Origin of the sequence: Pseudomonas sp. Marseille-Q5117 (genome assembly GCF_946901175.1) — a bacterium.
Lineage (GTDB): Bacteria > Pseudomonadota > Gammaproteobacteria > Pseudomonadales > Pseudomonadaceae > Aquipseudomonas > Aquipseudomonas iranensis.
The window spans coordinates 173,015-229,685 of sequence record NZ_CAMPPP010000006.1 but is presented as its reverse complement, the minus strand read 5'-3'; the positions used below and the strand labels follow the sequence as shown (position 1 = coordinate 229,685).

Sequence of the window (56,671 nt, the reverse complement as noted above, 5' to 3'; positions counted from 1 at the left end):
GGACCTTCCTCGGCGGGCTGGAAGTAGAACACTACGGTGCCGGGCAAGGTGTCGCGCATCCCTGTCAGAATTTTAGCTGCGCTGAGCAGGATCGCGGTGTGGGCGTCGTGGCCGCAGGCGTGCATGACGTCGACTTCCTTGTCGAGATACGTGCCTTTGGCTTTCGAAGCGAACGGCAAGTCGGAGACTTCCTTGACTGGCAGCGCGTCCATGTCGGCGCGCAAGGCCACGGTCGGGCCGGGCAGGGCGCCTTTGAGAATGGCGACAACGCCGGTGCGGGCGACGCCGGTTTTCACTTCCAGGCCCATGGCTTGCAGCTGTTTGGCGACCAGTTCAGCGGTGCGTTTTTCAGTGTTGCCAAGTTCTGGATGAGCGTGAAGGTCGCGGCGGGTTTCCAGCAGCTCCGGTTCGAGCTTCTGCGCCTGCTCGGCGATGCGCGTGCGGGCGCTGTCCATCGTCGCGGCGCTGGCGTGGCTGGCGACCAGGGTGAGCAAAAGGGTCTGGGCAATGCGCGTCAGTTGCATGGGCTTCTCCTTGATTATTGTTGTTGGCTTCCTTGCCTGTGACAAAGGCTTTGCACGCAAGTGCGATCGGGTCCGGAAAACGCTATGCGCTCCGACGGATTTACGTTTGAGCATAAGTTATCAGCGAAAACTCCTACCGCTTTATCAGTTCCGTCCGGCGTGACAGATAAAACGCGGGCGATAACCATGTACCGCACCGCACAAGATCTATTTCCATAAATTTCTCCAGCTACCGGTCACGTTATTGGCTGTTTGAGGGTAACGGGTCAGTGTGACAAAACTATTGTCCATGGAGGACTTATAAATGCAGCGTAATGGAATAACGCTTCCGCCGATTGTTGTGCGTCCGGATAAACAAGATGAATATTTACATTATTTAGGTGCAGGGGACGGCTCGGGACCAGGCATTAACTTTGCGCCGTTGGGTGAAATACTCGATATGGAAAGTATCTACAAAGATACTTCCAGAAATATTGCTCAAGTCATCGAACATGAACTGGCAGAAGTGCGGGCAGCAGGCGACCAAAGTGTATTGCCGCCTTTGGATGCGCTGGCGCGGGAGATGCGATTCAGGGAGTCGCTGACGACACGAAAATTCAATGCGTTTTTCGTGGCGAGAGACGTTGCCATTCAACGTTTCAGTCATGCCCAAATTGAAACGTTTTTTAACGGTGGCCGGTTACCGCAGGTAAATCGGCGAGGCAGTAGTGTCAGCGTTCGGCAGGCCTATAGCGCCTTGTTCAATGCCAAGTTGTTGGTCGAAGGCATCAACTTGTTGAACAGCCAGTCGGCCACGGTCAAGGGCATGATTGCCGTGGTGCAAGCGCAGGAAGCCGAGCGGATCGCTCAGGAGCAGGCGCGGTTGGCGGCGGAACACGCCCGGCAGATTGCACAGGAACAGGCCCGCGTTGCTCAAGAGCAGGCGCGACGGCTGGCGGAAGAACTGGCGCGGCAGGCCGCCGCCAATGAACTCAGGCGGATCGAAGAAGAACAGGCCCGTTTGGCGGCTGAGGCACTGGAGCGCAAGCGTGCCGAGGAACAGGCGGCGCTTGAGGCTGAAGCCGAAGCACGCAGGGTGGCTGACGAAAAGCGCCGGCAGGACACCCCCGGTGGGCACAGTAGCCTTTTGCGCTTTCAGGGCAATACCAGCCACGCCCAACTGGTATTTGCGACGTCCGCTGGTGCGGTCGCAATTGCCGACAGCCTGATGGCGGGTCTTGCCGGTTCGATTCGCTCGGCGGTGGCAGGTTTATCGGGGCTGGCTGCTGGCACGGCGTCGGGTCTGATGGTGGGGGTAAGTGCGTTTGTCTACTCCCCGGTGTTGGGCAATGGGGAATTGCCTGAACGCTTTCTGCTCAGCCTCCCACTGGCAGATCTGCTGCCCGGTCAACTGCCTGATCTGGACAGGCTGGCAAGCGAAAGGGCACGACTGAATCTGCCGGTGCGTTTGAGCGCCCGGCCGCTGACGGGCTCTCTCGCCGAACTGCTTGTCGTTCCGGTAGCGGGGACAAAACGGCCTTCCGGCGTTCGCGTGGTTGCAGCTGGTTTCAACGCAGGGAACAACACTTACAGCGCGACCCTCACTGACATCCCGCCGACAACCGCGGTCTGGACTCCCGCAGTAACGCCGGCAGACAGTTCAACGCTGTTCCCCATCGAGAATCCGGCCCCACCGCGATATATCGGCGGCAACCTCGTGCCGATTGAAGGGCGGATCGACACTTATCCGGGTCGGGGCAACATCCGTTTCGACGACTTCATTCTGGTGTTCCCGTCGGAGTCGGGTGTGCCACCGCAGTACGTCATGTTCCGGGATCCGCGCAATGATCCGGGGGTGGCCAGCGGTTATGGGGAACCGGTTGCGGGTGGGTGGCTGGAGGCGGCTATGCAAGGTGAGGGGGCGGCAATTCCATCGAGAATTGCAGATCAGTTGCGAGGCAAGCAGTTCAACAGTTTCAGGGCTTTCAGGGAGACTTTCTGGAAGGCGGTGAGCGCTGACGTTGAGCTGGCGATGTGGTTTGATCCAAATAGTCTCAGTGCAATGAGCAAAGGGCGGTCAGCGTTTGTGAGAGCGGGTGATCGAGTCGGTAAACGAGTGAAACTTGAGCTGCACCACGTCTCATCGTTATCGGACGGTGGGCAGTTGTACGATATTGATAACCTGCGTTTGCTAACTCCGAAGCAGCATTTGGCAGTTCATAAGGGAGTCGAGTAATGAAAAAGTTAATGATCAGTGATATGTCCGAAGAGCAGTTTTTGCATTTTGTACAAAAGATATGTCAATCGGATTACGCGACTGAAAAGGGGCATACCTCAGCTGTTATGGAGTTTGAACGACTGAGCGAGCATCCAGCCCGTTCCGATTTAATCTATTACCCGGAACCGGGCAAAGGTGGTCCGGAAAACATTGTGGCGGAAGTAAAAAGATGGCGGGCCGCCCACGGCAAACCTGGTTTCAAAGACCAGTAAGCGCTGCCCCCTATTGGCGCATCTGCCGATAGGGGGCTCAAGGGGACTCAATCGCTTTTCTTGACCTCCACCCCAGGCGTAATCACCTGCACACTCATCCGCGGCGTCGCCAGATCCAGCCCCGCCTCATCCAGTTGCCTTTTCAGCGACAAATTGAACGCCCGGGAAACTTCCCACTGCTTGATCGGCGCAGTCTTGAACCGTGCGCGCAAAATCGCGCTGCCGGACTCGAAACTTTCCACACCCTGAATCTCCAGCGGCGACCAGATGTTGCGGCGTTGCAGCGGATCGCTGCGCATCTTCTGGCCGACGTCGCGCATCAATTTGATCGCGTCGTCGATTTCCATGTTGTACGGCACGGCGACGCGGAAGATCGCGTAGCCGAATTCCCGCGAGTAATTTTTGATGCTCTTGATTTCGCTGAACGGGATGGTGTGGACGATGCCGTCGATGTCGCGCAGGCGCACGGTGCGGATGGTCAGGCCTTCGACGGTGCCGAGGTGGCCACCGACGTCGACGTAGTCGTCGATGGCCAGCGAGTCTTCGATGATGATGAACAGGCCGGTGATCAGGTCAGCGACCAGCGACTGCGCACCGAAGCCGATGGCCAGACCGATCACGCCGGCACCGGCCAGCAGCGGCGTGACGTTCATGCCCATGTTCGCCAGGGCGACGATCAGCGCAATGATAAATATCGCCACGAACAGCACGTTGCGGATCAGCGGCATCATCGTCTGCGCCCGGGCGTTGGCCAGGCCTTTGCGCGAGCGGGTGAGGGCGTGGTGCACGGCGGTGTCGGCGAGGATCCAGATCAGCCAGGAGAAAATCAGCGTGCCGATCAGGCTGAATAGTTTGACGCTGATGTCATGGCCATCGCCTTCGGCGAACGCGATCAGCGAATGGCCCCAGACGCGCAGGCCCAATTCGATGAAGATCAGCCACACCAGCAAATGCGTCAGGGTATAGAAGAAGTTTTTCAGGCGCTCCGAATACAGCGCATGGCGTTTCGGCCCGCGTTGCGGTTTCAGTGAATGGCGGCGCACCAGGCCGTTGATGACCATGCACAACACCAGCAGCACTGTGCAGATCAGCGACTGCCGCAGGGCGGTGCTGGTGTCGCCGGCGGAGACGAAGGTGGCGAACAGCGAGATGCCGACCAGCACCAGTGCCGGCACGTACCAGAAGGTGCCGAGGATTTCGATGGTGTCGCTGAGGGCGCGGCGTGTCAGGCGCCGCGACAGCGGTTGGTTGCGGATCAGGTGCGCGATCGGCCGACGGAAACGCAGGATGAACAGGCCGGTCGACAGCGCCGCCAGCACATTGGCGGTAGTCGCGGCGGTGTGCGCCAGATGTACGCCCAGGCTCTCGACCAAGCGCGGATCGCTCAACGCTTCGCCGAACGCGGCGAAGCTGCCGATCAGCCACAGCGGCCGAAACGCTTGATGACGCAGGATGTACAGCGCGCGATGACGGTGCGGGCCGTCGAGCAGGGAGAAGGCGATCACACAGATCGCCGAAAAACAGGTGCCGACCACCAAGGCATACGCCAGCACCATCGCCAGGCTTTTGCCCAGCGAAGACGGCAGCACGTAGCTCATGTACACCGTGATCACCAACGCGATCAGCCACGGCCCAAGCTTGCGCAGGGCAAAACGCAGCATATCGAGGGCCTTGGGATGTTGCGGCAGTTCTTCGGTGAGGCCGAAGCGCAGACGCACGCGGTGGCCAAGCCAGATCAGCGCGGCGGCGAGCAGGCTCCAGACCATCAGGATCACCGCGAAACCGAAGATGATCGGCAGCCATTCATTGGCCGGCAGCAGCTTGCTGGTCAGTTCGTCCTTGGCCAGATCGAATTCGTTGGACCAGCGGGTAATCGGGCTGTCGGCGCCGGAAAACTGTTTTTCGAAGTTGGCGAGGGTGCCGCCGATCAGGCCCAGCACGCCTTCTTCCGGGGTGGTCTGAGCTTTCTTCGTGGCGTCGCGCAGCTTCTTCAGATCACTGAGCAGCTGCGCGCGTTGCTTGTCGTTTTCCAGCGACTTGATCACTTCGTCCAGCGACTGGCCGAGGGGTTCCACGGCTTCAGGCTGCGGTTTTGAAGTGTTGAGCAGGCCGGGCAGACCGACTGCCTGGGCGGGCGCCAGCGGCAGCAGCGTCATCAGGAAGACAAGCAGCAGACCGGGCAAAGCAAAAAGACGAGCAAACACCAGAAGACAACCTCGCGATAGGCGGATGCGCTGGAGTGTACGAGGCCCCTTGGCGCAATGCGAGCCGGGCGCGGTCATTCGTTGAGTTTGGCGAGGATCTTGTAGACCACCGTGGCGAGGATCATCAGCATGCCGACCCACATGGCGAACACCCCAGCGTTCTTGTCGCGGAAGTTGAAGCCGATGGCCAACAGGATCATTCCGCTGAGGATGGGAATGAGCATGGCGTGGAAGGAGGACATCGAGATCATGGAGACTGCCTTGTCTGTAGAGGATGCTTGCAGTCTAGGCGGGTTTTCGAGGCAGGGTGTGATGTGGCTCAGGAATGCATCAGGCCGAGAGGATTCTGCTGTCTGCACAGGCGCTTTCGCGAGCAGGCTCGCTCCCACAGGTTGATTGGCATTCCAAGGGGAGGTGACTGGCTCCCACAATGAAATGCAGTTCAATTGTGGGAGCGAGCCTGCTCGCGAAGCTTGTCAGCCGTTACGGCAATTCACGGCTGGCATAAAACGCGCTGAGCACTTTGACCAGATGCGCCAGATCATGGCTGCCGCACAGTTCGCGAATCGAGTGCATGGCAAAGGTCGGCAGGCCGATGTCGACGGTGCGCACACCCAGATGGCTGGCGGTGATCGGGCCGATGGTCGAGCCGCAGCCCATGTCGCTGCGCACCACGAAGCTTTGCACCGGGACTTCTTCGGCCATGCACAGATGGCGGAAGAAGCCGGCGGTTTCGCTGTTGGTGGCGTAGCGCTGGTTGCTGTTGACCTTGATTACCGGGCCAGCGTTGAGTTTCGGCCCGTGGTTGGCGTCGTGCTTGTCCGCGTAGTTGGGATGCACGCCGTGGGCGTTGTCGGCGGAGACCAGCAGGGATTTCTGAATGGTGCGGACGAACTCGTCGCCTTCCGGCAACAGGCGGCGCAGGGTTTGTTCGAGCATCGGGCCGTCGGCACCGCACGCCGAGCAGGAGCCGACTTCTTCGTGGTCGTTACAGACCAGCACGCAGGTTTCGTCGGTTTCGGCGGTGAGCAATGCTTGCAGGCCGGCGTAGCACGACAGCAGATTGTCCAGACGCGCACCGGCAATGAAATCGCCGTTCAGGCCGATCACCGCCGCGCTTTGCGTGTCGTAGAAACTCAGCTCGTAATCGAGGACGACGTCGGCATTCAAGCCGTGCTCGCGGGCCAGTTGATCAGTGAGCACGGCGCGGAAATCGACGCGCTCGGCACCACCGAACCGGGCGAGGATCGGCGGCAGTTCGGTCTGCGCGTTGATCGCCCAGCCCTGGTTGGCTTCACGGTTGAGGTGAATGGCCAGGTTGGGAATGATCGCGATCGGTGCCTTGAAGTCGATCAACTGGCTCTCGACCTTGCCGTCACGGCGGAAGGTCACGCGGCCGGCCAGCGACAGATCGCGGTCGAACCACGGCGCCAGCAGCGCGCCGCCGTAGACTTCGACGCCCAGCTGCCAGAAACCCTGACGCTGCAGTTCTGGTTGCGGCTTGACCCGCAGGCACGGGCTGTCGGTATGGGCGCCGACCAGACGGATACCGTCGTGCAGTGGCGAGTTGCGGCCCATTTTGATCGCGACGATCGAGGAGTCGTTACGGGTGACGTAATAGCGGCCGTTGGCCTCGGTGGACCATGGCTCGCGCTCGTCGAGACGCACATAGCCGGCGGCCTCCAGACGCTGAACGAGGCTGGCGGTGGCGTGGAACGGGGTAGGAGAGGCCTTGAGAAAGTCGATCAGGCCCTGGTTCAACTCTGCGCGCATAAGAAACTCCAGACAGCAATGGGCGGCAGTTTAACGCATCGCTCCAGCCCGTTGGGCAAGTGCTTTGAATTCGCTGTGCAACGCTGTCAGGGGTGATGAAGGATGCGCTTGCGCAGGTAGGCAATGATCGCTTGTTGATCATCCTTTCTGGCCGGTTTCGGCAGGCGTTTCGGCCACCCCTTGCCGCTGCCTAAGAAGGCTTTTTTTGCGCGACATTGTCCCAGCGAAGGATTTCCCGCCAAGCCGATGCCCACCATTGGTGACGGCAGATTTCGTAATACTGATGGTGTTGCCCGGGTGGGCGTCAACCGGTGATCAGTCTGCCACTGAGGAAGACTTCTCGGCGCTGCTTGCGACCGACGTATTCATGTTTGCTCAACTGATAGACCGCCTCGAACCTGTCTCTCGATAGACCGGGCAGCGCGCTGAGATATTGATCGACCAGGCGATCGTAGGCGGCTTCGGTAATGAACTTGTAGATATCCCGACGATAGAAGAAGCCGAGTTGAAAACCGAGTGTTTCACTTGCGTGCGCGGTCGGGCCGGCGAAGCAGTTTTCAAAGTCGATGGCTTTGAGTGGCCTTTGCGTTTGCTCGGGCACCATGATGTTGCCCACCCAGAAATCCATGTGAGTGATGTTCTTGCTGGCGAGCGAGCTGAGCAGTTGAAACGCGTCGAGGATGAAAGCTTCGATGTTTGCGGGATTGCGTCTGATGCATTCGGCGCCGTCGATATGGCCTTCGAGCAGGTGAGTCAGGAGGAAAAATTCCTCGGTCAGGCCGAGTCTGCTGCGCGTATAGCCATAGCCCTTCAGCGCAGGCATCTCCACGCCCCGGCGCTGAGCTTCGAGGGAATTCATCAGTTCTTCGAGCGGCCAGTCGAAGCGGCCGTTGCGTTGCGGTTTGTTCAGACTCACCCGCACCTTTGCCTTGAATGTGTCCAGTGGCTGGACCTTGGCGAAAAGTGGTGTTTCACAGGACGACAACGGTGCGCTGGCTCGGGTCAGTTTGTGCGCGCGGCGTTTTTTAATGAGCTGCTCCAGGGCCTGGCGTGCCTGGATGCTGGGTGCTTCGCTCAGGTGCAGGGTGGTGTTACCGAATGCGCACACGATGGGGTATTCGGATTGAAGTGTTTTGCTGCAGAACACGGAAGAGGCCTCCTGCCTGATATCGAAGTGCCATGATTTTATATTTGATTACAATTTTATGACAGTTCTTTACGTCAATCTATTGCCGGTGGAATTCTGGCAGGACAAAAAAAGCCCTTCGCAAGGAAGGGCTTTCAAAGTATTTACGCATTTCAGAATGGCGCCGGGCACTCGAAGCGCAGGCGTTCGCCGGTTTGCGGGTGAGTGAAGCTGAGCATGCTCGCGTGCAGGCACAGACGTGGCCAGGCCGCCAGCGCTTGCTCGTGGGCGTAGAGCCCGTCACCGAGCAGCGGATGGCCGATCGACAACATGTGCACGCGCAGTTGATGCGAGCGCCCGGTGATCGGTGTCAATTCGACCCGGCACCACTCGCTGCAACGTTCCAGCACCTTCCAGAACGTCAGCGCATGTTTGCCAAATTCGTGATCGACCACATGCCGTGGCTTGGTCGGTGGGTCGTAGCGCAGGGGCAGGTCGATGCTGCCGCTGTCCAGTTCCGGCTGACCCCAGGCCAAAGCGGTGTAGGCCTTTTCGGTTTCGCGATCATGAAACTGCCGCGACAGCTCGCGATGGGTGTCGGCATCCCGGGCCAGCAGGATGATGCCCGAGGTTTCCCAGTCCAGACGATGGACGATGCGCGCTTCCGGGTAGCCGTTTTCCTGCAAGCGGGTAATCAGGCAGTCCTTGTTGTCGTCAGCGCGACCGGGCACCGAGAGCAGTAGGGTCGGTTTGTCGACCACCAGTACGGCGGCGTCCTGATGGATGATGCGGATGTTGGACAGCGGCATTAAAACAGCCTCGTAACAAATGCCAACGGCGGTTCAGGACCATTCCACGGGGGAATGGCCCTGAACCGCCGTCATACCTGCCGGATCGACTCAGCGATCGGGCAGGGTGATGTTGAGTTCCAGAATCGAGCAACTGCCCTGGCTTTCCAGTGCAACATGTACGTCGTCGTTGCCGATGTTGACGTACTTGCGGATCACGTCGACCAGTTCCTTCTGCAAGGCTGGCAGGTAATCCGGCGTGCTGCGCTGGCCGCGCTCATGCGCCACGATGATCTGTAGACGCTCTTTCGCTACCGAGGCGGTACTTGGCTTTTTGTTGGCACGAAAGAAGTCAAAAAGGTTCATTACCTACCTCCAAACAGGCGCTCGAAGAATCCCTTCTTCTCGACATCGAGGAATCGGTGGGCTTTTTCTTTGCCCAGCAGGCGGTCGACGGTATCGCTGTAAGCCTGACCGGCATCGCTCTGGTCGTCGAGAATCACCGGCACGCCCTGGTTGGAAGCCTTGAGCACCGCTTGGGATTCCGGGATGACGCCGAGCAGGGTCACCGAGAGGATTTCCTTGACGTCTTCAACGCCGAGCATCTCGCCCTTTTCAACACGCTCCGGGTGGTAGCGGGTGATCAGCAGGTGTTCCTTGATCGGGTCTTCGCCACGTTCGGCGCGGCGCGATTTGCTCGCCAGCAGGCCGAGCATGCGGTCCGAGTCACGTACCGAGGACACTTCCGGGTTGGTCACGACGATCGCTTCATCGGCGAAGTACATGGCCAGGTGCGCACCTTTCTCGATGCCCGCCGGGGAGTCGCAGACGACGAACTCGAATTGTTCCTTGAGCTCCATCAGGACTTTTTCCACGCCTTCGACGGTCAACGCGTCTTTGTCGCGGGTCTGGCTGGCCGCCAGTACGTAGAGGTTTTCCAGGCGCTTGTCTTTGATCAGTGCCTGTTGCAGGTTGGCTTCGCCGTTTACCACGTTGACGAAGTCATACACTACGCGGCGCTCGCAACCCATGATCAGGTCGAGGTTACGCAAGCCCACGTCGAAGTCGACGATCACTGTTTTGTGGCCGCGCAGAGCGAGACCGGTACCGATAGCGGCGCTGGTGGTGGTCTTACCCACACCACCCTTGCCGGATGTAACCACGAGAATCTTGGCCAAGGTGTTTCACCCCTAAGGAAGAAGGACTGTTCAGCCCCTGAAAAACATCTCTTGAAAACTACTGCAGTCGGACAGCCTTGGCTGGAATTTGGCTTTGGGCCTTTTTCCTACTTCGTTTGAGCCGTTTTCGCTACGTTTTAGAGATGCTTGGAAAATGCGGCAGTATCCGTTAAAGCCGAATGATGTTCAACACGTCGCCTGACAGGCTGACCTGGACGCCCGAGCCCCACATCGGATCGCGACGCAAATCCTCGGAGACCTTGTAATGACCGGCGATGGAGATCAGTTCAGCGCTCAATTGCTGACAGAAAATCCGTGCCTTGGTGTCACCTTTGACGCCGGCCAGCGCACGGCCGCGCATCGGGCCGTATACATGGATGTTGCCATCGGCAAGAAGTTCCGCCCCCGGACTGACCGAAGAGACCACGACCAGATCGCCACCCTGGGCATATATCTGTTGGCCACCACGTACTGGCGTGGTGATTACGCGGGTCGGTTTGACGCTCGGCTCAGGCGGCTTTTCCGGCTTCTTTTTGACTTCGGCTTCCGGCGTCTCCAGCGGGCGCTCGCGGGCGCCGGAGGGCGGTAGCACGGGGATGTCGATGGCGATGGCAGCGGCGATGTCTTCGATGCGGCTGGCACGAATGGCCAGGGTACGCAGGCCGTGTTGACGGCAGACGCGCATCAGCCCCGGCAGGTCAACCGCGCCCTGATTCGGCGGCAGTTTGTCCAGCGCCAGGACCAGCGGTGCATTGCTGAAAAAATTCGGCGCCTGGGCGACTTTGGCGGCCAATTGCCGATCGAGGCTTTCGAGGTCGTTACGGGCCAGTTCCAGCACAGTGATGGCCAGCATGCTGCCCTTGAGCTGGAATACGGGATCTTGGTCTAACGGGTCGGTTTGGCTCATGTCGGCATACAACGGCTTGTCACTAAAAGTGCCGAGACTTATAACGAGAACGCCCGCGAGCCGCAAGCCGGGTCGAACGATGTAGAATGCGCGGCCACTGTATTTACGGAAGCTTTAATGGATCGCCCGCGTTTTCGAAAAGCATATCTTGCTCCGCGCTTCTGGCCGCTCTGGTGCGGCCTGGGGCTTTTGTGGCTGATCGTGCAGTTGCCGTATCCGGCGCTGCTGACCATCGGTCGAGTTTTAGGCGCGTTGATGTATCGCGTCGCCAGCGACCGGCGAACCATCGCCCGGCGCAATCTGGAATTGTGCTTCCCGGAAAAATCCGCCGCCGAGCGCAAACGCCTGCTCAAGGAAAACTTCGCCTCCACCGGCATCGCCTTCTTCGAAATGGCGATGAGCTGGTGGTGGTCGCGCGAGCGTCTGGCGAAACTGGCCCACGTCGAAGGCCTTGAACATTTGCAGAAGGCCCAGCGCGAAGGCAAAGGCGTGATCCTCATGGCCGCGCATTTCACCACGCTGGAAATCGGCGCGGCGCTGCTCGGCCAGCAGCACACCATCGACGGCATGTACCGCGAACACAAAAACCCCTTGTTCGACTTCGTCCAGCGCCGTGGCCGCGAGCGGCACAATCTCGATTCGCTGGCGGTGGAGCGCGATGACGTGCGCGGCATGCTCAAACTGCTGCGCTCGGGACGGGCGATCTGGTATGCGCCGGATCAGGATTACGGCGCCAAGCAGAGCATCTTCGTGCCGTTGTTCGGCATTCAGGCCGCCACCGTCACTGCGACGACCAAGTTTGCGCGGCTGGGCAAAGCGCTGGTGGTGCCGTTCACGCAGGAACGTCTGGCCGACGGCAGTGGTTATCGCCTGGTGATCCATCCGCCGCTGGAAGACTTCCCCGGCGAGAGCGAGGAGGCCGATTGCATCCGCATCAATCAGTGGGTCGAGAGCGCTTTGCGTGCCTGCCCCGAGCAATATCTATGGGCGCATCGGCGCTTCAAGAGTCGCCCGCCGGGTGAGCCAAAACTTTATCCCAAGCGTCGTTGATTAGCCGATCTGACAAGCACCGTGGAGTGTTGCGATGAGTCCTGCTGAACCGGTCACAGGTTTGATTCTTTCCGGCGGCGGGGCTCGGGCGGCTTATCAGGTCGGGGTGCTGGCGGCGATTGCCGAGGTGCTGCCGGTCGGCGCGGACAATCCGTTTCCGGTGATCGTCGGCACCTCGGCCGGGGCGATCAATGCGGTCAGCCTGGCCAGTGGCGCCCCGGACTTTCGCGCCGCCATCGAACGCCTGACCCAGTTCTGGCAGGGCTTTCGCAGCCACCGCGTGTTGCGCAGCGACTGGCCGGGCGTGATCCATCAAGCCAGCCGCTTCGTCAGCCACAGCCTGCTCGGCCTCGGTCGACAGATGCCGGTGGCGCTGCTCAACAGTTCGCCGCTGCGCGAACTGCTCGAGGAAAAACTGCACCTGCCCGGCATCGCCGAATCCATCGCGCGCAAGCAATTGCATGCGGTGGCGGTGACCGCGTTCGGCTACGAATCGGGGCAAGCGGTGACGTTCTATCAGGGCGGCGGCACCATCGACGCCTGGCTGCGGCACCGCCGCATTGGCGTGCCGACGCAATTGTCGGTCGAGCACCTGTTGGCCAGTTCGGCGATCCCGCTGTTGTTCGCGCCGGTGAAAATCGGCGAGGAATATTTCGGTGACGGCGCAGTACGCCAGTCGGCGCCGATCAGCCCGGCGCTGCATCTGGGTGCCAGTCGCGTGCTGGTGGTGGGCGTCAGCGGCAACCCGCGCGGCGTTGATCCGCAGCAGCCGCTGGAGCGCGCCTACAGCGGCCATCAACCGACGCTCGCGCAGATCGGCGGGCACATGCTCAACAGCACGTTTATCGACAGCCTGGAGAGCGATATCGAGCTGCTGCAGCGTCTGAATCAGTTCAGTCATTTGCTCCCGGCCGGCACGCCGACCCGTGCGCTGGGTGTGGCGCCGGTGGAGGTGCTGGTGATTGCGCCGAGTCAGCCGATCGACGAAATCGCCGCGCGGCATCGCCAGGAGCTGCCAGCGGCGCTGCGCCTGTTTCTGCGCGGGCCGGGCGCGACGAAGACGAGCGGGGCGGGGGTGCTCAGTTACCTGCTGTTCGAGGCGGGGTATTGCAGCGAGTTGATCGAGTTGGGGCGGCGGGATGCGTTGGCCAAGCGCGAGGAACTGTGCCGGTTTTTGCGGATATCCGAAGCGGTGGCTCCTGCCTGAAATCTGCGGTGAGGCCTTCGCGAGCAGGCTCGCTCCCACATTGGAACTCGGTCTGAATGTGGGAGCGAGCCTGCTCGCGAAGCTTTCAGGGTCAGAAGTGGAACTTGACCAGGAAGCTTGTGGTGCTCTGATCGGTCTTGAAGTACTGGCTGTCCTTGATCCCGTACTTGTCCGACCAGTAGTCGTACTCGACACCGACATACAACTGCTTCTCGCCGAAATTCAGCGCCTTGCCCAAGTCGTATTTGACCTGTGGATTGAAGTGCAGGTTGGCGTGGTAGTCGCCTTTGGAGTTGGAATCGTTGTCGACTACCCAGTCCATGAAGCCGTCGATGAGAATGTTCGATTTGCCCACCGGGATGGTGTAGGACCAGACCGGGGTGATCTGCCAGACATTGTCACCGGCGCGTGCGCCCTGGGTGTGACGCTGATAGAAGTTCAGCTGGAAGTAGTCGAAGCCAGGAATCGCCAGGTCGAAGCCCGGACCGATCAGGTACGACTCGGTATCGCCTTCACCGAACTCGTAGGTCATGGCCAGCAACACGTCAGTCACCGGGCCGAAGGCCAGTTTCTGATCGAAGATCTTGCCGAACGACAGGCGCGGGCTGAGCTCGCCGTAGTAGGTGTTGGAGCCGACGCCGCCATCATCCTTGCCGTTGTAGAAAATCTTGTCGATGAACAGGAAGTTGTCCCCATACTTCCAGGCATCGGCGTGCTCGAAGGTCACGGTTTGCTGAATGCGCGGGTTGACCTGGAAGTCCTTGCCATACAGGTAGGTCAGGCTGTTGTTCTGCCACTGCAGCAGGCCTTCGGCCATCGCCTGGCCGCCGGCGAACATCGATCCGGCCAGCATCAGGCTGGTGCACATACGTTTCATTCGGTTGCTCCCAAAGTAGGTGTTCCACGTTATTTTTTTAAGTTCGGCGCTCTGATGTGGCGCCTTTTTTCGTACCGCAAATTTCATCCGATCGGTCAGCTTTCATTGCTGGTAGCAAAAGCTGCGCCAAGGCTTTTGAAAAACCAAAAAACGCCCGTTCGGCTGCTGAAAAACAGTCGACGAGCGTGTTTTCGGGATGCCTCAGGACTGACCGTAGCCGGGATAAGTTGGCTTTTCGGTCAGAAATTGAATTCAGGCTTTTTTTTAGAGCGAATTCGGAAGGCCGCGGAGAATACTGACTCCTCGGCCGGCGCTCAAGTGCCCCGCAACAGAGCACCGACGACAGGCATGGCGCACGGTTGCGGGCCATCTCAGAAGTGCACCTTCAGCAGCAGGCTGGCGGTGTTCTGGTTGGTATCGAACGCGTGGCTGTTTTCGATGCCGTATTTGTTCTTCCAGTAGCTGTACTCGGTGCCGACGTATACCTGTTTCTGGCTCCAGCCCATGGCTTTGCCGAGGTCATATTTGATCTGCGGATTGATGTGCAGGTTGGCGTGGTAGGTACCGCGCGAGTTTTCGTCATTGTCGACGACCCAGTCGAGGTAGCCGTCGATCAGCACATCGGAATTGCCCAGCGGAAAGCTGTAGGACCATGCGGGGGTGATTTGCCAGACACCATCGCCGGGCCGCGGGCCTTCGGTCTGGCGGCGGAAAATGTTCAGGGTGACGTAGTTGAAGCCGGGCACTTTCAGATCGAAGCCGGGACCGATCAGGTAGGCCTCGCTTTCGCCTTCGCCGTACTCGTAGGTCATCGCCAGCAGCACATCCTTGATCGGGCCGAACTCGATCTTGCGGTCGAGGATCTTGCCGAAGGACAGACGCGGGGTGAACTCGCCGTAGAAGGTGTGCGGACCTTTGTTCGGGTCCTCCTTGCCGTTGTAGAAGATCTTGTCGACGAACAAAAAGTTGTCGCCGTACTTCCACTTGTCGGCGTGCTCGAAGGTGACCGTCTGCTGATAGGACGGGTTGATCGCGAAGTTCTTGCCGTACAGATAGCTGAGGCTGTTGCTCTGCCAAAGCAGCAGATCGCCGGCCATGGCCTGACTCGCGGCCAGCAGGCCGCCACTCAACAGAACGTTGCTTTGCGTGCGGATCATCTGTTGCTCCCTGTTGTTTTTATTGTTTGAGGCACAAGCAGTTGCGTAGTCCTGTGGGAGCGAGCCTGCTCGCGAAGCGGTTGTGTCAGTCGCCATCAATGTTGAATGACACAGCGCTTTCGCGAGCAGGCTCGCTCCCACAGGTGGTGTGGTGGTTTCAATCAGTGCGCATGGCAATCATTGATCGCCGCACGCTCCTTGCCGCCGAGGATGTTGAACAGCAGGTTCAGGGTCAGCGCGCTGAGGGTGGCCATGGCGATGCCGCTGTGGGTAATCGGGCTCATCCACAGCGGCAGGTGGGCGAAGAATTCCGGACGTACCACCGGGATCAGGCCCATACCGATGCTCACCGCGACCAGCAGCTGATTGCGGCGGTCACCGATGTCCGCCTCTTGGAGGATCTTGATACCCGTCGCGGCGACCATGCCGAACATCGCAATCGCCGCGCCGCCCAGCACCGCCGGTGGAATCGATGCCACCAGAAACGCCGCTTTCGGCAACAGGCTGAGGACGATCAGCAGGCCGCCGGCAACGATGGTCACCGAACGGCAGCGCACACCGGTCATCTGCACCAGGCCGATGTTCTGCGCGAACGAGGAGTGGGTGAAGGTGTTGAAGAAACCGGCGAAGAACGAGGCGCCGGCATCGCACAACAAGCCACGACGGAGCATGCGCGGGCAGACTTCCTGGCCGGTGATCTTGCCCAGCGCGAGAAACATCCCGGTGGACTCGACGAAGATGATCACCACCACCAGACACATCGACAGAATCGGTGCCAGCTCGAATTTCGGCATGCCGAAATGCAGCGGGGTGACGAACTGAATCCACGGTGCGTTGGCCATGCCGCTGAGGTCGACCATGCCGATCGCGCCGCACATTACGTAGCCCAGGCACATGCCGATCAGTACCGAAATATTGACCCAGAATCCGCGCATGAAGCGATGAACCAACAGAATGGTCGCCAGCACCAGCGCAGCGATGGCCAGATAAATCGGCGAACCGAATTGCGCGGCGTCGACCCCGCCACCGGCCCAGTTCACGGCCACGGGGAACAGCGATAAACCGATCGAGGTGATGACCGTGCCGGTCACCAGCGGCGGGAAGAAACGCACGACCTTGGACATGAACGGCGCGATCAGCATGCCGAAGAAACCGGCAGCGATCGTCGCACCAAAGATCCCTTGCAGACCGATGCCGGGCATGCCGGCCATGGCCACCATGCTGCCGACCGCAGCGAAACTGGCACCCATCATCACCGGCATGCGAATACCCATCGGGCCGATGCCGAGCGACTGCACGATAGTGGCGATGCCGGCGACGAGCAGGTCGGCGTTGATCAGGAAGGCGATTTCTTCACGACTCAGGCCAGCGGCCTGTCCGATGATCAGCGGCACCGCGATGGCACCGCCGTACATCAGCAGAACATGTTGCAGACCGACCAGGATCAGTTGCAAAAGGGGCAAACGCTGAATGGCGGGTGCGTCGGGGATGCGCGCTTTGGACAGCTCGGACATGCAACACCTCGGATCTTTTTTATTCTTGTGATTAACAGCTGCCGGGTTGCTTGCAGCTGTTTCTTTGCATCAGGGGAACCGCGTTTCGGCGGCTATTCGCGAGCAGGCTCGCTCCCACAGGATCTCTGTAGGCGTGAGCCTGCTCGCGATGCTTTCAACGATTAATTGGTCTGCGCTCCCTGAGCGATCCATGCACCGATCAGGTCACGTTCCTGCTGGGTCATCTGGGTGATGTTGCCCAGTGGCATGATCTGCGTGGTGATGGCTTGCGCCTGGATGCGCGCCGCGTTCTGGCGAATCTGCTCGGGGGTGTCGAGTATCACACCGGCAGGAGCAGCGCTGAACAACGGGCTGGTCGGCTTCGACGAGTGACAAACCGTGCAGCGTTCCTGAATCACGTGGTGCACTTTGTCAAAGCCGGGACCAGCATTGGAGGCTTGCGCCGGTGCTGCGGCAGGCTCGGCAGGTTGCGCTGCTTCAGCCGGTTTTGCGCCACCCCCCAGCGCCGTTTCCGGCAATGGCTGGTACTCGATTTTCGCCGGTGCCTTGGCCACTTCAGGTGCAGTCGACATCGGCGTCGGGCCGGTGACGTAGGCCAGGCAGATCATGCCCACCGCTGCCACCGGCAGGGTCCAGGCAAACTTGTGGCTGTCGTGACGGGTGTTGAAGTAGTGACGCACCAATACCGCCAACACCGCGATCCCGGCCAGGATCAACCAGTTGTACTGGCTGCCGTAAGTGCTCGGGAAGTGGTTGCTGATCATGATGAACAGCACTGGCAGGGTGAAGTAGTTGTTGTGACGCGAACGCAGCAGGCCCTTGGCCGGCAGTGCCGGATCAGGCGTGCGGTTCTCGGCGATCGCCGCGACCAGTGCGCGTTGCGCTGGCATGATGATGCGGAACACGTTGCCGACCATGATGGTGCCGATGATCGCGCCGACGTGCAGGTACGCACCACGACCGCTGAACACTTTGCTGAAGCCATAGGCGGCGGCAATGATCAGCACGAACAGGATGAAGCCGAGCAGGGCGGGTTTCTTGCCCAGGGCCGAATCGCAGAGGAAGTCGTAGACGAACCAGCCGACGATCAGCGAGCCGATACCGATGGCCACGCCTTCAGGACCGCTGAGGCCGCTGCCGGGTGCCACGAGGTAGAGCACCGGATTGGAGTAGAACACCACGCACAGCAGCGCGATCCCCGACATCCAGGTGAAGTAGGCTTCCCACTTGAACCAGTGCAGGTTGTCCGGCATGGACGGTGGGGCCAGTTTGTATTTTTCCAGGTGGTAGATGCCGCCGCCGTGGATCGCCCACAGATCACCGGCCAGGCCGGTTTTCGGGTTGACGCGGTTGAGGTTGTTCTCCAGCCAGACGAAGTAGAACGACGCGCCGATCCAGGCCACGCCAGTGATCATGTGAACCCAGCGCACGCTCAGGTTCAGCCATTCCAACAGATGTGCTTCCACAGTCTTTACCTCTCGCCTGTCACTCTTGTTGTCGAGTGATCAGACCTTCTCTTATTGGTGGGGGGCGAGGATCAACCGCTCATCCTCTTTGAAAAAATGCTCATCGCAGTTATTGCCTGTGCCACTGCGATCAACCACCAGGAAGTCATCCCGCTTTTCGATCGTCAGCACCGGGTGGTGCCAGACGCCGCGATGGTAATTGATGCCCTGCCTGCCGTTGGTGACGAAGGCGCGGACCAAGCCTGATACAGGTGCATCGCCAACTGGCGCGACCACGATCAGAAAGGGGTTGCCGAGCAGCGGAATGAAAGCCTGGCTGCCCAGCGGATGGCGTTCCAGCATGCAAACGGTCAGCGGCATGTCCTGCGCGTCGGCGCGGAAAATGCTGATGATTGCGTTGTCCTCAGGCGTAGCGGTTTCGACCGTCGCCAGCTTGTGGAAGCGCATGGTCGAACCGTTGTTGATCATGAAGTGATCGCTGCCGTCGGTTTCGATCACGTCACCGAAAGGGGCGAAGGCTTCTTTGGTCAGCGGTTCAATCGTCAATGTGCGCATGCTGTTCTTCTTTTCGTTGAGTGATCGTTCCCACGCTCTGCGTGGGAGTGCAGCCCGTGACGCTCCGCGTCACATCCAAAGCGGACGCAGAGCGTCCAGTGATGCATTCCCACGCAGAGCGTGGGAACGATCATTGCGGTGTTATTTAGCCACCTTGCCGAGTACACGCAGGCGACTCACGCCACCATCCGGGAACACGTTCAGGCGGATGTGGGTGATCGGGCCGAGTGCCTTGATCTGCTCGACGAAGGTGTGTTCGGCGTGCATTTCCAGCTTCTGGCTTGGCAGCAGTTCGCGCCAGAACAGCGACTGGGTTTCGATCTGGCTGTCGGTGCCGCCCTTGACGAACGCGCCCTGGATCGAGCAGGTGTCCGGGTAGTTGCCTTTGAAGTGCAGGGTGTCGACGACGATTTTTTCGATCTCGCCCGGATGACCCAGCGCGACGATCACCCAGTCATTGCCCGGTGTGCGACGACGCGCGGTTTCCCAGCCGTCGCCCATGTTGATGCCACGGCCCGGGTTGAGGATGTTGCTCATGCGGCCGAAGTGTTCGTCGGAGCAGGCGAGGGCGCGGCCACCGTTGAGGGCTGCTGCCAGGTCCACTTGCTCGTTGTCGCCCACAGCGGACCAGTCGCGGAACGGAATGCCGTACACGCGCAGACGGGCAACACCGCCGTCCGGGTAGATGTTGAAGCGCAGATGGCTGAACGCTTTGTCGTTGCTGATTTCGTGGTAGTGGTGGCTGTTGCCCTGCAGCTCGACGGCCGACAGCACTTCGGTCCACTGGGTGTTTTCATCCGGCTCGCCCGAGGCCAGGAAGCACGCTTCCAGCGAGGCCGATGGCGGGTAGTTGCCGGTGAAGAATGAAGTGTCGATGTCCACGCCTTTGATCGAGCCCGGTACGCCCAGACGGATCACCGCGCTGTCGAAACCTTCGAAGCGCTTGCGGCGCGACTCCCAGCCGTCCATCCACTTGCCGTTGTCATCGAACACGCCCTCCTTCCATACGGCCGGGGTCGGTTGGAACAGACGATTGGCGTCTGCGAACCAGTCATCGGTGACCGAGATGATTTTGGTGCCCAGACGGGCGTCGGCCAGGTTGACGTATTTTTCGAAAGGTACGGCGTAAGCTTTCATTCTTCTTGTCTGCCTTTAAATTAGTGGCTGGGGATGCTCGCAGGGCCCTGGGCGTTTGCGCGTTCATTCACGCTCGGGCCAGGCTTGCTAAAGAGTCAGTAAACGGAACAGGGCAATCTTGTTGATCTGCGCCAGCGCGCATTTGAACTCGGCTTCCACCGAATTGTTGATGCGCGTTTCGAACGCCGCGAGGATCTGATGCCGGTTGCTGCCTTTTACCGCCATGATGAAGGGAAACTTGAACTTGGCTTTGTAGGCGTCGTTCAGCTCGGTGAAGCGCTGGAACTCTTCGGCCGTGCATTGGTGAATACCGGCGCCAGCCTGTTCATTGGTGCTGGCTTCGGTCAGTTGGCCCTGGACGGCGGCTTTGCCGGCCAGGTCCGGGTGAGCGTTGATCAGGGCCAGCTGGCTGGCATGATCGGCGCTCAACAGGATATCGCTCATGCGCTGGTGCAGGGTTTCGATCTCGTCGATCGAAGCGTCCGCACCGAGGTCGTAGGCCTTTTCGGCCACCCATGGCGAATGTTCGTAGATGTCGGCAAAGGCTTTGACGAAAGCGTCGCGGCTCAGGGTCGACGGTTGCAGGGTTTGAAAGCGGCTCATTTTGCAGTCCCTTGGTACGGGTGGGTTTCTTGCCAGTGACGCGCGATGTCGACGCGACGGCTGAACCACACCTGTTCATGACTTTTGGCATATTCGATAAAGCGCTTGAGCGAAGCGAGGCGACCAGGACGGCCGATCAGGCGGCAATGCAGACCGATCGAAAGCATTTTCGGCGCTTCGGCACCTTCGGCGTAAAGCACGTCGAAGGCGTCTTTGAGGTATTCGAAGAAATCGTCACCCTTGTTGAAACCCTGCACTTGCGTGAAGCGCATGTCGTTGGTGTCGAGGGTGTAGGGGATCACCAGATGCGGTTTGCCGGTCGGGTTGTTCGGCTCCCAGTAGGGCAGGTCGTCGTCGTAGGTGTCGCAGTCGTAGAGGAAACCGCCTTCTTCCATGACCAGGCGACGGGTGTTCGGCCCAGTGCGGCCGGTGTACCAGCCCAGCGGACGTTCGCCGGTCAGTTCGGTGAGGATGCGGATCGCTTCGAGCATGTGCTCGCGTTCCTGCGCTTCATCCATGTACTGGTAGTCGATCCAGCGGTAGCCGTGGCTGCAGATTTCATGGCCGGCCTCGACCATCGCACGTATCACGTCCGGGTGACGCTGGGCGGCCATGGCCACGGCGAAGATGGTCAACGGAATGTCGAATTCCTTGAACAGCTTCAGAATCCGCCAGACGCCGGCGCGGCTGCCATACTCGTAAAGCGATTCCATGCTCATGTTGCGCGCGCCTTGCAGCGGCTGAGCGGCGACCATTTCGGAGAGGAAGGCTTCGGATTCCTTGTCGCCGTGCAGAATGTTGCGCTCGCCACCTTCTTCGTAATTGAGTACGAAAGACAGGGCGATCCGGGCATTACCCGGCCAGTGTGGGTGAGGAGGGTTACTGCCGTAACCGATCAGGTCGCGTGGGTAGTCAGCGCTCACTGCAGTCTTCCTTCTTGTACGTTGACAGATTGGTGTGGCGGCCTGGCAGGCTGGCGTCACAGCGATGAGCTGATTGTATACAACTTTATTTACATTTTGTAAGCCTGAATTTTCGCATTTTTCACCGGCCGTCATCTTTTGCTACTAATGGTTCAAGCCTGCAAGAAACCTGCCTGACCAGTCAGCTAATGAATAGAAGGTTCAATGATCAGGCGCTTTGCTGGTTGATTGGCGATAAACGCCCGGATGGCGGGGGTGAGGCGAAAAATGTCGTTTTTATTGTGTACAATTTTTTTGAAAAGTGTCTTAATCAGTCGCTCGCCGCAGCGTTTCGTGCTCTGAAACGGTGCGGTCTCCTTTTCAACTGACTTCGGGAGGCGCGAAGTCTGACCGTTTGTTGCGGCCAGGCGCGCAGAATCAATGGGACGTTTGACAACACACGTTTTGGACGCTGCACACGGTTGCCCGGGCAGCTCGATCAAGGTCGAGCTGTACCGCGTTGAAGGATCGCACCTGGAATTGGTCGCCAGTGCGACAACCAACAGCGATGGCCGGGTCGATGCGCCGTTGCTGCAAGGCGACGATTATCGCACCGGGGTTTATCAGGTGCAGTTTCATGCCGGCGATTACTACCGCGCCCGTGGCGTACAACTGCCCGAGCCGGCGTTTCTCGATGTCGTCGTACTGCGTTTCGGCATTTCCGCCGAGCAGGAGCACTATCACGTGCCCCTGCTGATTTCGCCTTACAGCTATTCCACCTATCGGGGCAGCTGACCCCCAAGCAGCTGCCCCCACCGGGAAGCGACTGCGCATATAGCTTCTTTGGTCTTTCGCCCGCTCACACTGCGGGCTTTTTTTTGATCAACCGCAGCGTCGCCTTCAGCGCTCCCGGATAATGAATACCGAATCCGGAATGCCGTCGACTTTCAGCACACCGCCAATCAGCCACGTCACTTTGTGTTGCGCGGCAGCGACGGTCAGCGCCGCAAAAGCCTCGGCACCAATCCTGGCGGGCAGACTCGGTTCTGTCAGTTCATTGCCCGGTGTGTGAGACAGGCCAGCCTGATCGACACTGCCCAGTTTCAGAAAGAACACCCGATCATGGTTCGCGCGCTTGAACACCAGCGTCGGCACCCGATGCTCGTATGTCAGCGGAAACACTTCATAACCGCTGCGCACCAGCAATGCGCCGAGCAGGCGCCGCAGATTCAGCTCCGTCGGATAGGTTTTGTAGTGAGCCCATTCGACGGCAAAACGCTACGGGTCGAACGTCAACCGCTGCAATTCGCTGTCGGCTTGCGAGGGCATGGGAATCAACCTCTTCCCCCTGACTTCGATATCGGGGGCCACGGCCAGCATGCTCACAGGGTCGGCAAATTCCGGCGCGGTGGAAAATGGTCGTTGTTTCCATTGATTCAGCGCGGTGTGGATGTTCACCAACCCGGTACCAGTGATGGTCAAAGAGTGGTCGGCGAGCTCGAACAGGCGTCTGGCGACGGCCCGGGCAGTGTGGTCGGAAAAATCGGGAAACGCTTGGCCAACAGTTGTCGAAATCGGCGCTTCGAAAAAACGTTTGCCGGGATGAATTTCTCCTGGGTCGTTGCCGATTCGGAACGTGGCCACCGGTTGCAGCTGCGGTGCGGTCCGTAACATGTGCTCGAAAGAGTTGAAGTCTGTCGGGAAAAACTCCGGATGGAGAACGAAATACACTTTTGGTGCCGGATTGGAGCCCACGGGCACGATGGGGTAGTGCAGCCAGCCCAGTTGCACGGATGGCACGGCGGGAGGCGTATTCAAACGGCCCCAGGGCAACCAGAAATAAGGCGTCTGGTCGCTTTGTTCAGGAGACGGGCGAGCCAATGTCTGCGCTGGCTCGGCAAGCCGTGGCCGCTTGCTCGGGCCGGGTATTGCGTCGTCGGGCTCGGTAGGTCGAGGACGGCTGGCGAGCGCGGTCTCGGTCCATGCGAAGTCAGCAGGTTTTCGCCGCCAGAATACCGTGCCGGCAATCTGTTCGAAGAAAATCGGCGGCGCGTCGTTTGTCGACGCGAAGGCTTGCTGATACTCGCCGGCCGTGTTTTTACGGACCATGACGGTGCCATCTGCCGTGGTGACGAAAGTCTGCTTGAGCTTGTTGTAACGCAGCCCATCGGTGGCGAGCTCAGGTTTGGTCAGTGTGTTGGCGTCGGCGGCGGAAAGGTACGAAGGGCTTAGCGATGCAGCTGGCGTTATGCCGCGAACCGACGCGGATTGCCCGTCCGGACGCTGGATGCGCCAACTCGCCTGGCCTTTGATCCTCGTCAGCAGCGGACCGGCAATGCCGAGGGCAAAGCTCAACGGTAAGTAATAGTTGCCCTGCAGATTCTGTTCCACAGCAAATCGGCCTTCGTCACCGATTTGCGCATAGGTGCGTTGATCAGGCCCGGTAAAAAGCCCGCTGTTCTCGGCAATGGCGGTCAACTCGTTCCAGCGTTCCTGCGGCCAGGCGATCGCACCTCGAGCGGCGTCGTGGAAGGCGAGGGCGCTGTCCGGTATCCCGCTCAGAACAACAGCAGGCTGGCGAGCGATCGAGCTGGAGGATGTGCGCGGTGTTTGCAAGTGGGTGGCTGAATCGGTGCGAGACAGTGAGCTGTCACCGCCAATATTTGGGCTGCGACCTAAAGTCGAGGAGGCAGGCTTGGGTGTGGCGGACGAATCAGTTGCAGTAATCGTGGCAATTTTCTTGGGCGGGTTGGCCATTTCAAAAAACTCATGTAGATAAGGCGCGAGGCGCCATCAAGCGCCCCGACGCGAGAGGTGAGCGCACTCATCCCCAGCGTGGGGAAAGGGGCTGCGAGAGGTGCGTATTGGGTTGGCGAGGGTCGACCGGTTTGCGGTCAGGCTGGCGGCACGGTGATCAAGGATCGTGGTTTGAACAGGTAAGGCGATTGATGGACACACTGATTCAGAACGCGCAGCTCGGATGATTCAATGCGCGACTTGTCTCTGCTCAGCACCCAGCCGTGCGCAGGAAATTTGTAATTCACTGCTTGCCCGTCATATGCGGCGACGATATGTCGGCCGCGCATTTCTGCATTTGCCATGAGGAGCAATGCTTCGGGCAACCCTTTGGAGGCGTCAGGCTCGGTAAAAAAACGGCCATCAATGCCGTCCAGGTACACTCGGTCGAAAGACAGGTCGACGGTATGTACAACTCCGTGTTCGGTAATCACCCGGATCTGATCGATCAAGTCCTCGCTTTCATATACGGGTAGATGGATAACGCAGGTGCCGATACGCAACTGGCTGTTTTCCAGAGAAATATCGACCTTGCCGAGTTTCGTCGCGTCAAGTTCCCACAGGGAGGAATAAGGCAGCCTGATCTCTGCGTTGGCCAGCGCGCCGGGCGTCGAAAGGCGTATCGTCATGTCGGCCACCAAGTGGATCAGATAAGTGGAACCATTGCCTTCAAGGCTTTCCACTGCGATCTGGCGGGGCGATGAGAACAGTTCGGCGCATTCGTTGTGCGAGCTCATAGCGTGAGCTTCGTTCTCTGGTAACTCGAAGAAGTACTTGCCGCTGCGCATTTTCAACGGCAGGGGAGCTACATGGGTCCAGGTCGTAAGTTTGTGAAAACCATAGTTTTGAATTTCGGGGACTAAATAGTTCTCCTGAGAAATAGTGGCGTTTGCAGCGACTCCGTCGTTGAAAATGATGACGTATTTCTGTTGTACCGGGTAAGCGATAGCCCGCAGTATCTTTTCCATATTCATGGGGTCCGTACCGCCTCGGGCGAAAGCGAGTTGAAACAATGTCACTGTCTTGTTTCCGAAGTGGTAAACAAGGTCGCACTTCACCATGAGGTCCTTGGCAGTTTCCGATTGGCGGGCCGTATAATTTTCCTCGACTTTCGTCAGCTCGTCGCTGGCATAATCCAGGTAGATTCTGGTGACTGTGTCGGTTTTTTCCGTCGAATAGAAAACGTTGTTTTGGCGAGAGCGCGGAATGAAGTAGCTCTCGTTTTCATGCAAACTGATGCGGCACTCTTCCTGATAGAGAATGCTTGGCGTCCTGGGATTGCCGTACTTGATTATGGAGTAATCGATAGTCACCGGTTCCTCGGGCTCGATCATTTCAGGCAAGACAGGTTTTAGATGGAAATCGTCCCGTGTCAGGAAAGTAAGGTTGTTGTTCCTGCGCTTGTATTTATTTTCCGCTTTCTCGTAGACACCGTGAATTGTGACGACGTTTTGCCTGTCCGAATAATCGAAAGTTGAAGTTATCACCAATGATCCGTTACTTATCTTCCAGCTTTCTATCAGATCCTTTGCCCAGTTCAAGACAATATGACTCGGCTGCCGGCCATCCTCGATAATGGAAAAGTGACCAATCTGATGGTCGATGAAATATTCATCGCTCCCGGCTTCTCCGGATGCGATGGCACCGCAGTGCAACAGATAGATCTGGTCGTTGCCGCCGCCTGCGGTGATAGTGTCGAATCCGCGCGATTTGATGATGTTACGGTCAGAGGTGCCGACTACAGTGCTCGCTGCAGAGTCTACAGTTTCAACATTTTCGATACTTTCAATCAGACTGTGGAAAATGTACTTCTTCCCGTCCTCTTCGGCGGCATCCGGCATTACGGTGTGCAACGTACCTGCCGATAGGTCCACGTCGTAGCCGATGTCAGGTTTCACCGGCCTGTGCAGGACGCCGCCCAGCACCAGCGTGTCATTTCCCGCACCGCCCTTGAGCTTCGAATATTCTGCAACGTTCTCGCGCTGACGGATGTGGTCCGCAGCGCCTTCAAAGACGAAGCGGTCGTCCTTATCGCCTCCGGTCAGCTCCTTTCTACCGGATTTGTAATGAAAGGCGTTGGGTTTGGCTTCGACGCCCTGAATCGAGTCCCGGCCATCGCCGATAAGCCACAGAACACCTTTATTCCCGGCGGCGGTACCCAGCTCGGCGCCGGGGGTGTCCGTGGTGACGCCAGCGCGGGCATCAATTGTGTCGTCAGCGCCTTTTATCACCGGCACCTTGACCGTTTTCCACGAGTCCTGTTTGGTCCACCAGTTACGCGTCCAGACCTCGGTCGGCTCAAGGTGTACTTGCGTTTTGCCGTTGACGATGGCTTCGGTACTGCCCTTCAGCGCACCATCGAGCAGTTTTCTCGCGGTTTCCTTCGCTTGCCGTGTGTGCTGCAGCATGGCCTTTGCCTGCGAATAGCGATCCTGGACATCCTGATCGACGTCCATCATGCAGAACGAAAACCAGCCCGAGCGCCAGCGCTCTTCGACACTCAGCTCGATGTAATCATCGATGTCATCGACGATTCGCACTGCACCGTAAACCTGGGAGCCGATCGCCAGGATCGCTCCGGCCGCCAGACCTACAGGCCCTGCGAAGGCGAAACCGGCCATTGCGGCTGCGCCGAGTATGACCGTCATGGCCGCGCTCGCGATGCTCAGTCCGGCGCTGACGTAATGGTCCATGGCTTCCTTGCCCGTCGCGTTTTCAGCGGCGTTCAACGACCTGACTGCGGTGAAGATGTCGAAGGGCAAGGTCAGCACGCCGCCGATCAGTCCACCGGAGCGACCGAGCCTGACGGCGAATCGGGTTTTGGCGAAATCCTTGTAGGCGTTCTGTCCCGCGGTGAGCATTTGCGTGGCGATCTTGTTCACCGCGACGTCAGTGGCAATGGAGGCGACTTCTGTTCCGATACCGGCGCTGTTTATTACAACTTCCGTTGTATTGTTGGTTTTAATGGCATCGACAACACCGCGCAAGCCCATGAAGATACCGAATCCCTGAATGCCGATACTCGAGCCCAGGGCCGCGTAACTCTTGGCGGCCGCCGCCCAGCGTGAATTATTCCTGGGCATGCGGGCATGACCTAGATCGAGCTTCTGCGCAGAATCAAGGAGTTGTGCCAGTTTGCCGCGGTAAGGGTGCAAATCAACATCGCTTGCCGTTGGTTCGCGAATCAGAGCAGGGGCGGTCAATGGGCGTTGGCTGGCCAATTCAAATAACAGCGTCGATAGCAGATAACCATCTCGCCCGGTAGAGGTCGTTATAAGACTTTCAATTTTCTCGGCACTAAACTGCAATGAGTTGATAAGTGAACGTCGGGGGCGGCGGAAAAATGTGTTCTGACCGTTTAGCGGTTGACCATCAATAGTTGCGCCCAGAGCGTCCAGCGAAACTCGCGTAATCGACACTTCCCCAAGTTGTAATGGGCCAAATAGAGTGTCCACATGTTTCAATTGGTCCGCTTTGCTGTGCGCAATGCTCAGCGTCGAATCGTTATGCTCGTTGGTTTTAAGCAGCATGTCAGTGATGACAACGCTGTCGGCGGGTTTTTTATCGTTTTTCAACGAGTCGGTAGAAATCGACGGCTCGATAAGAGTGGCCATTTGAACTTCCTTGTTCTGGCAGGTTGTTGTTTAAGCGTGGCGGGGATCTTACGGCCAGGTTTCGCAATCTGTACATCGCCGGGTTGTTGCGGTGTATTGCGCCTTGATCATTCAGCTAATCACGCTGAAGTTGATACATGACAAGCCATCGACTTTCGAATCCATTCGATAGGGATGGCTTGATAAGTTGCAATCGGTCTGGATTCGATTAGTGACTACTGAGCAAAGAAGCCGCGCCGGCGCCCCCGAAAAGGCCCGCGCTGATGCGGTTGAACCAGCTCTGGCCCTTGCCGCTGCGCAGATAGCGTGCAGCGCCATGCGCGCCCAGTCCGTAAGCCAGTTTGCAACACAGATCAAGCACCACCCACGTCGCGATCATGATCAGCAACTGCGGCAGAAACCGCTGTTGCGCACTGAGAAATTGCGGCAGAAACGCGGCGAAGAACAGGATGTCTTTCGGATTGCTCGCGCCCAACACAAAAGCGCGCCCGAACAGTGTGCGAAAGCGCGGCGCCGGTGCAGCCAGGGGCACTTCAGCGCCGACCGACGGCTGGCGCGATTGCTGCCAGCTCTGCCAGGCGAGGTAGAACAGGTAGAGTGCGCCAACGATTTTCAGCGCACTGAACAACTGTTCGGAGGCCAGCAGCAGTGCGCCGAGCCCTAGTGCCGAAGCGCTCAACAGGCAGATCGAGGCAATCACTCCGCCGAGAAATGCCGGATAGGACCGGCGCAAGCCGTAATTCAGACTGTTGCTGATCATCAGCAACGACAGCGGCCCCGGGATCAGGATCACTACCAATGCAGCGCCACTGAACAGCAGCCAGGTTTCCAGACTCATCGCTTTGCTCCTTTGTTGTTATCGAAATGCACAAAAGCCCCACCCGCGAGGGTGAGGCTGAATTGAAGCGTGAACCGCGCAGCGCTTACAGGAAGATGAACTTGGCGATGAAGATCGCGCAGAGCACCCACAGGCTGACGGAGATTTCCTTGTATTTGCCGGTGCCGGCCTTCAATGCCACATACGTGATGAAGCCCAGAGCGATGCCGTCGGCAACCGAAAAGGTCAGCGGCATCATGATCGCCGTGACGATCGCCGGAATCGCGTCAGTCGCTTCGTCCCATTCAATGTGGGCCATGCCGCCCATCATCAGCATGGCCACGTAGATCAGTGCACCTGCTGTGGCATAAGCGGGAATCATGCCAGCCAACGGTGCGAAAAACATTGCCGCTATAAATAGCACACCCACAGTGACCGCGGTAAGACCAGTCCGACCGCCAGCGGCCACACCAGCGGCACTTTCCACATAGCTGGTTACTGGAGGGACACCGACCACCGCGCCGAATACGCTGGACGCGCTGTCGGCTTTCATCGCCCGCGAGAGGTTTTCGATGCGCCCGTCAGCCGCGACGAGGTTGGCGCGCTGGGCAACGCCCATCAGGGTGCCGGCGGTGTCAAACATGTGCACGAAGAGGAAGGCCAGCACCACGCTGATCATGCTGACGTTGAACACGCCTGCAACGTTCATCGCCATCCAGGTCGGCGCCAGGCTCGGCGGCGCAGACATGATGCCCTCGTAGTGCACCAGGCCCAGGCCCCAGCCGGCAAGGGTGACGGTGATGATGCTGATCAGAATCGCACCGAATACGCGGTGGTAACTGAGGATCGCGATCATTAGAAAGCAGATCGCGGCGAGCAGCGGGCCGGGTTCACGCAGCGAGCCGAGTTTGATCAGCGTCGCTGGGCTGTCGACGACAATACCGGCGGTTTTAAGCCCGATCAGGCCGAGAAACAGGCCGACACCAGCGCCCATCGCAAAACGCAGACTGACCGGAATGCTGTTGAGCAGCCACTCGCGAATCCGCGAAAAGGTCAGGAACATGAACAGCACGCCCGAGACAAACACCGCGCCGAGGGCGGTTTCCCAGTTGTAGCCCATGGTGCCGACCACGGTGTAGGTGAAGAAAGCATTGAGGCCCATGCCCGGCGCCAGGCCGACCGGCCAGTTGGCGTAGAGCCCCATCAACAGGCAGCCCAACGCGGCAGCGATACAGGTGGCGACGAAGGCTGCGCCGTGATCGATCCCGGCATCGGCCATGATGTTCGGGTTGACGAAAATGATGTAAGCCATGGTGATGAAGGTTGTCAGACCGGCAATCAGCTCGGTCTTCACCGTGGTGCCATGCAAGCTGAGTTTGAACAGACGCTCTAGCAGGCCATTGCGTAATGGCGGCGTGAGCTCGAGCGGCGGTGCTTCGGATTTGCGGCTTTCCACAGCGAGTACTCCTCAAGAGTTTTATTGTTATTTCCAGGGCCGGACCCATGAGGGGTGGCAGCGGCCCTTTGAGGCATACGCGAATTTGTTGACCGTGTAGTCAGGAACTCGCACGCAGTGGATTATGCTTTTGTGTACAAATAAAGCAAATATTGTTTTGGTTTTGTCGCCGATTTTTTTGCTGATAGGGATATATGCCCATGCAGGATGGCTTCGCGAGCAGGCTCGCTCCCATCTTTGTAAAGCGTTCCCGTGTGGGAGCGAGCCTGCTCGCGAAGAGGGCGGTCCTGTCAATCAAGATGCGTCTGACTGCCCCCAAGCGCCAGATTCACCGCCAACCACCCATTCACCGCCGCTTCCCCAGCCTCGGCAAACACCCGCTCGAGCAATTTCACCTGCTCACGGCGCAACGCCTGCTCGAACCTCGCGCCTTCCGCCGTCAGCTCAAGCAGGCGCTTACGCTTGTCCGTCTGTGAAGCGACGCTGTCGACCAGATGCATTTCCTGCAACTGGCGCAGGGGCATGTTCAACGCTTGTTTGCTCACGCCCAGCAGGGCCAGCAACTCTTTCACACTCAGGTTCGGATAGCGCGCGATGAAAAACACGATGCGCTGATGTACCCGCGAGAGTCCGCGGCGCTCGAGCATTTCATCCGCCTTGGCCGTGAACGCCTGATAGCCGAAGAAGAACGCTTCCATGGCCTGTTGCTGACTTGCGGGGTTTTTAAGGTCAAGCATGTTGACGTACTCGCTCAAGCTGTCGTAGTTTCAGTCAACCAGTTTGACTCATTTTTTACCTGCCTCGCTACGGTGACCACCATGGCTTTTTCCGAACGTGTCTCGCGCCTGAAAAGTTCTTTGATCCGAGAAATCCTCGCCGCCGCCCAGCGTCCAGAGGTGATGTCGTTTGCCGGCGGTTTGCCCGCTGAGACGATGTTGCCGAAGGTGGAGTGGGACGAGATGCCGCTGTCGCTGGGGCAGTACGGCATGAGCGAAGGCGAGCCGGCCTTGCGCGAGGCGCTGGCGGCAGAGGCGAGGGCGCTGGGCCTTGAATGCGAGGCGAGTCAGGTGCTGGTGGTCAGCGGCTCGCAGCAAACCCTGGATCTGGCGGCCAAGCTGTACATCGACAAGGGGACGGAAATTCTGTTGGAGGCGCCGACTTATCTGGCCGCGCTGCAAATCTTCCAGCTGTTCGGCGCCGATTGCCTGACTGTGGCGCAGGAAGCCGACGGCCCAAATCTGGCGCAATTGCGTAATCGTTTAGAGCAGCATCGCCCGGCGTTTATCTACCTGATCCCGACTTTCCAGAATCCTTCCGCCGTGCGCTACAGCGAGGCCAAGCGCGCCGCAGTCGCGGCATTGCTCGATGAATTTGGCGTCACGCTGATTGAAGATGAGCCATACCGCGAACTGACTTTCGATGGTGGCAGTGCCAAACCGATTGCCGCGCGTCTGAGAAAAGCCAGCTGGATCTACACCGGCACCGTCTCGAAAACCTTGCTCCCGGGTTTGCGTGTCGGTTACTTGATCGCCAGTCCGGATCTGTTCCCGCACCTGCTCAAACTCAAGCAATCGGCGGACCTGCACACCAATCGCATCGGCCAGTGGCAGGCGCTGCAATGGATCGGCTCGCAGAAGTATCAACAGCATTTGAGCGAGTTGCGGGATTTCTATCGGCAGCGGCGCGATGCGTTTCAGTTGGCGCTGGAAGAGCATTTTGCCGATCTGGCTGAGTGGAACATGCCCCAGGGCGGGCTGTTTTTTTGGCTGACGTTGAAACAACCGCTGGACACCCGGTCATTGCTCAATGAGGCGTTGGCCAATGATGTGGCATTCATGCCCGGTGAGCCGTTCTTTCCTGAGCCGGACAAGCATCATGGGCATTTGCGCTTGAACTTCAGCCACATTGATCCGGCGCGGCTGGATGAGGGGTTGAAGCGGTTGGCGGCGGTGGTGCGGCGGGCGCAGATGGAGAGGGCGGCCTAGCAAAAACGCCGGCTCAAGGGCTGGCGTTGTCAGTGCGGGCCTCATCGTGAGCAGGCTCGCTCCCACAGGGCGGGATGCGTTTCAAGGGTGGGAGCGAGCCTGCTCGCGAAGGCGGCTAGCGCTCCAACCCATTAACATCAGACCGCCGCAAACCGCTTATCCAGATAATCGATAATCACCTTGGATTCATACATCCAAGTGGTTTGCCCATTCTCTTCGATACGCAGGCAAGGCACTTTGATTCGGCCACCCTGTTCCAGCAGGGTCTGGCGATCCTGCTCGTTGTTCTTCGCGTCTTTCAGTGCCACCGGCACATTCAGACGATGCAGGGCGCGGCGGGTTTTCACGCAGAACGGGCAGGCGTGGAATTGATACAGCGCCAGATCTTTCGCCGCAGCGTCGACTTGCGCCTGAGCAGCAGCGGGGCGCTTTTTCTTGCCCGGGCGGGTAATGAAGTCGATGAAGATAACCAGTTGGCCGAGGCCGACACGAAGCGCTTTGACGAACACGTTGAAAGCCTCACGGTGCAAATGAAGAAAGGCGCGCAGCTTACCCGATTTTTCACGGGCGAAAAAAAACCGGCGATCAACGCCGGTTCTTTTCTGTTGCGAATTACTTGATGAGGCTGAGGAATTCGCTACGGGTTGCCGCGTTTTCACGGAATTCACCGAGCATCACCGACGTGATCATCGACGAATTCTGCTTTTCGACGCCGCGCATCATCATGCACATGTGCTTGGCTTCAATCACCACGGCCACGCCCAGCGCACCGGTGACTTGCATTACCGCATCGGCGATCTGGCGGCTGAGGTTTTCCTGAATCTGCAGGCGGCGCGCGTACATATCGACGATGCGCGCAACCTTCGACAGGCCCAGCACTTTGCCGCTCGGGATATAGGCGACATGCGCCTTGCCGATGAACGGCAGCAGGTGGTGTTCGCACAACGAATACAGCTCGATGTCCTTGACCAGCACCATTTCGCTGTTGTCGGAGCTGAACAGGGCACCGTTGGTGACCTCTTCGAGCGTCTGTGCATAACCGCGGCAGAGGTACTGCATGGCTTTGGCGGCACGCTTTGGCGTGTCGAGCAGGCCCTCGCGGGACACGTCCTCGCCCAATTGGCCGAGAATCGCGGTGTAATTCTGTTCCAGGGACATGAAACTACCTGTGGGGATTTTCGCAAAGGGCAAGGGTACGGTGGCGGACACAACCCTGCAAGTTCGGTGTGACGGCTTTATTCGTCGCGGCCTTCCATCATCGTCCGTTTCAGCATCACATAAACCGCGCCGGCGCCGCCGTGGCGGGCCTGGCAGGAGCAGAAACCGAGCACTTGCGCATGCTGGCGCAGCCAGGTGTTGACGTGGCTTTTGATCATCGGCCGCTTGCCATCCAGGCGCACAGCCTTGCCATGAGTCACGCGTACGCAGCGGATTTCGAATTTGGTTGCTTCGGCGAGAAAGGCCCAGAGTGTTTCCCGGGCCTTTTCCACGCTCATGCCGTGCAGGTCGAGACTGCCTTCGAACGGGATCTGCCCGACCTTGAGCTTGCGCATCTGGCTTTCCTGCACGCCGTCGCGGGACCACATCAGCTCGTCTTCCGGGCCGACGTCGATCACGAACTGGTCGGACAAGCCGTCAATGATGGTGGTGTCGCTGCGCACGGTGGCGGACTGACGCAGCTTGGCGATCTGCGCGCGGTCAGCCTTGGGTTTGCCGGTGTCGGCGCGGTCGTGCTTGATCGGTTTGACGCCCTGGATCGCACTTTTGAACAGAGAAAAATCGTCGTTTTGCATGTCAGCCTCCGCGAAGGGCGGCCAGTTTACCCAAGTCGACAGAAAACGGCCCGGCAAAAAGCCAGGCCGTTGGGTCAGTCGTGTTTTTTCATCAGATGCGGGGACATGTTCAGTTCCCGCGATTGCCGTGCGCGACGGCGGCAGCGGCGCCACAGAGCAACGCCGAAGTACAGAAACAGCAAGCCGACGGCAAGCATGATTGCCGAGCCCAGCGGTGATGCGTTCAGGTCACCCAGCGCCGGCGGGCGGCCGAGCAGGCTGGCGGCGCCGGCCATCGCCAGCAGCACGCCGAACGTCGCCAGAATGGCCGAGATCGCCGCGCCAAATCGAAAACGCCAGTTGCTTTGGCCTTTGGGCCGCAAACGGCGTGCGTCAAATCCATCGGATAACTTCATTCCGACCTTCCTCAATGGTATCGGCCCTTCGACCGGGAGTTGACCGGGTTGTTCCTGAGGCTATGGCATTTGCGGCAAATCAGCGGATATAGCGGATGAGCGGCGCCAATGCACCGCTCACAAGGACGGGATCAGATCAGGTCCTGAGTCTTGGCCAGCGTGGCGAAGTTGTCGGCCATGATCGCCATTTCCGCTTCCTGCACGCGTTCGGCGCTGAGCACGCCGCCCTTGAACGGCAGATCGCGGGTCGCGCAGGCGTCTTCGACCAGGGTGCAGCGGAAACCGAGGTTCTTTGCCGCGCGCACGGTGGTGCTGACGCTGGAGTGACTCATGAAGCCGCAAACGATCAGGTCCAGCGAGCCGAGGTTCTGCAGGCGCTCGAGCAGTTCGGTGCCATGGAACGCGCTCGGCAGCAGTTTGCCGATAATGGTTTCATCGCCTTGCGGTTCGAGACCGGGGATGAATTCGCCGCGTTCGCCCTGCGGGTCGAACAGGCCACCAACGGTGCCGAGATGACGCACGTGCACGATCGGCCGACCGGCGGCACGGGCTGCGGCAACCACTTGTTTGATGTTCGCGACGGCCGCGTCCATGCCGCTCAGGGCCAGCGGGCCACTGAGGTATTCCTTCTGGGCATCGATGATGACCACGGTGGCATGGCTCAGGGTGGCCGCTGCGTAACCGCGACCGCTGAGTTGAAACATCGTTTTTGGAACGGACATTCTGGGGCTCCTCGGGGTGGGGCTTTTGCGACATTGTCCTCTGGCTGAGCGGTTCTGTGAATCGCTACCATCGTAGGCGCCGTCGTTCTTGGCCTGCAGCCTTGTCAAGTTACACGTTCCGTTCAATGCCTGATGCAAAAAAAAGAAAACTCCTACCGGAACCGCGTGGTTTTTCCTGCGTCGTCGTCGCGCGTTTTGGCTGCTAGAATCGCCAGTCGTTTTTTCTGGAGTTCTACGCCGTGATCACTTCCCGACTTCGTACCCTGCGCGACCACATCCGTTGGGCCGTCAGCCGCTTCCATGGGGAGGATCTGTTTTTCGGTCATGGCACCGACAACGCCTGGGACGAGGCGCGTCAGCTGGTACTGGGCGCTTTGCACCTGCCTTGGGAAATCGCCGACAGCTATCTTGATTGCGCGCTGGAAGATGACGAACTGGTCAATCTGCAGCGCTTGCTCAAGCGCCGCATCGAAGATCGCGTTCCCACCGCCTATCTGCTCGGCGAGGCGTGGTTCTGCGGCATGTCGTTCATCGTCGACCCGCGCGTGCTGATCCCGCGTTCGCCGATTGGTGAACTGATCGAAAACCGCTTTGCGCCGTGGATTGGCAACGAACCGGCGCGGATTCTCGACCTGTGCACGGGTTCCGGCTGCATCGGCATTGCCTGCGCTTACGAATTCCAGAATGCCGAAGTGGTGCTCGCGGACCTGTCGTTCGAGGCGCTGGAAGTGGCCAACCAGAACATCGAGCGCCATGGCGTCGATGAGCGCGTCTACACCGTGCAGGGTGATGGCTTCGATGGTTTGCCGGGTCAGCGTTTCGATCTGATCGTGTCGAACCCGCCCTACGTCGACGCCGAAGATTTCGCCGACATGCCGGACGAATATCAGCACGAGCCGGAACTGGGCCTGGCCTGCGGTGATGATGGTCTGAATCTGGTCCGGCGCATGCTCGCCGAAGCGGCGGATCACCTGACCGAGAAAGGTTTGTTGATTGTCGAGGTCGGCAACAGCCAGGTGCACGTCGAGGCGTTGTACCCGGAAGTCGATTTCGCCTGGCTGGAGTTCCAGCGCGGCGGGCATGGCGTGTTCATGCTGACAGCCGAGCAGTGCCGCGCGCATCAGGCCCTGTTCGCGTCCCGCGTCTAAGGTTGTGACTGATCGTTCCCACGCTCCGCGTGGGAACGATAAGTACGCGCTCAAGCCCTCAGCGGTGCGTAGCAATCCAGATCAACAACCCCGCCTGAAACACCGCAAACGCCACCAGACACGTAATGGTGAAACGCAACCCGGCATCTTCGCGCTTGAACTTGCTGACTTTTTCTTCCTGCTTCTTCAGCTTCACTTCCTGCTCGGCGAGATTCTGTTCGGCCTGCTGGAGCATCTGCGCGGCTTCAAGAATTTCGACGATCTGCAGCTTTTCGCTGTTCCAGTCACCCAGCAGATCACCGACCTGCACCGCCTTGATGCTGCCTTTCAAATGCTGGGCATCGGCGTAAGCCACATCGAAACCGTGCACGCGCAGGAAATGGTCGCGGCGCAAGCGAGTGTCTTCGTTTAGCGCGTCCTTGTTGTTCAGGTCCATGCCGTCGACGATGTAGCCGGGCCAGCGTTTTTTCGCCCAGTTGATGCCTTGCGCGGCCATGAAACGACCAATGCCGCGGTTCAGCGGTTCGATCTGCAAGCCACTGTCGGGACCGAAACTCACACGTTTGCTCGCGTGGTCGACCCACACATCGAGATGATTCTGCTCTTTGCGCACGCGCTGATTGGGCAGTTTGATCGCCATGCGCATCAGGCTGCGTTCTTTGCTGTTGCGCTCGGCGTAACCGAATTCGACAAAGCGCAACGGCCGGCCGCCGGTGTTGCGGTCGGTCTGCAGCGGCGCCAGGCGGAGCATCTTGTGGTGCTCGGCCTGGACATCCACCCACGGCAGTTCGACCGCTGGCGGTGCGTCTTTTTCAGCGCTGGTGTCGGGTGAAGTCTGGGTTTCAGTCATAACGGCGAGATCCTGTCCAAGCCCTGCTTGCCGCCAGACGTTGCGCTGGCGACAAAGGCTTATCGGCCGTTTTCTGTGAGGCTGGAGGGTAAAACGCAGTTAACTTGCACGAATTCCGTCAATAAATTCGATGACGGCGGCGCCCAGTTCGGCGGCCAGGGGCAAATTCGGGTCCTTGTAGGAGGCCAATTGCCGCTTCATGTCGTTGTGGACGATGCGCAGCACATGATTCATGCCTTCGATCACCGTCAGTTGCGCGTCCGGTTTCGCCGCCTTGAGCAGCTTCGCGTCCTCGGTGCCGACCTGAATGTCGTTGCTGCCCTGGACGATCAGTGCCGGCATTTTCAGCTGGGCAAAGGCTTGCGCCGGATCCTGACGGAACAGCGAAATCAGGTATGGCTGCACGCTCGGGCGAAAGATCACCTGCAACGGTTGCGGCACGTTGTCATCGGTGTGGCCGGCCTTGAGGCTGTCGAGCAGTTCGTTGCTGCGCAGCATCAGTGGCGGCGGCAGGCTGCGCGCCAGTTGCTCGCGGATCACTTCATCGACCGGCCGCGCGCTGCCGGACAGCGAGATCACCGCCGCTGCGTCCAGCTTCGGCGCGGCCAGACTGGCAATCAGCGCGCCTTCGCTGTGGCCGAGCAGAATGAGTTTACCGAAACGCGGATCGGCCTTGAGCTTCTGCCCCCACGCCACGGCGTCCGCCGCATAGCCCTCGACTGACAGCTCACGTTCATCGGGAGCGGCCGCCAGACTCGCCGCGACGCCGCGCTTGTCGTAGCGCACGCTGGCGATGTTGTGTTTGGCCAGCACCCAGGCCAAGCGCTTGAGGCTGTCATTGCGCCCGCCGTCGGGGTTGTTTCCGTCGCGATCTGTAGGACCCGAGCCAGAAATCATCAGAACAATCGGCACCGGGCTGTCGGACTTGGGCAGCAACAGCGAACCGAAAAGTTCGCCGCTGCCGGTGTCCAGAGTGACCGGGCGCTGTAGGACTGTCGCTTGGGCAAAGCCGGTAAAGAGGGTAAGACTCAAGATCAGAACTCGCAGCATCATCACGCCATCATTGGTCAAGGTGCCGGTTGGACTCGCCAGCACCACTAAGGTTCGAGGATGAACTACTCGGTTAGCCTGCGTATACTGGCGCGCATCAAGAATTCGGGTTTGATTTCACGGAGCGTCCTGCATGTCCGGCAATACCTACGGCAAGTTGTTCACTGTCACCACCGCTGGCGAAAGCCATGGTCCGGCGTTGGTCGCCATTGTCGACGGCTGCCCGCCGGGTCTGGAGATTTCCCTGGAAGATCTGCAGCGCGACCTCGATCGCCGCAAGCCTGGCACCAGCCGCCACACCACCCAGCGCCAGGAAGCCGATGAAGTCGAAATCCTCTCCGGCGTGTTCGAGGGCCGCACCACCGGTTGCTCAATCGGCCTGCTGATTCGCAATACCGACCAGAAGTCCAAGGACTACTCGGCGATCAAGGACCTGTTCCGCCCGGCACACGCCGACTACACCTATCACCACAAATACGGCGAGCGCGATTATCGCGGCGGTGGCCGCAGTTCGGCGCGGGAAACCGCCATGCGCGTAGCGGCCGGTGCGATCGCCAAGAAGTATCTGGCCAGTCAGGGCATCGTCATCCGCGGTTACATGAGCCAGCTCGGCCCGATCGAAATACCGTTCAAGACCTGGGATTCGGTCGAAGAAAACGCTTTCTTCAGCCCTGACCCGGACAAGGTCCCGGAGCTGGAAGCCTACATGGACCAGTTGCGCCGCGACCAGGACTCGGTCGGGGCGAAGATCACCGTGGTCGCCGAAGGCGTGATGCCGGGCCTTGGCGAGCCGATTTTCGATCGCCTCGACGCCGAACTGGCCCACGCGCTGATGAGCATCAACGCAGTCAAAGGCGTGGAGATCGGCGCCGGTTTCGCCTGTGTCGCCCAGCGCGGCACCGAACACCGCGATGAACTGACGCCGGAGGGTTTTCTCAGCAACAACGCCGGCGGCATCCTCGGCGGTATCTCGTCCGGGCAGCCAATCGTTGCGCATCTGGCATTGAAACCGACCTCGAGCATCACCACCCCGGGCCGCTCGATCGACGTGAATGGCAACCCGGTCGATGTGATCACCAAGGGGCGTCATGATCCTTGTGTCGGCATCCGCGCGACGCCGATTGCCGAAGCGATGATGGCCATCGTGCTGATGGATCACCTGCTGCGTCACCGTGGGCAGAACGCCGATGTGCGCGTGAGCACGCCGGTGCTGGGCCAGCTCTGATGGCTGCGCTCAAAGCCGTCGCGGCATAACCGGCGTGGCGGCGCTTCCTTACTGGCGGCTGTCCAGTTTCTATCTGTTCTATTTCGCCTTGCTCGGTTCGACAGCGCCGTTTCTGGCGCTGTACTTCGATCACCTCGGCTTCAGCGCCGCACGCATCGGCGAGCTGGTGGCGATTCCGATGCTGATGCGCTGCGTGGCGCCGAACATCTGGGGCTGGCTCGGCGATTACACCGGCAGGCGTCTGGCCATCGTGCGCTTTGGCGCGGTGTGCACGTTGCTGACCTTTTCGCTGATTTTCGTCAGCCAGACCTACGCCTGGCTGGCGATGGTCATGGCCCTGCATGCATTCTTCTGGCACGCGGTACTGCCGCAGTTCGAAGTCATCACCCTCGCGCATCTGCAGGGGCAAACGTCGCGCTACAGCCAGATCCGCCTGTGGGGCTCGATCGGTTTCATCATCACCGTGGTGGTGCTCGGGCGGCTGTTCGAATGGCTCAGTCTGGACATTTATCCGGCGGCGCTGGTGCTGATCATGGCCGGTATCGTCCTGAGTAGCCTGTGGGTGCCGAATGCACAGCCGGCGCAAGGCAATCGGCCGGCGGGCGAGGGCTTTTTCAAGCAATTGCGCCATCCCGGCGTACTGGCGTTTTATGCTTGCGTCGCGCTGATGCAGGTGAGCCACGGGCCGTATTACACCTTTCTGACTCTGCACCTTGAACGCCTCGGTTACAGCCGTGGCGTCATCGGCCTGCTCTGGGCCGTGGGGGTGGTGGCGGAAGTGCTGATGTTCATGGCCATGAGTCGCATTCTGGCGCGCTTTTCCCTGCGTCGGGTGCTGCTGGCGAGTTTCCTGCTGGCGGCGTTGCGCTGGGTGCTTCTCGGATCATTCGCTGAATTTCTCTGGGTGCTGTTGTTCGCCCAAGTGCTGCACGCAGCGACTTTCGGCAGCTTTCATGCGGCTGCCATCGCTTTCGTGCAACGTAGTTTCGGCGCCCGCCAGCAAGGCCAGGGCCAAGCGCTGTATGCGGCACTGGCCGGCACCGGCGGGGCGCTCGGTGCGCTGTATTCCGGCTACAGCTGGAATGCCCTCGGCGCGACAATGACCTTTAGTATTGCCAGTCTCGCAGCGCTTGCCGCTGCCGTTATCATTGCCACACGTATGCAAGAGGACAGGCCATGAGCCTTAGCCGTGAACAGCTCGCCCAGCAGATCGTCGATGCCGGGCGTTTTCTATATGGCCGGGGCTGGTCGCCAGCCACCAGCAGCAACTATTCGACACGCCTGTCGCCGAGCGAAGCGCTGTTGACCGTATCGGGCAAGCACAAGGGCCAGTTGGGTGTGGATGACGTGCTCGCTACCGATCTGTCCGGCAATAGCCTGGAACCGGGCAAGAAACCCTCCGCCGAAACCTTGTTGCACACCCAGCTCTACCGCTGGCGCGCGGAGATCGGTGCGGTGCTGCACACTCATTCGGTGAATGCCACGGTGCTGTCGCGCCTGACTCCGCAAGACTTCATCGAGTTCGAAGACTACGAATTGCAGAAAGCCTTCAGCGGCATCTCGACTCATGAATCGCGGGTGCGTGTGCCGATTTTCGACAACGATCAGGACATTGCGCGCCTCGCCGCCAAGGTGCAGCCTTGGCTCGACGCCCATCCCGATTGCGTCGGTTATCTGATTCGCGGCCATGGCCTCTACACTTGGGGCGCGCAGATGAGCGACGCGCTGCGGCAGATCGAGGCTTTTGAATTCCTGTTTGAATGCGAATTGAAAACCCGCAGCGTCATGAACCGCCAAGGCTGAGTTCACCAGAAACAGCCCGTTTGCCTGATGCCACGCGGCGCCCGACCGGTCTGCAAGAGCCGGACGGCGCCGCCGCTACCGAGGAGTTGCCCATGAGCAGCCTGTCCGTTTATCACATTTCCAGCCCTGAGATTCCCAACAAGGTGCTGACCCATTTCGAAGACATCGCCTCGACGCTGGCCGAGCAGGGCGTGCGTTTCGACCGCTGGCAGGCCGCCGCGAAGATTCAGCCCGGCGCCAGTCAGGAAGAAGTCATCAGCGCTTATAAAGAGCAGATCGACAAACTGATGACCGAGCGCGGTTACATTACGGTCGATGTGATCAGCCTCAACAGTGATCATCCGCAAAAAGCCGAGCTGCGCGCCAAGTTCCTCGAAGAGCACCGTCACGGTGAAGACGAAGTGCGATTTTTCGTTGCCGGTCGTGGCTTGTTTACCCTGCACATCTACGATTACGTCTACGCCGTGCTCTGTGAGAAGAACGACCTGATCTCGGTTCCGGCCGGCACCAAGCACTGGTTCGACATGGGCGAACATCCGCACTTTGTGGCGATCCGTCTGTTCAACAACCCGGAAGGCTGGGTTGCCAATTTCACCGGCGAAGACATCGCCGGTCGCTTCCCGCGTCTGGAGGACTGAAACCGTGTCGATCAAAGCCATCCTCACCGACATTGAAGGCACCACCAGCGCGGTGAGTTTCGTCTTCGACGTGCTGTTTCCCTACGCCGCCAAACATTTGCCCGACTTTTTGCGGCAGAACGCTTCGCGTGCTGATGTCGCCGAACAGCTCGACGCCGTGCGTCGCGAGAGCTTTGAGCCGCAGGCCGATGTTGAACGGGTTGTTGAAATCCTCTTGAGCTGGATCGCCGAAGACCGCAAAGCCACGCCGCTCAAGGCATTGCAGGGCATGGTCTGGGCGCAGGGCTATCAGGCAGGGCAGTTGAAAGGACATGTTTATCCGGATGCCGTTGAAGCGCTGCAACGTTGGCATGCGGCCGGTTATCAACTGTTTGTTTACTCGTCCGGCTCGATCCAGGCGCAGAAACTGATTTTCGGTTGCTCGGAGGCGGGGGATCTGACACCGCTGTTCAGCGGCTATTTCGACACCACATCAGGGCCGAAGCGTGAGGCGCAGTCCTACCGCAACATTCAGCAAGCGGTGGGTGTTGAAGCCGATGAAATCCTGTTCCTCTCGGACATCGTCGCAGAGCTCGACGCTGCCCAGTCGGCCGGCATGAAAACCTGTGGCCTGGCGCGTGAAGGCGGGGAGTTGGCAGGGCACGTGACGGTGGACAGCTTTACCGGAATCGAACCGGAAGCGTTCTGACCCCACAGTAAATATGTGGCAGACATAAACAAACAGGCCGTGAAGCGCATGCTCCACGGCCTGTTTTTGTTTAAAGCAAATTACAGCGAGTGATACGTCGGCAGAGCAAAACGCTGCTGGCTCTGCAGCATTGCAATTTGCGGCAGCTCGCTGGCTTGTTCGGCCAGGTCGCGGCGGATCGCGCTGATCGCCCACGACAGTTGGTCACCGGCATGCAGTTGCTGATACGAGAGGGCGCGTTTGAAGACTTTGCCGTCGCTGCTACGCAGAGTGAGCAGGATGCCACCGTCAGGACGTGGGGCAGTGCTGACTTCGTAGTTGGAGAACAGCGATGTAAATTTTTCTTGAATCAGGCTCATGTCATCAGCTCCGTATGTACTTGAATGGCAAGCATGCGGAGGTAGTTGCAGCGTTTGTGCCAGTATTGATGCGAATAAAATCCCTTTAAAATCAATAAGTTGAAGGCATTGCATTTTGCAGGCGTCGTGCAATCTGCATGAATGGCCATCGTGCATCCTGCATTTTGCGTGATTTTTCTCCGTACAACGGAACCAAACGTCCGTACCAGAATCCGCTCTTCCGCGAAGGCGCGACGGGATACAAATCATTGCAAAAACCGCGTGTACAGCCCCGCGAGCACTGACGTACTTTCCTTCTCGACCCACGGCGTAAACGCGTCGGTCGCAGTCATTACCCGATAACAAGAACAGCGGTCTGCACGTCAAGATCGAACGGGGAGCTTTCATGCGTCACGCACCAAGCGACACGATTACCTGGGGCATGATGCTCCGCAAACTGCCGATGATCGCCAAGGCCATCCCCCGGGTGGTCAAAGGCATGAAGGTGGCCAACGTCACGGATCCGACCCAAACGTGCGGCCTGGGCTGGACGTTCGAGCAGGCGACGCTGCGCAATCCCGATGGTGTGGCGTTGTTGCAGGGCGACGTGGCGTTGACCTATACACAGGTCAATCAGTGGGCCAATCGCATTGCGCATTACCTGAGCGAGCAAGGCATCGGCAAGGGCGATGTGGTCGCGGTGTTTATCGAGAACCGTGCGGAATTACTGGTGACAATCCTGGCGCTGGCCAAGCTCGGCGCGGTGAGTGCGCTGCTCAATACCTCGTTGATGCGCGACACGCTTGTTCACAGCATCAATCTGGTTGCGCCGGTGGCTATTGTGGTTGGCGAAGAACTGACCGCTGCCTATGCCGGCGTGCGTGATCAGGTTGCGATCGCAGCGCCGCGCACCTGGTTCGTCGCCGATCAGGACACCTACAGCCATCCGGGCATCGCGCCTGAGGGCTACGTCAATCTGATCAGCGCCAGTGCTGACGCCAGCAGCGATAACCCGCCGAGCAGCGCGCAGATTTTCTTCGACGATCCGTGTTTCTACATCTACACCTCCGGCACCACCGGCCTGCCCAAGGCCGGTGTGTTCAAGCATGGACGCTGGATGCGCAGTTCGGCGAGCTTCGGCATGATCGCCCTCGATATGCGCCCGGATGATGTCGTTTACTGCACCTTGCCGCTGTATCACGCCACGGGCCTGTGCGTGTGCTGGGGATCGGCGATCAACGGCGCCTCGGGTTTTGCCATCCGCCGCAAATTCAGCGCGAGTCAGTTCTGGAATGATGTGCGCCGCTATCGCGCAACCACCATCGGCTATGTCGGTGAGCTGTGTCGCTATCTGGTCGAGCAACCGGTCAGCGCCGATGACAGCCGGCACGACGTGCGCAAGATGATCGGCAATGGTTTGCGCCCCGGCGCCTGGGCCGAGTTCAAGACGCGTTTTGCCGTCGAGCACATTTGTGAGCTGTACGCGGCGAGCGACGGCAACATCGGTTTCACCAACATCCTCAATTTCGACAACACCGTCGGGTTTTCGCTGATGGCTTGGGAACTGGTCGCTTACGACCATGACAGTGGCGAGCCGTTGCGCGGCGCAGATGGTTTCATGCGCAAGGTCGGCAAGGGCGAGCAGGGCCTGCTGCTGGCGCGGATCGACGACAAGGCGCCGCTGGACGGTTACACCGACCCGCAGAAAACCGCCCGCGTCGTCCTCCACGATGTGTTCAACAAGGGCGATCGCTTTTTCAACACCGGCGACCTGCTGCGCAATATCGGTTTCGGCCATGCGCAGTTCGTTGATCGCCTCGGCGATACCTATCGCTGGAAGGGTGAAAACGTGTCGACCACCGAAGTCGAGAATTTGTTGCTGCAACATCCGCTGATCGCTGAAGCCGTGGCCTACGGTGTGGAAATCCCCAACACCAACGGGCGTGCGGGGATGGCTGCAATTACTCCCGCCGAATCCTTGGCCACGCTGGATTTCGCTGAACTGCTGAGTTTCGTCCGGCAACGCATGCCGGCTTATGCCGTGCCGTTGTTCTTGCGGGTGAAAGTGAAAATGGAAACCACCGGGACCTTCAAATATCAGAAGACACGCTTGAAAACAGAAGGCTTTGACCCCGGGCTCACCGGCGATGACCCGATCTTCGCCTGGCTGCCGGGCAGCGAAACCTATGTGCATGTCAGTGAGCAAATCCTCGCTGAAATTCAACATGGCAAACATCGATATTGAGTGTGGCTATCGGGACGCTCGGAAAAAACCGAGTGACAGCCACCGTCGCGCTCGGGAAACTGTCGGCTTTCCGATAGACCGAAATGGAGTGCCCCATGTCCGACCAAAGCCGCCAGATGACCCCTGAAGAAGCTGCCGAATTCACCGAGCAGGTTTTCAACAAGGCGCGCGACGGTGATGCCGAGATGCTTGATCGCCTGGTCAGCGCCGGGCTGCCGGTGAACCTGAAAAACAGCAAGGGCGACACCTTGTTGATGCTCGCCAGCTATTACGGCCATGTCGATGCGGTGAAGGTCCTGCTTAAACACAAGGCCGATCCGGAAATGCGCAATGGCAACGGCCAGAGCCCGATTGCCGGCGCTGCGTTCAAGGGCGATCTGGCGGTGGTCAAGGCGCTGGTCGAGGCGGGCGCCGAAATCGAAGGTTCTTCCTTCGACGGCCGTACCGCGCTGATGATGGCGGCGATGTTCAACCGCGTTGAAATCGTCGATTACCTGATCGGCCAGGGCGCTGACGCGAAAGCCAAGGACGCCAACGGCGTGACCGCGCTGGATGCGGCGCGGACCATGGGCGCGGTCGACACCACCGCGCAGCTGGAAAAGTTGCTGGCGTAAAGTCCACGGACTGTGGCGAAGGGCAGAATGCGCTATCCTTCGCGCCCTGAAAATTCACCTCCGCCACAGGATCCGCCCTCATGAAAGCCGCACTCGTCGAACTCATCAGCAAAATCAGCTCCGGCTGCATGGGCGAGGACGAGATCCTGAAGGTGGCCGACGAAGCCGCTCAGGCCTACGCCGATGCCGAGGCTTTTCTGGCCGCCAATCCGGACATCAACTACGACGATACTTTCCCGATCCCGCTGGGTGAGTGGGTAGTGGTCGGCAGCCTGCCGGAAACCGTGCTGTTTCAGGCCGATACCTACGTCGATCTGTTCGCACAAATCGTTGCCTCGTTTGGTCCGGGCGTGGATTTCAATCTCAAGCCCAAGCAACTGGCCAAGACCGAAGCACTGACCGCACTCAACCGTATTCAGGTGCAGATGAGCAGCCTGAACAAGGAAAACGGCGGTTACACGTTGATGAACTTCAGCCAGTTACTCGACGATGAATTGCAAATGGTCCTGGTCTACGGCAACGACGTGCCCCGCGTGCTCGAGTTATGCACCGAGGTTGGCATCGCCGCTGCGCCAGCGCTGGAAGCCTTGAAGGTCGCCGTTCACGTCTGAACGCAATAAAAGGGAACCCTGCGTGCGACCGTCTATCCTAAAAGTGCATGCCACTATTCTGGAGCGACACCATGGGTTCCACGTTCAACGGTCTGATTGGCCTGATCATCCTTGCCCTCGACATCTGGGCCATCATCAACGTGCTGAAAAGCGGCGCCTCCACCGGGATGAAAATCGTCTGGGTGTTGCTGATCATCCTCCTGCCAGTGCTGGGCCTGATCATCTGGGCGATTGCCGGACCGCGGGGCAACGTCCGGATCTGAGCTGATTTTCGATCAAACTGTTATCCCTGTGGGAGCGAGCCTGCTCGCGAAGACGTTGGGTCAGTCGCCATCACCGGCAACTGATGCTGCGCTTTCGCGAGCAGGCTCGCTCCCACAGTAATTTGCGCTGGTAAAAAACAACCGGAGGTTCGACCTGTCATCTTCGGCAACGTAGAATGCGCGCCTTTCCCGGGCAATCGTCCCCACGATGGCGCCCGCGCATTTATCGGAGCACTTGACCATGACCGTCACCAAGACCAGCGAGTACCTGGAAACCCTCTACGAAGGCTACGGCCAGCGTTTTCGCATGGAAAAACTGCTGCACGAAGTGCGCACCGAACACCAGCACCTGGTGATCTTCCAGAACCCGCGCATGGGCCGGGTGATGGCGCTGGACGGCGTGATCCAGACCACCGAAGCTGACGAATTCATCTACCACGAGATGCTCACCCACGTGCCGATCCTCGCCCATGGCACTGCCAAGCGCGTGCTGATCATCGGCGGTGGTGACGGCGGTATGCTGCGCGAAGTGACCAAGCACGCCGGCGTCGAGCACATCACCATGGTTGAAATCGACGGCACCGTGGTCGACATGTGCAAGGAATTCCTGCCGAACCATTCCGCCGGTGCCTACGACGATCCGCGCCTGAACCTGGTGATCGATGACGGCATGCGTTTCGTCGCCACCACCACTGAAAAATTCGACGTGATCATCTCCGACTCCACCGACCCGATCGGCCCGGGCGAAGTGCTGTTCTCGGAGAACTTCTACCAGGCATGCCACCGCTGCCTGAACGAAGGCGGCATTCTCGTGACTCAGAACGGCACGCCGTTCATGCAGATCGACGAAGTCAAAACCACCGCCGGTCGCCTGCGCAGCCTGTTCCCGGACTGGCATTTCTATCAGGCCGCCGTGCCGACCTACATCGGCGGTTCGATGACCTTCGCCTGGGGCTCGACCAACCCGGCGTACCGCAAGCTCAGCCGTGAAACCCTGCAACAGCGCTTCATCGGCAGCGGCATCGTCACCCGCTACTACAACCCGGAAATCCACATCGGCGCGTTTGCCTTGCCGCAATACGTGCTGCAAGCGGTCAACAAGCCGAGCAACGACTGATCACGCTAACGTCGCTCTGCAAGGGAGCTTTTGTGACGAGCGGATTTATCCCCGTTGGGATGCGCAGCATCCCTGAACCGGCCTGCGCGGTGTCTCCGTCAAACCGCAATGGACGGTCTTACGACTGCTGCGCAGCCGGACGGGGATAAATCCCCTCGCCACAGAGTCCGCCCTATCGATCGGATGGTTATTTTCACCGTTGTCGGCTGTAATCCTTTTGAACCAACTATCGCGGAAAAAAGTCGAGATAGAGGTAAGCCCATTTACGGGTTGATCGAGGAGGCACTGATGCAAAAGTGGAAAGTCACTTTCGTGGATGATCACGGTGAAATTGTCGATGAAGTCTTCGAACGTGAGGAATGCCCGTCCGATGATGAAGCCGCACGGCTCGTCAAAGAGCGGCTTCTTCCGGTCGCCGCCCAGCTGGATCTCAACGATCTGGAAGGGCGCACCGCCGATGCCGGGGTGAAAAACCTCAAGACCCAGAACGGCATCGAAATCCGCAGCATCACCCCTGTCTGAACACTTCCTGTCATCTCGTAAACCAGGCCTTGGCAGCGGCGCTCTCTTGGGGCTACTCTGCAAGCGAGATCAGCGAATGGATCGCTAAGGTCTGGTCTTGTCAGCTACATGCTTGTTTCCCGCGCGCAACCACGTTGCCGTAGTACTTAGGCCAAAAGGCCCGGGGCGGGAATACGGAAAGTCTATCCATCAATCGAGGGGGACGATTCATGAGCACAGCCTATCAAGAAGACATCAGCAGCAACGTTCTGCGCCGCATGAAAGAAGGCGGTTTCGATTTTTCCCGGTTCCATCCCATCGAGTTCTACGCGATTTTCCCGGACGAGGAGCGGGCGCGCAGGGCAGCAGGCAAATTTCGCGGTGAATCCATCAATGCCCAGGTCAGTGCGCGCGACGACGGCGCCTGGTCGCTGGAATTGAGCAAAGTGATGTACGCAACCTATGACGACATCGGCGATTTCGAGCAAGGCTTTTCAGCCGTGGTCGAACCGCTGGGCGGCATTATCGAGGGTTGGGGCGTGAAGCAGGAGGTGCGCAATCGTTACCGGTTGAATTGATATTGCGCATTGTCTGTCGGGCAACGGCTGACCTTCGGGTCGGCCGTTGTCGTTTCTGGCTTCTGCATATCGCAGTGGCAAAACCCTGAAACAAGAATCCTGGGCAAAAAAAAAGCCACCGGAGAGGGTGGCTGAAAGGGAAGACGGGTATGCAATAAAGTCCTGTCGGGACGGGGCTGCCAAGGCAGTTCAGATCAGTTGAGCTGTCTGCTTCGAGGCGCCGTGCCATGGAAGTTTTGCAGCGAATGCGCGGATTATCCGCAGCCGTGGCCGGGCAGTGAAATCAACTCTGACTATGCTGGTGATAGGCGATGCAGTGCGTCGCAATGAAGCGGGGGCAATCGGGCCGGGGCATTTGCCGCACAGGAATGGTGCGCAGCCTTCGGCGTGGATCTACAACCGATTGAAATCAAAGCGTTTATGCCGATGGCACGGGCCTTGCGAAGGCCTGTATGTCCGGAGTGACAAGGAGTACGGCATGATCCGCACCTATTTTGACGAGATGTACGATGCCGGTGGCCTGGTCCGCCCGCATTACCGGGAATTTGCCCGCTGGCTGGCCGAGACGCCCGACGAGCTGCTCGCGCAGCGCCGCCGCGAGGCCGATCTGCTGTTCCACCGTGCCGGGATCACCTTCACGCTCTATGGCGACGAGCAGGGCACCGAGCGCCTGATTCCGTTCGACACCATTCCCCGCAGCATTCCGGCCAGTGAATGGCGGATTGTCGAGCGCGGCTGCATCCAGCGGGTCAAAGCGTTGAACATGTTTCTCGCCGACCTCTACCACGAGCAGCGCATCATCAAGGCCGGGATTATTCCCGCCGAACAGGTGCTGGCCAACGAGCAATACCAGTTGGCGATGCAAGGCCTGGATCTGCACCGCGACATCTACTCGCATATCTCCGGCGTCGATCTGGTGCGCGATGGCGATGGCACTTACTACGTCCTCGAAGACAACCTGCGCACACCCAGTGGCGTCAGCTACATGCTCGAAGACCGCAAGATGATGATGCGTTTGTTCCCCGAACTGTTCTCCGCCCAGCGCATCGCCCCGATCGATCACTATCCCAATCTGCTGCTCGACACCCTGAAAAGCTCAAGCCCGATCGACAACCCGAGTGTGGTGGTGTTGACGCCGGGACGCTTCAACAGCGCGTTCTTCGAACACGCGTTTCTTGCCCGGGAAATGGGCGTGGAACTGGTCGAAGGCGCGGATCTGTTCGTGCGTGACGACAAAGTCTTCATGCGCACCACCGATGGCCCGAAAGCGGTCGACGTGATCTATCGCCGCCTCGACGACGCATTCCTCGATCCGCTGGCGTTCAATCCGGACTCGATGCTCGGCGTGCCGGGGCTGCTGTCGTCCTACCGTTCCGGCAACGTGGTGCTGGCGAATGCCATCGGCACCGGAGTGGCGGACGATAAATCGGTGTACCCGTTTGTCACCGACATGATCCGTTTCTACCTCGACGAAGAGCCGATTCTGAAAAACGTGCCGACCTGGCAGTGTCGCAACCCGTCCGAGCTGTCCCACGTGCTGGCCAATCTTCCGGAACTGGTGGTCAAGGAAACCCAAGGCTCCGGCGGTTACGGGATGCTGGTCGGACCGGCCGCGACGACGGCGGAAATCGATGCCTTTCGCGAGCGCATCAAAGCCAAACCCCATGCCTACATTGCGCAACCGACGCTATCGCTGTCGACCTGTCCGACCTTTGTCGAAAACGGCATCGCGCCGCGCCATATCGACTTGCGTCCGTTCGTGCTGTCCGGCCGCGAAACCCGGGTCGTTCCCGGCGGTTTGACCCGTGTCGCGTTGCGTGAAGGCTCCCTGGTGGTGAATTCCTCCCAGGGCGGCGGCACCAAGGACACCTGGGTAGTCGAGGATTGAAGGAAGCTTGCCATGTTAAGTAGAACTGCCTCGGATCTGTACTGGATGTCGCGTTACCTGGAGCGTGCGGAGAATCTCGCGCGCATGCTCGACATCAGTTATTCGCTGTCGCTGATGCCGCAGGACGGGCGCGGCGACGGTCTCCACGAACTCGCCATGCCGTTGCTGATCACCGGCACCCTGGACGATTACCTTGAACGCCACGGCGACCTCCACGCTGAGCGCCTGCTGCATTTCTTCGCACTGGATGCGGCCAACCCGGCCAGTATCTACAGCTGCCTTGGTGCAGCGCGGGCCAGTGCCCATGCCGTGCGCGGGCGAATCACTGCGGACATGTGGGAAAACATCAACGCGACCTGGCTGGAAATTCGCGGCATCGCCGAACAGGGCTTGAGCCGCTATGGCATGAGTCGTTTCTGTGAATGGATCAAGGAACGTTCGCACCTGTTTCGTGGCGCCTCATACGGCACGATCATGCGCAACGACGCGTTTCGCTTTATTCGTCTGGGCACGTTTATCGAGCGCGCGGACAACACGCTGCGCCTGCTCGATGCCCGTTACGAAATGGCCGGCGATCAGGCCGAAGCAGTCAGCGACGGCACGGCGCACGCCTATTACCAATGGAGTGCGCTGCTGCGCGCCTTGTCCTCATTCGAGGCCTACACCGAAATCTACCGCGACGCGCCCGGCGCCCGGCATGTCGCCGAACTGCTGCTGTTACGCGCCGATGTGCCGCGTTCGCTGCGTGCCTGTACCGAAGAGATCGACCAGATCCTCGCGCAACTGCCCGGCGCCAACGGCCGCCCGGCACAACGCCTGGCGGCGGAAATGGACGCGCGCCTGCGCTACACCGGCATCAACGAAATTCTCGAAGAAGGCCTGCACGCCTGGCTGACCGAATTCATCCCGCTGGTGCGCCAGTTGGGCAACGCCATTCACAGTTCCTACCTGGAGGCTGCATGAGACTTTCCATTAGCCACGAGACCACCTATCACTATGAAGATCAGGTGCGCGCGAGCATCCAGTACCTGCGCCTGACGCCCCACGACAGCGAGCGCCAGCATGTCCTCAGTTGGCAACTCGACCTGCCGCGTCCGGTGCGTGCGCAGCTCGATCCGTTCGGCAACATCCTGCATGTGCTGACCATGGACGAGCCCCACGAAGCGATCATCATCGGCGCCCGTGGTCAGGTCGATATTGACGAATTGCGCGAGGCCGAACATGAGAGCCAGTCGGCGCTGCCGTTCCTGCGCTTCACGCGCCTGACCGAAGCCGATGAAGCCTTGCGCGAATTTGCCGCGAAGAACTGCAAGCAACGGCGTGATCGCACCGCGCTGATCGACTTGATGCACGGTCTGAATCAGCACATGACCTACACGCCGGGCTCCACCGAAGTCGACACCAGCGCCGCCGAAGCTTTCGCCGGTCGCGCCGGGGTTTGTCAGGATCATACCCATGCGTTTCTCGCCTGCGCGCGCAGCCTCGGCGTGCCGTCGCGTTACGTGTCGGGTTATCTGTACAGCGAAGATTGCGAGCATCTGGCCAGTCATGCCTGGGCAGAAGCGTGGCTGGACGACGCGTGGTACAGCTTCGACGTGACCAACCAACTGGCGCGCCCGGAGCGACACTTGAAGCTGGCGGTGGGCCTGGATTATCTGGATGCCTGCCCGGTCCGTGGCATGCGCCGGGGCGGCGGTTGCGAGCAGATGCACGCCAAGGTATTCGTCTCGCCGACGCCGGTTATTTCCGTGCAGCAACAATAGCTCGACGCACGCAAAGCCCTGTGGGAGCGAGCCTGCTCGCGAAAGCGGTCCATCAGCCAGCCAATCAGCGACTGGCACTTCGCCTTCGCGAGCAGGCTCGCTCCCACCAGGGGACTGCATCAAGGCTTGGCTTTGCGCCCGGCCATGTGCTTGAGATAGCCCACCAGCATTTCAAGGTCTCCATCCGGCAACACCTGCGGGGAAAACCCCGGCATCTTCGCCTGCGGCCACTGACGCAAACTCTGCGGATCGCGGATGTAGCGCTTCAAGAAATCCGCCCCAAAATACTCGGTCGGGCTATACGGAATATTCAGATCCGGACCGAACTGCGCGTCTCCGGCACCATTCAACCGGTGACAGGCCAGGCAATTTTTCTGAAACAGGGCAAAACCCTGGTTCACCGGATCATCGGCCTTCAAGGCAGGATCGGGCAGCAGGGCAGGGAAGCGTTGGGCCACTGGCGCCATCAGCTTGATGCTGGCGACTTCGAACGGCCACTGTTCGGGGCTGATATTACCTGCCTGCGGATCGGTCCAGACCAGATAGAACGGCCCGGCGCTGTGCTTGCCGGCGGATAACGGAGGCCACGGCTGCGCCGGATCCTCGATCGCTAGCCATGCTCGTGCGCCGTCCTTGTTCAGCAAGGGCGCGCCGGCCAACTCTGCGGCAAAGCCATCCAGCGCCACCGCCTGCAAGTGATCCTCCGGCTTGACCCCCGTCAGCAATGCGGCCAGCGGCACGGCCTGATAGGTCATGTCCTTCTTGTAGGAAACATCATTGTTGATCGTGAGAGTTTGCAGCTGAGGATGCTTGAGCAGCTCTTCGGTCTGCCAGGGGCGGCTGTTTGCGCCCAACTGCAGATCCAGTTGTGCGGCGGACAAGGGCAAGCTCAGCAGCAAGGCACCGAGCGCAATGAGCGTTTTCAAATGATCGCCGTCCATGTCGAGGAAGTGCGCAAAGGTTGGCACAACCACGCTGGCCCGGGTAGCGGGCCAGTCACATTTTCAGTGGCGATATACAGCACGCGACGTTTGAATCAGCCGATGACCTTGGTCAGATTCGGCAAGATCAACAACAGCGTCGTGGCGAAAAGAATGAGTCCTGCTTGACGTACTTTCGGTTGTTTGAACATGGCTTGACCGCCTTTATTGTTATTTCCTGATGCATGCCTGACTGCATATCCCTGACGGCACGCGTTGCACTTCCTGTTGAAGGACGCCCGTCTCGGCAAAACCCGACGACGATGGCGTACATCTTCACCTTAGAGCCCGCCTCTGCCTTCGCTTAGATCCATTTCATATGGAGTTCTTGGCAAAAGCTCTTAAAACGGCATGAGGCGTATTGCCAGCTTCTTTGCCGCCCGCTGGCTAGACAACTCGGCGACCTGAACCGGTTCACCTCATGCCGGATGACCGTCCGTCTGAGCGTGTGCGTCAAGCGCTTTGAGCAAAGTGGTCATTGCTTGCCAGCCGGCACAGGGCGAAAGTGAAGTGCCAATAAATCAGGTTCGAGGACGTCATGACTGAAGCTTTGATTTTCGATGCGTTGCGCACCCCGCGTGGCAAAGGCAAGGCCGATGGCGCGCTGCACAGCGTGAAGCCGGTCAACCTGGTGGCCGGTTTGCTGAACGCCTTGCAGGCGCGCACCGCGCTGGATACCAGTCAGGTCGATGATGTGGTTCTCGGCTGCGTCACGCCGATCGGCGATCAAGGCTCGGACATCGCCAAGACGGCGGTGCAAGTGGCCGACTGGGACGTCAGCGTCGCCGGTGTGCAGATCAACCGCTTTTGCGCTTCGGGTCTGGAAGCCGTGAATCTTGGCGCGATGAAAGTGCGCTCGGGTTTCGAGGATCTGGTGGTGGTCGGCGGCGTCGAGTCGATGTCGCGGGTGCCTATGGGCAGCGATGGCGGCGCGTGGGCGCTGGACCCGCAGACCAACCTGCACAGCCATTTCACCCCGCAAGGTGTTGGCGCCGATCTGATCGCCACCCTCGAAGGCTTCAGCCGGCAGGACGTCGATGCCTACGCGCTGCACTCCCAGCAAAAAGCCGCCCGAGCGCGGGCCGATGGCTCCTTCAACAAGTCGCTGGTTCCGGTGCACGATCAGAACGGCATCATCCTGCTTGATCACGATGAGTTCATCCGCGCCGAATCGACCCTCGAAGGCCTGGGCAAGCTCAAGCCAAGTTTCGAAATGATCGGGCAGCTGGGCTTTGACGCCACGGCGTTGCGGGTCTACAGCCATGTCGAGCGGATCAACCATGTGCACACGCCGGGCAACAGTTCCGGAATTGTCGACGGTGCGGCGCTGATGCTCATCGGCTCCGAAGCCAAGGGGCGCGCGCTGGGACTGCAGCCACGCGCGCGTATCGTCGCCACGGCCGTCACCAGCACAGATCCGACCATCATGCTCACCGGCCCGGCGCCGGCGACTCGCAAAGCGCTGGCCAAGGCCGGACTGCGCGTGGAGGACATCGATCTGTTCGAGGTCAACGAAGCGTTCGCTTCGGTGGTGTTGAAATTCATCAAGGACATGGCCGTCGATCCCGGCAAGGTCAACGTCAACGGCGGCTCGATCGCCATGGGCCACCCGCTGGGCGCCACCGGTTGCGCGATCCTCGGCACCCTGCTTGATGAACTGGAAGCGCGGCATCTGCGCTACGGCCTGGCGACGCTGTGTGTCGGCGGCGGCATGGGCATTGCCACCATCATCGAACGCCTCTGAGCCCCGACTTCAAGGAACCTTGTTATGAGCGAAGCCATTCGTTACGAAAAAGGCCAGGACGGTATCGTCGTGCTGACCATGGATATGCCGGGCCAGAGCGCCAACACCATGAACGCCGTGTACCGCGAGGCCATGGCCGCTTGCGTCGCCCGCTTGCTGGCTGAGAAAGACAGCATTGCCGGAGTGATCATCACCTCGGCGAAGAAAACCTTTTTTGCCGGCGGCGACCTCAATGAACTGATCAAGGTCGGCAAGCCCGAAGCCAAAGCTTTCTACGACATGGTGCTGACCCTCAAGGCGCAATTGCGCAGCCTGGAAACCCTCGGCAAACCGGTGGTCGCGGCGATCAACGGCGCTGCGCTGGGCGGCGGCTGGGAAATCTGTCTGGCCTGTCACCACCGCATTGCTGTTGATGACGCCTCGGTGCAACTCGGTTTGCCGGAAGTGACCCTTGGCCTGTTGCCGGGCGGCGGCGGGGTGGTGCGCATGGTGCGCATGCTCGGTATCGAAAAAGCCCTGCCGTACTTGCTTGAAGGCAAGAAGGTGCGCCCGCAACAGGCGCTGCAGGCCGGGCTGATTGATGACCTGGCAGCGGATCGCGATGAGCTGCTGGCCAAGGCGCGCGCGTGGATTCTCGCCAATCCGACGGCAGTGCAGCGCTGGGACGTCAAGGGTTACCAGATTCCCGGCGGCACGCCATCGAACCCGAAAGTGGCGCAGATGCTGGCGATTGCACCGTCGATCCTGCGCGCGAAAACTCAAGGCACCCTGCCGGCGCCGGAGAAGATTCTATGCGCGGCGGTGGAGGGCGCTCAGGTCGATTTCGACACCGCGCACCTGATCGAAACCCGCTACTTCACCGAGCTGACGACCGGGCAAATCTCGAAAAACCTGATCGGTACGTTCTGGTTCCAGTTGAACGAGATCAACGCCGGCGGTTCCAGACCGCAAGGTTTTGCGCCCTATAAAACCCGCAAAGTCGGTGTGCTCGGCGCCGGAATGATGGGCGCAGGCATCGCGTTCGTCAGCGCCTCGGCCGGTATCGACGTCGTGCTCAAGGACATCAACCTCGCCGCTGCCGAGAAAGGCAAAGCGCATTCCGCTGCGCTGCTGGACAAGAAAGTTGCCCGTGGCCAAATGACCGCCGAACAGCGCGAAGCGGTGCTGGCGCGAATCGTTGCGAGCGAAAGCGATGCCGATCTGGCCGGTTGCGATCTGATCATCGAAGCGGTGTTCGAGGATCGCCAACTCAAAGCCAGGGTGTCCGCCGCCGCGCAACAGGTCGTGGGCGGCGAAGCGGTCATTGCTTCCAATACGTCGACGCTACCGATCACCGGTCTGGCGACGGCGGTGGCCGATCAAAGCAAATTCATCGGCCTGCATTTCTTCAGTCCGGTAGAAAAAATGCCGCTGGTGGAAATCATCAAAGGTGCGCAGACCAGCGTCGAAACTCTCGCTCGCGGTTTCGATTTCGTGCTGCAAATCAAGAAAACTCCGATCGTGGTCAACGACAGTCGCGGCTTCTTTACCTCGCGGGTGTTCGGCACATTCACCAACGAAGGCATTGCCATGCTCGGCGAGGGCGTCAGTGCGCCGATGATCGAGACCGAAG

General features: G+C 59.5%; 56 protein-coding genes (2 of these 56 cut by a window edge). 24 read left to right on the top strand and 32 right to left on the bottom strand.

The features are described from left to right. Positions 1–524: the 5' end (the start) of an amidohydrolase gene (locus OC605_RS12610; RefSeq protein WP_262137450.1), read on the bottom strand. It extends 811 nt beyond the left edge of the window; the window shows 524 of its 1,335 coding nt (coding positions 1–524); its start codon is at positions 522–524; the stop codon falls past the left edge of the window. Between the two features lie 304 nt (positions 525–828). On the opposite strand from OC605_RS12610, the gene OC605_RS12605 reads away from it, so the two are divergent. Together OC605_RS12605 and OC605_RS12600 are read left to right on the top strand one after the other, a co-directional pair. Continuing rightward, the gene (locus OC605_RS12605) at positions 829–2,739 is read left to right on the top strand and encodes an S-type pyocin domain-containing protein (RefSeq protein WP_262137448.1); all 1,911 of its coding nucleotides are present in this window, start codon (positions 829–831) and stop codon (positions 2,737–2,739) included. After that, a complete protein-coding gene (locus OC605_RS12600; RefSeq protein ID WP_186565859.1) occupies positions 2,739–2,993 on the top strand; it encodes a bacteriocin immunity protein in 255 nt (84 codons plus the stop codon). Before OC605_RS12605 ends, OC605_RS12600 begins: the two co-directional genes overlap by 1 nt. A gap of 47 nt (positions 2,994–3,040) precedes the next feature. Here OC605_RS12600 and OC605_RS12595 read toward each other — a convergent pair whose 3' ends face one another. The 8 genes from OC605_RS12595 to minC all read right to left on the bottom strand — a co-directional run bounded on the left by OC605_RS12595 (position 3,041) and on the right by minC (position 10,969). Next, positions 3,041–5,197: a mechanosensitive ion channel family protein gene (locus OC605_RS12595; protein WP_262137446.1), complete on the bottom strand. Its 2,157-nt coding sequence runs from the start codon at positions 5,195–5,197 to the stop codon at positions 3,041–3,043. Positions 5,198–5,271: 74 nt separating this feature from the next. After that, a complete protein-coding gene (locus tag OC605_RS12590) occupies positions 5,272–5,448 on the bottom strand; it encodes a hypothetical protein (RefSeq protein WP_007965354.1) in 177 nt (58 codons plus the stop codon). A 232-nt stretch (positions 5,449–5,680) separates the two neighbouring features. Next, on the bottom strand, positions 5,681–6,970 hold the full coding sequence (locus OC605_RS12585; RefSeq protein WP_262137444.1) for a M18 family aminopeptidase: 1,290 nt from the start codon (positions 6,968–6,970) through the stop codon (positions 5,681–5,683). A 304-nt stretch (positions 6,971–7,274) separates the two neighbouring features. Further along, positions 7,275–8,117 (bottom strand): hypothetical protein, encoded by an 843-nt coding sequence (locus OC605_RS12580; RefSeq protein WP_130887549.1) that lies wholly within the window; start codon positions 8,115–8,117, stop codon positions 7,275–7,277. Positions 8,118–8,269: 152 nt separating this feature from the next. After that, entirely contained in the window at positions 8,270–8,905 is a 636-nt protein-coding gene (locus OC605_RS12575; protein WP_262137441.1) for an RluA family pseudouridine synthase, read from the bottom strand. 90 nt (positions 8,906–8,995) lie between these two features. Then, positions 8,996–9,250: a cell division topological specificity factor MinE gene (gene minE / locus OC605_RS12570; RefSeq protein ID WP_003223146.1), complete on the bottom strand. Its 255-nt coding sequence runs from the start codon at positions 9,248–9,250 to the stop codon at positions 8,996–8,998. Continuing rightward, positions 9,250–10,062: a septum site-determining protein MinD gene (gene minD, locus OC605_RS12565; protein ID WP_007913953.1), complete on the bottom strand. Its 813-nt coding sequence runs from the start codon at positions 10,060–10,062 to the stop codon at positions 9,250–9,252. The genes minE and minD overlap by 1 nt, the downstream gene beginning before the upstream one ends. 169 nt (positions 10,063–10,231) lie before the next feature. Continuing rightward, positions 10,232–10,969: a septum site-determining protein MinC gene (gene minC, locus OC605_RS12560; RefSeq protein ID WP_024012205.1), complete on the bottom strand. Its 738-nt coding sequence runs from the start codon at positions 10,967–10,969 to the stop codon at positions 10,232–10,234. A 117-nt stretch (positions 10,970–11,086) separates the two neighbouring features. Here minC and OC605_RS12555 point away from each other — a divergent pair, with 117 nt between their 5' ends. Further along, positions 11,087–12,019, top strand: coding sequence for a lipid A biosynthesis lauroyl acyltransferase (locus OC605_RS12555; RefSeq protein ID WP_041479319.1), 933 nt, complete (start codon positions 11,087–11,089; stop codon positions 12,017–12,019). Positions 12,020–12,053: 34 nt separating this feature from the next. Then, positions 12,054–13,226: a patatin-like phospholipase family protein gene (locus tag OC605_RS12550; protein ID WP_262137436.1), complete on the top strand. Its 1,173-nt coding sequence runs from the start codon at positions 12,054–12,056 to the stop codon at positions 13,224–13,226. A 91-nt stretch (positions 13,227–13,317) separates the two neighbouring features. Here OC605_RS12550 and OC605_RS12545 read toward each other — a convergent pair whose 3' ends face one another. From OC605_RS12545 to puuE, 8 genes are all read right to left on the bottom strand, one after another. Continuing rightward, entirely contained in the window at positions 13,318–14,103 is a 786-nt protein-coding gene (locus OC605_RS12545) for an outer membrane protein OmpK (RefSeq protein WP_056784020.1), read from the bottom strand. 371 nt (positions 14,104–14,474) lie between these two features. Further along, positions 14,475–15,260, bottom strand: a complete 786-nt coding sequence (locus OC605_RS12540; protein WP_073472608.1) for an outer membrane protein OmpK — start codon at positions 15,258–15,260, stop codon at positions 14,475–14,477. A gap of 161 nt (positions 15,261–15,421) precedes the next feature. Then, positions 15,422–16,774 (bottom strand): nucleobase:cation symporter-2 family protein, encoded by a 1,353-nt coding sequence (locus OC605_RS12535; protein ID WP_262137433.1) that lies wholly within the window; start codon positions 16,772–16,774, stop codon positions 15,422–15,424. A 161-nt stretch (positions 16,775–16,935) separates the two neighbouring features. Continuing rightward, positions 16,936–18,240 (bottom strand): urate hydroxylase PuuD, encoded by a 1,305-nt coding sequence (locus tag OC605_RS12530; protein WP_133340127.1) that lies wholly within the window; start codon positions 18,238–18,240, stop codon positions 16,936–16,938. A 51-nt stretch (positions 18,241–18,291) separates the two neighbouring features. Beyond that, complete coding sequence (locus OC605_RS12525) at positions 18,292–18,795, bottom strand: ureidoglycolate lyase (protein WP_039763801.1); 504 nt, start codon at positions 18,793–18,795, stop codon at positions 18,292–18,294. 141 nt (positions 18,796–18,936) lie between these two features. Then, complete coding sequence (alc, locus tag OC605_RS12520) at positions 18,937–19,932, bottom strand: allantoicase (protein ID WP_016773759.1); 996 nt, start codon at positions 19,930–19,932, stop codon at positions 18,937–18,939. A gap of 87 nt (positions 19,933–20,019) precedes the next feature. Then, positions 20,020–20,535: a 2-oxo-4-hydroxy-4-carboxy-5-ureidoimidazoline decarboxylase gene (uraD, locus tag OC605_RS12515; RefSeq protein WP_262137429.1), complete on the bottom strand. Its 516-nt coding sequence runs from the start codon at positions 20,533–20,535 to the stop codon at positions 20,020–20,022. After that, positions 20,532–21,458 (bottom strand): allantoinase PuuE, encoded by a 927-nt coding sequence (puuE, locus tag OC605_RS12510; RefSeq protein WP_024012213.1) that lies wholly within the window; start codon positions 21,456–21,458, stop codon positions 20,532–20,534. The genes uraD and puuE overlap by 4 nt, the downstream gene beginning before the upstream one ends. Before the next feature lie 420 nt (positions 21,459–21,878). On the opposite strand from puuE, the gene uraH reads away from it, so the two are divergent. After that, positions 21,879–22,232 carry a hydroxyisourate hydrolase gene (gene uraH / locus OC605_RS12505; RefSeq protein ID WP_041479332.1) on the top strand — a complete coding sequence of 118 codons (354 nt, stop codon included), beginning with the start codon at positions 21,879–21,881 and terminating at the stop codon, positions 22,230–22,232. A gap of 105 nt (positions 22,233–22,337) precedes the next feature. On the opposite strand, the gene OC605_RS12500 is transcribed toward uraH, so the two are convergent. The 6 genes from OC605_RS12500 to OC605_RS12475 all read right to left on the bottom strand — a co-directional run bounded on the left by OC605_RS12500 (position 22,338) and on the right by OC605_RS12475 (position 30,857). Then, on the bottom strand, positions 22,338–22,619 hold the full coding sequence (locus tag OC605_RS12500) for a hypothetical protein (RefSeq protein ID WP_262137428.1): 282 nt from the start codon (positions 22,617–22,619) through the stop codon (positions 22,338–22,340). Between the two features lie 96 nt (positions 22,620–22,715). After that, the gene (locus tag OC605_RS12495; protein ID WP_262137427.1) at positions 22,716–24,194 is read right to left on the bottom strand and encodes a hypothetical protein; all 1,479 of its coding nucleotides are present in this window, start codon (positions 24,192–24,194) and stop codon (positions 22,716–22,718) included. Positions 24,195–24,331: 137 nt separating this feature from the next. Next, a complete protein-coding gene (locus tag OC605_RS12490; protein WP_262137425.1) occupies positions 24,332–27,847 on the bottom strand; it encodes a calcium-binding protein in 3,516 nt (1,171 codons plus the stop codon). Positions 27,848–28,055: 208 nt separating this feature from the next. Beyond that, positions 28,056–28,685, bottom strand: coding sequence for a LysE family translocator (locus tag OC605_RS12485; RefSeq protein WP_186565839.1), 630 nt, complete (start codon positions 28,683–28,685; stop codon positions 28,056–28,058). Between the two features lie 85 nt (positions 28,686–28,770). Next, entirely contained in the window at positions 28,771–30,120 is a 1,350-nt protein-coding gene (locus tag OC605_RS12480) for an NCS2 family permease (protein WP_024012217.1), read from the bottom strand. A 290-nt stretch (positions 30,121–30,410) separates the two neighbouring features. Continuing rightward, on the bottom strand, positions 30,411–30,857 hold the full coding sequence (locus tag OC605_RS12475; protein WP_110645195.1) for a MarR family winged helix-turn-helix transcriptional regulator: 447 nt from the start codon (positions 30,855–30,857) through the stop codon (positions 30,411–30,413). A gap of 81 nt (positions 30,858–30,938) precedes the next feature. Between OC605_RS12475 and OC605_RS12470 the strand changes: the two genes are divergently transcribed. After that, complete coding sequence (locus OC605_RS12470; protein ID WP_122747070.1) at positions 30,939–32,105, top strand: PLP-dependent aminotransferase family protein; 1,167 nt, start codon at positions 30,939–30,941, stop codon at positions 32,103–32,105. Positions 32,106–32,242: 137 nt separating this feature from the next. On the opposite strand, the gene OC605_RS12465 is transcribed toward OC605_RS12470, so the two are convergent. The 5 genes from OC605_RS12465 to OC605_RS12445 all read right to left on the bottom strand — a co-directional run bounded on the left by OC605_RS12465 (position 32,243) and on the right by OC605_RS12445 (position 35,015). Beyond that, positions 32,243–32,614 carry a glutathione S-transferase N-terminal domain-containing protein gene (locus tag OC605_RS12465; protein ID WP_186565831.1) on the bottom strand — a complete coding sequence of 124 codons (372 nt, stop codon included), beginning with the start codon at positions 32,612–32,614 and terminating at the stop codon, positions 32,243–32,245. A gap of 103 nt (positions 32,615–32,717) precedes the next feature. Then, complete coding sequence (folE, locus tag OC605_RS12460) at positions 32,718–33,263, bottom strand: GTP cyclohydrolase I FolE (RefSeq protein WP_016773769.1); 546 nt, start codon at positions 33,261–33,263, stop codon at positions 32,718–32,720. A 77-nt stretch (positions 33,264–33,340) separates the two neighbouring features. Then, positions 33,341–33,898, bottom strand: a complete 558-nt coding sequence (locus OC605_RS12455; protein ID WP_262137419.1) for a Smr/MutS family protein — start codon at positions 33,896–33,898, stop codon at positions 33,341–33,343. Between the two features lie 74 nt (positions 33,899–33,972). After that, positions 33,973–34,293, bottom strand: a complete 321-nt coding sequence (locus tag OC605_RS12450) for a hypothetical protein (protein WP_016773771.1) — start codon at positions 34,291–34,293, stop codon at positions 33,973–33,975. A gap of 131 nt (positions 34,294–34,424) precedes the next feature. Next, on the bottom strand, positions 34,425–35,015 hold the full coding sequence (locus tag OC605_RS12445; RefSeq protein WP_016773772.1) for a cysteine hydrolase family protein: 591 nt from the start codon (positions 35,013–35,015) through the stop codon (positions 34,425–34,427). Positions 35,016–35,254: 239 nt separating this feature from the next. Between OC605_RS12445 and prmB the strand changes: the two genes are divergently transcribed. Beyond that, the gene (gene prmB / locus OC605_RS12440; RefSeq protein ID WP_016773773.1) at positions 35,255–36,163 is read left to right on the top strand and encodes a 50S ribosomal protein L3 N(5)-glutamine methyltransferase; all 909 of its coding nucleotides are present in this window, start codon (positions 35,255–35,257) and stop codon (positions 36,161–36,163) included. 58 nt (positions 36,164–36,221) lie between these two features. On the opposite strand, the gene OC605_RS12435 is transcribed toward prmB, so the two are convergent. Together OC605_RS12435 and OC605_RS12430 are read right to left on the bottom strand one after the other, a co-directional pair. Next, on the bottom strand, positions 36,222–37,013 hold the full coding sequence (locus OC605_RS12435; protein ID WP_262137416.1) for a hypothetical protein: 792 nt from the start codon (positions 37,011–37,013) through the stop codon (positions 36,222–36,224). Positions 37,014–37,112: 99 nt separating this feature from the next. Continuing rightward, positions 37,113–38,066, bottom strand: a complete 954-nt coding sequence (locus OC605_RS12430) for an alpha/beta hydrolase (protein WP_122602888.1) — start codon at positions 38,064–38,066, stop codon at positions 37,113–37,115. A gap of 130 nt (positions 38,067–38,196) precedes the next feature. Here OC605_RS12430 and aroC point away from each other — a divergent pair, with 130 nt between their 5' ends. From aroC to mtnC, 5 genes are all read left to right on the top strand, one after another. Further along, the gene (gene aroC / locus OC605_RS12425) at positions 38,197–39,288 is read left to right on the top strand and encodes a chorismate synthase (RefSeq protein ID WP_024012223.1); all 1,092 of its coding nucleotides are present in this window, start codon (positions 38,197–38,199) and stop codon (positions 39,286–39,288) included. A 34-nt stretch (positions 39,289–39,322) separates the two neighbouring features. Continuing rightward, on the top strand, positions 39,323–40,468 hold the full coding sequence (locus OC605_RS12420) for an MFS transporter (protein WP_262137413.1): 1,146 nt from the start codon (positions 39,323–39,325) through the stop codon (positions 40,466–40,468). Beyond that, on the top strand, positions 40,465–41,091 hold the full coding sequence (locus tag OC605_RS12415; RefSeq protein WP_186565825.1) for a methylthioribulose 1-phosphate dehydratase: 627 nt from the start codon (positions 40,465–40,467) through the stop codon (positions 41,089–41,091). Before OC605_RS12420 ends, OC605_RS12415 begins: the two co-directional genes overlap by 4 nt. Positions 41,092–41,183: 92 nt before the next feature. Continuing rightward, the gene (locus OC605_RS12410; protein ID WP_262137504.1) at positions 41,184–41,729 is read left to right on the top strand and encodes a 1,2-dihydroxy-3-keto-5-methylthiopentene dioxygenase; all 546 of its coding nucleotides are present in this window, start codon (positions 41,184–41,186) and stop codon (positions 41,727–41,729) included. Positions 41,730–41,733: 4 nt separating this feature from the next. Then, complete coding sequence (gene mtnC / locus OC605_RS12405) at positions 41,734–42,417, top strand: acireductone synthase (protein WP_262137410.1); 684 nt, start codon at positions 41,734–41,736, stop codon at positions 42,415–42,417. 80 nt (positions 42,418–42,497) lie between these two features. On the opposite strand, the gene OC605_RS12400 is transcribed toward mtnC, so the two are convergent. Continuing rightward, complete coding sequence (locus OC605_RS12400) at positions 42,498–42,776, bottom strand: DUF3509 domain-containing protein (RefSeq protein WP_016773780.1); 279 nt, start codon at positions 42,774–42,776, stop codon at positions 42,498–42,500. Positions 42,777–43,161: 385 nt separating this feature from the next. Between OC605_RS12400 and OC605_RS12395 the strand changes: the two genes are divergently transcribed. The 10 genes from OC605_RS12395 (at position 43,162) to OC605_RS12350 (ending at position 52,335) form a co-directional block, all read left to right on the top strand. Beyond that, complete coding sequence (locus OC605_RS12395; RefSeq protein ID WP_262137408.1) at positions 43,162–45,000, top strand: long-chain-acyl-CoA synthetase; 1,839 nt, start codon at positions 43,162–43,164, stop codon at positions 44,998–45,000. Between the two features lie 95 nt (positions 45,001–45,095). After that, positions 45,096–45,614: an ankyrin repeat domain-containing protein gene (locus OC605_RS12390; RefSeq protein ID WP_186565818.1), complete on the top strand. Its 519-nt coding sequence runs from the start codon at positions 45,096–45,098 to the stop codon at positions 45,612–45,614. Positions 45,615–45,694: 80 nt separating this feature from the next. After that, entirely contained in the window at positions 45,695–46,225 is a 531-nt protein-coding gene (locus OC605_RS12385; protein WP_262137406.1) for a hypothetical protein, read from the top strand. A 71-nt stretch (positions 46,226–46,296) separates the two neighbouring features. After that, positions 46,297–46,488 (top strand): PLDc N-terminal domain-containing protein, encoded by a 192-nt coding sequence (locus OC605_RS12380; protein WP_016773784.1) that lies wholly within the window; start codon positions 46,297–46,299, stop codon positions 46,486–46,488. A gap of 241 nt (positions 46,489–46,729) precedes the next feature. Continuing rightward, the gene (gene speE, locus OC605_RS12375; protein ID WP_016773785.1) at positions 46,730–47,605 is read left to right on the top strand and encodes a polyamine aminopropyltransferase; all 876 of its coding nucleotides are present in this window, start codon (positions 46,730–46,732) and stop codon (positions 47,603–47,605) included. 288 nt (positions 47,606–47,893) lie between these two features. Beyond that, complete coding sequence (locus OC605_RS12370) at positions 47,894–48,127, top strand: hypothetical protein (RefSeq protein ID WP_016773786.1); 234 nt, start codon at positions 47,894–47,896, stop codon at positions 48,125–48,127. A gap of 209 nt (positions 48,128–48,336) precedes the next feature. Next, the gene (locus OC605_RS12365; protein ID WP_003223226.1) at positions 48,337–48,684 is read left to right on the top strand and encodes a ribonuclease E inhibitor RraB; all 348 of its coding nucleotides are present in this window, start codon (positions 48,337–48,339) and stop codon (positions 48,682–48,684) included. Between the two features lie 478 nt (positions 48,685–49,162). After that, positions 49,163–50,572, top strand: a complete 1,410-nt coding sequence (locus tag OC605_RS12360) for a circularly permuted type 2 ATP-grasp protein (protein WP_016773787.1) — start codon at positions 49,163–49,165, stop codon at positions 50,570–50,572. Positions 50,573–50,584: 12 nt separating this feature from the next. Further along, positions 50,585–51,535 carry an alpha-E domain-containing protein gene (locus tag OC605_RS12355; protein ID WP_016773788.1) on the top strand — a complete coding sequence of 317 codons (951 nt, stop codon included), beginning with the start codon at positions 50,585–50,587 and terminating at the stop codon, positions 51,533–51,535. After that, on the top strand, positions 51,532–52,335 hold the full coding sequence (locus OC605_RS12350) for a transglutaminase N-terminal domain-containing protein (RefSeq protein WP_016773789.1): 804 nt from the start codon (positions 51,532–51,534) through the stop codon (positions 52,333–52,335). The genes OC605_RS12355 and OC605_RS12350 overlap by 4 nt, the downstream gene beginning before the upstream one ends. A 119-nt stretch (positions 52,336–52,454) precedes the next feature. Here OC605_RS12350 and OC605_RS12345 read toward each other — a convergent pair whose 3' ends face one another. Further along, positions 52,455–53,276: a c-type cytochrome gene (locus OC605_RS12345; protein WP_262137502.1), complete on the bottom strand. Its 822-nt coding sequence runs from the start codon at positions 53,274–53,276 to the stop codon at positions 52,455–52,457. 577 nt (positions 53,277–53,853) lie between these two features. Here OC605_RS12345 and OC605_RS12340 point away from each other — a divergent pair. Continuing rightward, positions 53,854–55,059 carry an acetyl-CoA C-acetyltransferase gene (locus OC605_RS12340; protein ID WP_262137402.1) on the top strand — a complete coding sequence of 402 codons (1,206 nt, stop codon included), beginning with the start codon at positions 53,854–53,856 and terminating at the stop codon, positions 55,057–55,059. A gap of 24 nt (positions 55,060–55,083) precedes the next feature. Beyond that, positions 55,084–56,671 carry the 5' portion of a 3-hydroxyacyl-CoA dehydrogenase NAD-binding domain-containing protein gene (locus tag OC605_RS12335; protein WP_262137400.1) on the top strand. Its footprint extends 557 nt past the window's final position, so the window shows 1,588 of its 2,145 coding nt (coding positions 1–1,588); it begins with the start codon at positions 55,084–55,086; the stop codon falls past the right edge of the window.

Excerpts from the sequence above, each read along its gene's own strand:
- OC605_RS12605 (WP_262137448.1), top strand. The coding sequence starts at position 829 with ATGCAGCGTAATGGAATAACGCTTCCGCCGATTGTTGTGCGTCCGGAT.
- OC605_RS12600 (WP_186565859.1), top strand. The coding sequence starts at position 2,739 with ATGAAAAAGTTAATGATCAGTGATATGTCCGAAGAGCAGTTTTTGCAT.
- OC605_RS12590 (WP_007965354.1), bottom strand. The coding sequence starts at position 5,448 with ATGATCTCGATGTCCTCCTTCCACGCCATGCTCATTCCCATCCTCAGC.
- OC605_RS12585 (WP_262137444.1), bottom strand. The coding sequence starts at position 6,970 with ATGCGCGCAGAGTTGAACCAGGGCCTGATCGACTTTCTCAAGGCCTCT.
- OC605_RS12575 (WP_262137441.1), bottom strand. The coding sequence starts at position 8,905 with ATGCCGCTGTCCAACATCCGCATCATCCATCAGGACGCCGCCGTACTG.
- minE (WP_003223146.1), bottom strand. The coding sequence starts at position 9,250 with ATGAACCTTTTTGACTTCTTTCGTGCCAACAAAAAGCCAAGTACCGCC.
- minC (WP_024012205.1), bottom strand. The coding sequence starts at position 10,969 with ATGAGCCAAACCGACCCGTTAGACCAAGATCCCGTATTCCAGCTCAAG.
- OC605_RS12555 (WP_041479319.1), top strand. The coding sequence starts at position 11,087 with ATGGATCGCCCGCGTTTTCGAAAAGCATATCTTGCTCCGCGCTTCTGG.
- OC605_RS12550 (WP_262137436.1), top strand. The coding sequence starts at position 12,054 with ATGAGTCCTGCTGAACCGGTCACAGGTTTGATTCTTTCCGGCGGCGGG.
- OC605_RS12545 (WP_056784020.1), bottom strand. The coding sequence starts at position 14,103 with ATGAAACGTATGTGCACCAGCCTGATGCTGGCCGGATCGATGTTCGCC.
- OC605_RS12540 (WP_073472608.1), bottom strand. The coding sequence starts at position 15,260 with ATGATCCGCACGCAAAGCAACGTTCTGTTGAGTGGCGGCCTGCTGGCC.
- OC605_RS12535 (WP_262137433.1), bottom strand. The coding sequence starts at position 16,774 with ATGTCCGAGCTGTCCAAAGCGCGCATCCCCGACGCACCCGCCATTCAG.
- OC605_RS12525 (WP_039763801.1), bottom strand. The coding sequence starts at position 18,795 with ATGCGCACATTGACGATTGAACCGCTGACCAAAGAAGCCTTCGCCCCT.
- alc (WP_016773759.1), bottom strand. The coding sequence starts at position 19,932 with ATGAAAGCTTACGCCGTACCTTTCGAAAAATACGTCAACCTGGCCGAC.
- uraD (WP_262137429.1), bottom strand. The coding sequence starts at position 20,535 with ATGAGCCGCTTTCAAACCCTGCAACCGTCGACCCTGAGCCGCGACGCT.
- uraH (WP_041479332.1), top strand. The coding sequence starts at position 21,879 with ATGGGACGTTTGACAACACACGTTTTGGACGCTGCACACGGTTGCCCG.
- OC605_RS12495 (WP_262137427.1), bottom strand. The coding sequence starts at position 24,194 with ATGGCCAACCCGCCCAAGAAAATTGCCACGATTACTGCAACTGATTCG.
- OC605_RS12490 (WP_262137425.1), bottom strand. The coding sequence starts at position 27,847 with ATGGCCACTCTTATCGAGCCGTCGATTTCTACCGACTCGTTGAAAAAC.
- OC605_RS12485 (WP_186565839.1), bottom strand. The coding sequence starts at position 28,685 with ATGAGTCTGGAAACCTGGCTGCTGTTCAGTGGCGCTGCATTGGTAGTG.
- OC605_RS12475 (WP_110645195.1), bottom strand. The coding sequence starts at position 30,857 with ATGCTTGACCTTAAAAACCCCGCAAGTCAGCAACAGGCCATGGAAGCG.
- OC605_RS12470 (WP_122747070.1), top strand. The coding sequence starts at position 30,939 with ATGGCTTTTTCCGAACGTGTCTCGCGCCTGAAAAGTTCTTTGATCCGA.
- folE (WP_016773769.1), bottom strand. The coding sequence starts at position 33,263 with ATGTCCCTGGAACAGAATTACACCGCGATTCTCGGCCAATTGGGCGAG.
- OC605_RS12455 (WP_262137419.1), bottom strand. The coding sequence starts at position 33,898 with ATGCAAAACGACGATTTTTCTCTGTTCAAAAGTGCGATCCAGGGCGTC.
- OC605_RS12450 (WP_016773771.1), bottom strand. The coding sequence starts at position 34,293 with ATGAAGTTATCCGATGGATTTGACGCACGCCGTTTGCGGCCCAAAGGC.
- OC605_RS12445 (WP_016773772.1), bottom strand. The coding sequence starts at position 35,015 with ATGTCCGTTCCAAAAACGATGTTTCAACTCAGCGGTCGCGGTTACGCA.
- OC605_RS12435 (WP_262137416.1), bottom strand. The coding sequence starts at position 37,013 with ATGACTGAAACCCAGACTTCACCCGACACCAGCGCTGAAAAAGACGCA.
- OC605_RS12430 (WP_122602888.1), bottom strand. The coding sequence starts at position 38,066 with ATGATGCTGCGAGTTCTGATCTTGAGTCTTACCCTCTTTACCGGCTTT.
- aroC (WP_024012223.1), top strand. The coding sequence starts at position 38,197 with ATGTCCGGCAATACCTACGGCAAGTTGTTCACTGTCACCACCGCTGGC.
- OC605_RS12415 (WP_186565825.1), top strand. The coding sequence starts at position 40,465 with ATGAGCCTTAGCCGTGAACAGCTCGCCCAGCAGATCGTCGATGCCGGG.
- OC605_RS12410 (WP_262137504.1), top strand. The coding sequence starts at position 41,184 with ATGAGCAGCCTGTCCGTTTATCACATTTCCAGCCCTGAGATTCCCAAC.
- OC605_RS12400 (WP_016773780.1), bottom strand. The coding sequence starts at position 42,776 with ATGAGCCTGATTCAAGAAAAATTTACATCGCTGTTCTCCAACTACGAA.
- OC605_RS12395 (WP_262137408.1), top strand. The coding sequence starts at position 43,162 with ATGCGTCACGCACCAAGCGACACGATTACCTGGGGCATGATGCTCCGC.
- OC605_RS12390 (WP_186565818.1), top strand. The coding sequence starts at position 45,096 with ATGTCCGACCAAAGCCGCCAGATGACCCCTGAAGAAGCTGCCGAATTC.
- OC605_RS12385 (WP_262137406.1), top strand. The coding sequence starts at position 45,695 with ATGAAAGCCGCACTCGTCGAACTCATCAGCAAAATCAGCTCCGGCTGC.
- OC605_RS12380 (WP_016773784.1), top strand. The coding sequence starts at position 46,297 with ATGGGTTCCACGTTCAACGGTCTGATTGGCCTGATCATCCTTGCCCTC.
- speE (WP_016773785.1), top strand. The coding sequence starts at position 46,730 with ATGACCGTCACCAAGACCAGCGAGTACCTGGAAACCCTCTACGAAGGC.
- OC605_RS12370 (WP_016773786.1), top strand. The coding sequence starts at position 47,894 with ATGCAAAAGTGGAAAGTCACTTTCGTGGATGATCACGGTGAAATTGTC.
- OC605_RS12365 (WP_003223226.1), top strand. The coding sequence starts at position 48,337 with ATGAGCACAGCCTATCAAGAAGACATCAGCAGCAACGTTCTGCGCCGC.
- OC605_RS12360 (WP_016773787.1), top strand. The coding sequence starts at position 49,163 with ATGATCCGCACCTATTTTGACGAGATGTACGATGCCGGTGGCCTGGTC.
- OC605_RS12355 (WP_016773788.1), top strand. The coding sequence starts at position 50,585 with ATGTTAAGTAGAACTGCCTCGGATCTGTACTGGATGTCGCGTTACCTG.
- OC605_RS12350 (WP_016773789.1), top strand. The coding sequence starts at position 51,532 with ATGAGACTTTCCATTAGCCACGAGACCACCTATCACTATGAAGATCAG.
- OC605_RS12345 (WP_262137502.1), bottom strand. The coding sequence starts at position 53,276 with ATGGACGGCGATCATTTGAAAACGCTCATTGCGCTCGGTGCCTTGCTG.
- OC605_RS12340 (WP_262137402.1), top strand. The coding sequence starts at position 53,854 with ATGACTGAAGCTTTGATTTTCGATGCGTTGCGCACCCCGCGTGGCAAA.